42 protein-coding genes are annotated in these 47,928 nt (G+C 71.9%); 19 read left to right on the top strand and 23 right to left on the bottom strand.

The genetic code is table 11. From position 1 onward, the window contains the following. Together GIS00_RS26400 and GIS00_RS26395 are read right to left on the bottom strand one after the other, a co-directional pair. Nucleotides 1-570 (bottom strand): DUF222 domain-containing protein (locus GIS00_RS26400; RefSeq protein WP_154771462.1); only part of this gene is annotated, 570 nt, incomplete at its 3' end. 1,014 nt (nt 571-1,584) lie between these two features. Next, nucleotides 1,585-2,217 (bottom strand): SIMPL domain-containing protein, encoded by a 633-nt coding sequence (locus tag GIS00_RS26395; protein WP_154771461.1) that lies wholly within the window; start codon nt 2,215-2,217, stop codon nt 1,585-1,587. Between the two features lie 35 nt (nt 2,218-2,252). Here GIS00_RS26395 and GIS00_RS26390 point away from each other — a divergent pair, with 35 nt between their 5' ends. Continuing rightward, nucleotides 2,253-3,077 carry a serine hydrolase domain-containing protein gene (locus GIS00_RS26390; RefSeq protein WP_322098487.1) on the top strand — a complete coding sequence of 275 codons (825 nt, stop codon included), beginning with the start codon at nt 2,253-2,255 and terminating at the stop codon, nt 3,075-3,077. On the opposite strand, the gene GIS00_RS26385 is transcribed toward GIS00_RS26390, so the two are convergent. Both GIS00_RS26385 and GIS00_RS26380 read right to left on the bottom strand, forming a co-directional pair. Beyond that, nucleotides 3,070-4,017: a PfkB family carbohydrate kinase gene (locus GIS00_RS26385; protein ID WP_154771460.1), complete on the bottom strand. Its 948-nt coding sequence runs from the start codon at nt 4,015-4,017 to the stop codon at nt 3,070-3,072. The two genes, GIS00_RS26390 and GIS00_RS26385, sit on opposite strands and share 8 nt — an antisense overlap. A 67-nt stretch (nt 4,018-4,084) precedes the next feature. After that, nucleotides 4,085-5,191: a LacI family DNA-binding transcriptional regulator gene (locus tag GIS00_RS26380; protein ID WP_154771459.1), complete on the bottom strand. Its 1,107-nt coding sequence runs from the start codon at nt 5,189-5,191 to the stop codon at nt 4,085-4,087. Between the two features lie 505 nt (nt 5,192-5,696). Between GIS00_RS26380 and rhaI the strand changes: the two genes are divergently transcribed. Beyond that, nucleotides 5,697-6,863, top strand: a complete 1,167-nt coding sequence (gene rhaI, locus GIS00_RS26375) for an L-rhamnose isomerase (protein ID WP_154771458.1) — start codon at nt 5,697-5,699, stop codon at nt 6,861-6,863. A 152-nt stretch (nt 6,864-7,015) separates the two neighbouring features. Here the strand turns inward: rhaI and GIS00_RS26370 are convergent, their stop codons facing one another. Then, nucleotides 7,016-8,167 carry an epoxide hydrolase family protein gene (locus GIS00_RS26370; protein WP_154771457.1) on the bottom strand — a complete coding sequence of 384 codons (1,152 nt, stop codon included), beginning with the start codon at nt 8,165-8,167 and terminating at the stop codon, nt 7,016-7,018. A 128-nt stretch (nt 8,168-8,295) separates the two neighbouring features. Between GIS00_RS26370 and GIS00_RS26365 the strand changes: the two genes are divergently transcribed. Next, on the top strand, nt 8,296-8,964 hold the full coding sequence (locus GIS00_RS26365) for a TetR/AcrR family transcriptional regulator (protein WP_154771456.1): 669 nt from the start codon (nt 8,296-8,298) through the stop codon (nt 8,962-8,964). Nucleotides 8,965-9,086: 122 nt separating this feature from the next. On the opposite strand, the gene GIS00_RS26360 is transcribed toward GIS00_RS26365, so the two are convergent. After that, nucleotides 9,087-9,356, bottom strand: a complete 270-nt coding sequence (locus tag GIS00_RS26360; protein WP_154771455.1) for a DUF7218 family protein — start codon at nt 9,354-9,356, stop codon at nt 9,087-9,089. A gap of 163 nt (nt 9,357-9,519) precedes the next feature. Here GIS00_RS26360 and GIS00_RS26355 point away from each other — a divergent pair, with 163 nt between their 5' ends. Further along, nucleotides 9,520-10,251: a GAF and ANTAR domain-containing protein gene (locus tag GIS00_RS26355; RefSeq protein ID WP_196073482.1), complete on the top strand. Its 732-nt coding sequence runs from the start codon at nt 9,520-9,522 to the stop codon at nt 10,249-10,251. A 186-nt stretch (nt 10,252-10,437) separates the two neighbouring features. On the opposite strand, the gene GIS00_RS26350 is transcribed toward GIS00_RS26355, so the two are convergent. From GIS00_RS26350 to dnaB, 3 genes are all read right to left on the bottom strand, one after another. Then, on the bottom strand, nt 10,438-11,574 hold the full coding sequence (locus GIS00_RS26350) for a M20 family metallopeptidase (RefSeq protein ID WP_230314209.1): 1,137 nt from the start codon (nt 11,572-11,574) through the stop codon (nt 10,438-10,440). 279 nt (nt 11,575-11,853) lie between these two features. Then, on the bottom strand, nt 11,854-14,499 hold the full coding sequence (locus GIS00_RS26345; RefSeq protein WP_230314208.1) for an esterase-like activity of phytase family protein: 2,646 nt from the start codon (nt 14,497-14,499) through the stop codon (nt 11,854-11,856). 568 nt (nt 14,500-15,067) lie between these two features. Then, a complete protein-coding gene (gene dnaB / locus GIS00_RS26340) occupies nt 15,068-16,465 on the bottom strand; it encodes a replicative DNA helicase (protein ID WP_154771453.1) in 1,398 nt (465 codons plus the stop codon). Between the two features lie 584 nt (nt 16,466-17,049). Here dnaB and GIS00_RS26335 point away from each other — a divergent pair. From GIS00_RS26335 to GIS00_RS26320, 4 genes are all read left to right on the top strand, one after another. After that, the gene (locus GIS00_RS26335) at nt 17,050-18,555 is read left to right on the top strand and encodes an FGGY-family carbohydrate kinase (RefSeq protein ID WP_322098486.1); all 1,506 of its coding nucleotides are present in this window, start codon (nt 17,050-17,052) and stop codon (nt 18,553-18,555) included. Nucleotides 18,556-18,640: 85 nt separating this feature from the next. Further along, nucleotides 18,641-19,249: a histidine phosphatase family protein gene (locus tag GIS00_RS26330; RefSeq protein WP_322098485.1), complete on the top strand. Its 609-nt coding sequence runs from the start codon at nt 18,641-18,643 to the stop codon at nt 19,247-19,249. A 116-nt stretch (nt 19,250-19,365) separates the two neighbouring features. Beyond that, nucleotides 19,366-20,850 (top strand): APC family permease, encoded by a 1,485-nt coding sequence (locus GIS00_RS26325; RefSeq protein WP_154771452.1) that lies wholly within the window; start codon nt 19,366-19,368, stop codon nt 20,848-20,850. Further along, nucleotides 20,847-21,779, top strand: coding sequence for a universal stress protein (locus tag GIS00_RS26320; RefSeq protein WP_196073481.1), 933 nt, complete (start codon nt 20,847-20,849; stop codon nt 21,777-21,779). The genes GIS00_RS26325 and GIS00_RS26320 overlap by 4 nt, the downstream gene beginning before the upstream one ends. Before the next feature lie 123 nt (nt 21,780-21,902). Here GIS00_RS26320 and GIS00_RS26315 read toward each other — a convergent pair whose 3' ends face one another. From GIS00_RS26315 to GIS00_RS26280, 8 genes are all read right to left on the bottom strand, one after another. Then, complete coding sequence (locus tag GIS00_RS26315; RefSeq protein WP_196073480.1) at nt 21,903-24,245, bottom strand: EAL domain-containing protein; 2,343 nt, start codon at nt 24,243-24,245, stop codon at nt 21,903-21,905. 269 nt (nt 24,246-24,514) lie between these two features. Continuing rightward, nucleotides 24,515-25,426 (bottom strand): hypothetical protein, encoded by a 912-nt coding sequence (locus GIS00_RS26310; protein ID WP_154771449.1) that lies wholly within the window; start codon nt 25,424-25,426, stop codon nt 24,515-24,517. A 229-nt stretch (nt 25,427-25,655) separates the two neighbouring features. Continuing rightward, on the bottom strand, nt 25,656-26,114 hold the full coding sequence (gene rplI, locus GIS00_RS26305) for a 50S ribosomal protein L9 (protein ID WP_154771448.1): 459 nt from the start codon (nt 26,112-26,114) through the stop codon (nt 25,656-25,658). Nucleotides 26,115-26,142: 28 nt separating this feature from the next. After that, nucleotides 26,143-26,379 (bottom strand): 30S ribosomal protein S18, encoded by a 237-nt coding sequence (rpsR, locus tag GIS00_RS26300; RefSeq protein ID WP_154771447.1) that lies wholly within the window; start codon nt 26,377-26,379, stop codon nt 26,143-26,145. Nucleotides 26,380-26,471: 92 nt separating this feature from the next. After that, the gene (locus tag GIS00_RS26295; RefSeq protein WP_154771446.1) at nt 26,472-26,996 is read right to left on the bottom strand and encodes a single-stranded DNA-binding protein; all 525 of its coding nucleotides are present in this window, start codon (nt 26,994-26,996) and stop codon (nt 26,472-26,474) included. Between the two features lie 4 nt (nt 26,997-27,000). After that, complete coding sequence (gene rpsF / locus GIS00_RS26290) at nt 27,001-27,306, bottom strand: 30S ribosomal protein S6 (RefSeq protein WP_322098484.1); 306 nt, start codon at nt 27,304-27,306, stop codon at nt 27,001-27,003. Between the two features lie 119 nt (nt 27,307-27,425). Next, the gene (gene rnhA, locus GIS00_RS26285) at nt 27,426-27,923 is read right to left on the bottom strand and encodes a ribonuclease HI (RefSeq protein WP_196073483.1); all 498 of its coding nucleotides are present in this window, start codon (nt 27,921-27,923) and stop codon (nt 27,426-27,428) included. Next, nucleotides 27,920-28,681, bottom strand: a complete 762-nt coding sequence (locus GIS00_RS26280; RefSeq protein ID WP_154771445.1) for a TetR/AcrR family transcriptional regulator — start codon at nt 28,679-28,681, stop codon at nt 27,920-27,922. Before GIS00_RS26280 ends, rnhA begins: the two co-directional genes overlap by 4 nt. A gap of 137 nt (nt 28,682-28,818) precedes the next feature. Here GIS00_RS26280 and GIS00_RS26275 point away from each other — a divergent pair, with 137 nt between their 5' ends. Then, nucleotides 28,819-29,640, top strand: a complete 822-nt coding sequence (locus GIS00_RS26275; RefSeq protein WP_154771444.1) for an alpha/beta hydrolase — start codon at nt 28,819-28,821, stop codon at nt 29,638-29,640. Nucleotides 29,641-29,673: 33 nt separating this feature from the next. On the opposite strand, the gene GIS00_RS26270 is transcribed toward GIS00_RS26275, so the two are convergent. Continuing rightward, entirely contained in the window at nt 29,674-30,168 is a 495-nt protein-coding gene (locus GIS00_RS26270) for a hypothetical protein (RefSeq protein ID WP_154771443.1), read from the bottom strand. A gap of 54 nt (nt 30,169-30,222) precedes the next feature. Between GIS00_RS26270 and GIS00_RS26265 the strand changes: the two genes are divergently transcribed. Together GIS00_RS26265 and GIS00_RS26260 are read left to right on the top strand one after the other, a co-directional pair. After that, a complete protein-coding gene (locus tag GIS00_RS26265) occupies nt 30,223-30,660 on the top strand; it encodes a vitamin K epoxide reductase family protein (protein ID WP_196073479.1) in 438 nt (145 codons plus the stop codon). Between the two features lie 411 nt (nt 30,661-31,071). After that, nucleotides 31,072-32,379, top strand: coding sequence for a vanadium-dependent haloperoxidase (locus tag GIS00_RS26260; protein ID WP_154771441.1), 1,308 nt, complete (start codon nt 31,072-31,074; stop codon nt 32,377-32,379). A gap of 16 nt (nt 32,380-32,395) precedes the next feature. On the opposite strand, the gene GIS00_RS26255 is transcribed toward GIS00_RS26260, so the two are convergent. Beyond that, complete coding sequence (locus GIS00_RS26255; RefSeq protein WP_154771440.1) at nt 32,396-33,259, bottom strand: alpha/beta fold hydrolase; 864 nt, start codon at nt 33,257-33,259, stop codon at nt 32,396-32,398. A gap of 108 nt (nt 33,260-33,367) precedes the next feature. On the opposite strand from GIS00_RS26255, the gene GIS00_RS26250 reads away from it, so the two are divergent. Further along, the gene (locus tag GIS00_RS26250; RefSeq protein WP_154771439.1) at nt 33,368-34,423 is read left to right on the top strand and encodes an NAD(P)-dependent alcohol dehydrogenase; all 1,056 of its coding nucleotides are present in this window, start codon (nt 33,368-33,370) and stop codon (nt 34,421-34,423) included. A 192-nt stretch (nt 34,424-34,615) separates the two neighbouring features. Then, the gene (locus GIS00_RS26245; protein ID WP_230314207.1) at nt 34,616-36,172 is read left to right on the top strand and encodes a DEAD/DEAH box helicase; all 1,557 of its coding nucleotides are present in this window, start codon (nt 34,616-34,618) and stop codon (nt 36,170-36,172) included. Here the strand turns inward: GIS00_RS26245 and GIS00_RS26240 are convergent. From GIS00_RS26240 to GIS00_RS26230, 3 genes are read right to left on the bottom strand one after another with little or no spacing between them, the layout of a single operon-like run. Then, complete coding sequence (locus GIS00_RS26240; protein ID WP_322098483.1) at nt 36,153-37,850, bottom strand: glycosyltransferase family 87 protein; 1,698 nt, start codon at nt 37,848-37,850, stop codon at nt 36,153-36,155. The genes GIS00_RS26245 and GIS00_RS26240 overlap by 20 nt on opposite strands. A 58-nt stretch (nt 37,851-37,908) precedes the next feature. Then, complete coding sequence (locus GIS00_RS26235; protein WP_154771438.1) at nt 37,909-38,559, bottom strand: response regulator; 651 nt, start codon at nt 38,557-38,559, stop codon at nt 37,909-37,911. Continuing rightward, on the bottom strand, nt 38,556-39,953 hold the full coding sequence (locus GIS00_RS26230) for a sensor histidine kinase (RefSeq protein WP_154771437.1): 1,398 nt from the start codon (nt 39,951-39,953) through the stop codon (nt 38,556-38,558). Before GIS00_RS26230 ends, GIS00_RS26235 begins: the two co-directional genes overlap by 4 nt. Nucleotides 39,954-40,107: 154 nt before the next feature. Between GIS00_RS26230 and GIS00_RS26225 the strand changes: the two genes are divergently transcribed. The 5 genes from GIS00_RS26225 to GIS00_RS26205 all read left to right on the top strand — a co-directional run bounded on the left by GIS00_RS26225 (nt 40,108) and on the right by GIS00_RS26205 (nt 45,965). Continuing rightward, nucleotides 40,108-40,770, top strand: a complete 663-nt coding sequence (locus GIS00_RS26225) for a class I SAM-dependent methyltransferase (RefSeq protein WP_196073478.1) — start codon at nt 40,108-40,110, stop codon at nt 40,768-40,770. Between the two features lie 3 nt (nt 40,771-40,773). Next, nucleotides 40,774-41,373 carry an SNARE-associated domain-containing protein gene (locus tag GIS00_RS26220; protein ID WP_154771435.1) on the top strand — a complete coding sequence of 200 codons (600 nt, stop codon included), beginning with the start codon at nt 40,774-40,776 and terminating at the stop codon, nt 41,371-41,373. A 101-nt stretch (nt 41,374-41,474) separates the two neighbouring features. Further along, nucleotides 41,475-42,980: a peptide MFS transporter gene (locus GIS00_RS26215; RefSeq protein ID WP_154771434.1), complete on the top strand. Its 1,506-nt coding sequence runs from the start codon at nt 41,475-41,477 to the stop codon at nt 42,978-42,980. A gap of 110 nt (nt 42,981-43,090) precedes the next feature. Then, a complete protein-coding gene (locus tag GIS00_RS26210; protein ID WP_154771433.1) occupies nt 43,091-45,544 on the top strand; it encodes a protein kinase domain-containing protein in 2,454 nt (817 codons plus the stop codon). Between the two features lie 19 nt (nt 45,545-45,563). Then, nucleotides 45,564-45,965 carry a DUF5318 domain-containing protein gene (locus GIS00_RS26205; RefSeq protein ID WP_154771432.1) on the top strand — a complete coding sequence of 134 codons (402 nt, stop codon included), beginning with the start codon at nt 45,564-45,566 and terminating at the stop codon, nt 45,963-45,965. Nucleotides 45,966-45,989: 24 nt separating this feature from the next. Here the strand turns inward: GIS00_RS26205 and GIS00_RS26200 are convergent, their stop codons facing one another. Further along, nucleotides 45,990-46,400 carry a PGPGW domain-containing protein gene (locus tag GIS00_RS26200; protein ID WP_154771431.1) on the bottom strand — a complete coding sequence of 137 codons (411 nt, stop codon included), beginning with the start codon at nt 46,398-46,400 and terminating at the stop codon, nt 45,990-45,992. Between the two features lie 244 nt (nt 46,401-46,644). Here GIS00_RS26200 and GIS00_RS26195 point away from each other — a divergent pair, with 244 nt between their 5' ends. Beyond that, nucleotides 46,645-47,730 (top strand): inositol-3-phosphate synthase, encoded by a 1,086-nt coding sequence (locus tag GIS00_RS26195; RefSeq protein WP_154771430.1) that lies wholly within the window; start codon nt 46,645-46,647, stop codon nt 47,728-47,730. The last annotated feature ends 198 nt before the right edge of the window (nt 47,731-47,928 follow it).

Here is a 47,928-nt window from a genome sequence, read left to right as displayed (position 1 = left end):
TTCCTGTTCCAGCAGGTGTGCGAGGTGTTGTGCGGTGCGGTTGAGCCGGGCGGGGTCGTCGGTGCGGGCATGCTCCACCAGCGCCTGCTCGAGGCCTTGGCGCTGGTCCGGGGTGATCGGTTCGGGGAGGTGGCGTAGCGCGTCGCCGATGATCCGGGCATGCTCGCCGCCGATGTCGCCGGCGGTGATCGCGGCGCCCAGGGCGGGGAGTTGCGGGTCGATCTCGGTGCCGGTCGAGGTGTACTGGGGGTGGGTGGCCGCCGCTGTGCGGACGCGGAGGCGGGCTTCGCCGGGGCTGATGCGGAGCAGGGCGGTGAGCATCGTGGCGGTCGAGGTCGCACCGCGCGCGGAGGCCACGGATTGTTGTTCGTACTCGCCGGCCAGGGCGACCTGCGCCGCCCAGGCCAGCCGGGTGGTGTGTTCCAGCCGTCGGGAGATCTCGTCCAACCCGTCCGGCGCCAGTTTCCACCACGCCGCGGTACCGAGACGGGTGTAGGCATCGGTCGCCGCCTCGACCAGCGCCAGCACCTCGTCCAGGTCGTACGGCACCGAACCGTCAGCATCCGGCACCGACCTGGGTTCCGCGTCCGCGTTCAGGACGTACCCGACAAAGCCCGGCTCCGACTGTGCGTCCGGTTGAACGTCCGCATCCAGTTCGCGCGGGACGGACCCGTCTTCTTCGGGTATCTGGTCGGAGTGCGGATCAGTCACTGTCGCCGTCCGGGATCGATGCGGCAACTGTGTTGTTCGAGAGATGGGCGAGACATGCGACAGTCAGGCCGGTCTCGGCACTTGAACGCACGATCTCTTCCATGCCTTGCACGCTACCGCCAGCCACCGACAGTCGGACTCCGGCGAGACGGATTGTGGATAACTCGATGTCGAGAGCAGTCCGCCCGGCCGGATCTGGAGACGTTGTGGCATGGAGGAACTCGCCGCTTCTGTCCCACCAGTCACACGTGACAATGTTGCCTCACGAATATCGTTGCGAGCAAGCGGAACTCGTCGATCCGGGACCCAACGCTGTGGACAGGTAGTGAAAGGTGAGATCAAGGTAGAGCTGACCTGACGGGACCGCATCGCCACGGATCGGCGGAGGCCTGCGGCCAGGTGGAAGCCCTCGACACCGCTGCGGTGATCTGTCCGGGCCGGATGTACGGCGCCGGATCGGCGCAATGATCCCGGGTTGCCGCGATTGTCAGTGGGTCACGCTGTATCGCGCCGCTCACTTGCAGTGATCTCGGGGTCTCACCCTTGGCTGCGTGAGTCAGCGCGGTACCTCGCCGGTTCCGTCGCCCTCTCCCGCAGAAGACTCTCGCGCACAGAAGTCAGCAGCAGCTGGAAAGCTGCGCGAACGAGGGCGTGGCGCCCAGGGAGAGCGGTCGCCGCGTTGCCGCTGCCGGTCGGTCGGTCGGGCACCGTACTGCGGCGAACGACACTCGCTCGACCAACGGCAGCGCCCAGATCTCGCCCGCCCCGTGGCAGGGCGTGACATCAGGACCGAGACTTCGTGCACGGACGAGCTCGCCCCGGCGACAGACAGATCACCACGACGACCGCGGCGGTCGCGCCATCCGACCCCGCTCAGCCCAGCAGTTCCCAGACGACCTCGACCGTCGCGGTGATCGCTGCGTCGCCGGTCGCGATCGGCATCGCCATCGCCTCCCGCTTGAACCCCAGGCCCATCGCCACCGGGGCCTGCCCACGCTGTACCGACTCGCTGACCGACCGCACCCGGCCCAACTCCCGCCCGGCCAGCCGCGCGTAGTGCTCCGCCTTCGTCCTGGCATCGGCCATCGCGGCATCCCGCGCCTCGGCCAGTGCGGCCGCCGGATCCGAGGGCACCAGTTGCATCCCGTCGATCCGCACACCGTTGCCGACCTGCGTGGCGAGGTCGGTGAGCATCCGGCTGAGCCGGCTCAAACCGTTGAGCTGCAGCACGAGCCGCTGCGTCGCCTGGTAGCCGAGCACCACCTCGCGCCCGTCGCGGTAGTCGACCTGCGGCCCGAGGGTCAGGTCGGAGGTGCGGACGGACCGGGCGTCGGCGCCGTCGTCTGCCAGCACCGCCAGCGCCCGCGTCGCGGTGTGCGCAGCGGCCTCGAAGGCCGTGCCGGCGTCCCGCCCCCGCTCGGTCACGGACAAGTTGACCACCACCCGGTCCACCGCGGCCGCCGCCGACCCGCTGCCGATCACCGTCACGTTGTCAGAGGACTCCATGCCGCCAGTGTGGCAGCCTGTGGCAGTCTGCGGGGGTGACGGTTCTGGATCTGCGGGCGGAGATCGCCCGATGGCCGGTGGGGTCGGCGGCGGTCGCTGTGCTCGGTGTGGACGGCGTGCTGGACCGGGCTGCCACCGGCGCCGACGGTCAGGTGTACCCCTGGGCGTCGGTGACCAAGATCCTCACCGCGCTGACCGTGCTCGACGCGTGCGCCGACGGCACCGTCGAGCTCGACTCCCCCGCGGGCCCAGTGGGTTCCACCGTCAGACACCTGCTCGGCCACGCCTCCGGCCTGCCCTTCGACGGCCCGGAGCCCGCGGCGGCGCCGGGCAGCCGGCGGATCTACTCGAACACCGGGTACGAGGTACTGGCCGACCATCTCGCGGACGCGGCGGGCGGCCCGTTCCGGGACGAACTCACCGGTCGGGTGCTGGACCGGCTCGGGATGACCGGCACAGTGCTCGACGGATCACCGGCACGGGACGGCGCCGGGCCGCTGGAGGACCTGGTCGTACTTGCCTGGGAGCTGCTGGCACCGCGGGTACTCGGCCCCGAGATCGTCGGACCGGCAACCACTCTGGTGTTCCCCGGTCTGTCCGGCGTGCTGCCAGGGTTCGGCCGGCAGGTGCACAACGACTGGGGACTGGGCTGCGAGATCCGCGCGGACAAGTCGCCGCACTGGACCAGTCCGGACAACAGCCCGCGCACCTTCGGCCACTTCGGCCAGTCGGGCAGCTTCGTGTGGGTCGATCCGGACGCGCGACTGGCCTGCATCGGGCTGTGCGACACTCCGTTCGGCCCGTGGGCGGCCCAGGCGTGGCCCGAGCTGTCGACCGCGGTGCTGCGCGCGTTCAGCTGATCCTGACCCCGGCCGACAGCTCGTCGATCTCGGCCGGTGTCGGGGCCGCATCCCCGCCGTACCCGGTCACCGCGAACGCACCGGCCGCGCACGCGCGGGCGACCGCCTCCCCCACCGACCGTCCCTGCAGCAGACCCGCGGCCAGCACCCCGGTGAAGACGTCGCCGGCGCCTGTGGCGTCGACCGCACCGACCCGGGGCGGCGCGACGACGTACTGTTCACCGGCGGTCCCGGCCGCGCAGCCGCGCTCCCCGTCGCGGATCACCAGCAGCGTGCGGCCGGCGAGTCCACGGGACCGGCGGAGCGTCCGAAGACCCGCAGCGTCCATGCCCACCTCCGCCCCGGCGAGCACTCCCGCCTCGCGGACGGTCAGCGACAGCACCTCGGTCTTCTGCAGCACGACATCCAGGTGGTCGGAATTGATCTCGTCCAACAACGGCCCCGGATCGAACACCACGCCGATCCCGTCCGGCAGGTCGCCGACCCAGCCGGCCAGTACCGGCGCCATCTCCGGGTACACCAGGTCGTATCCGGAGATCGCGACGAGATCACCGGTCCGCAGCGGGATCCCGTCGAGCCGGTGCCGCGGCAGCTGCGCCTCCACCCCCGGCGCGGTGACCATCGTCTTCTCCGCACCGTCGTCCACCAGGATCACGCAGATCCCGGTGTCCCCGCGCGGGTCCGGAAGCAACGGGGCGTCGATGCCGTTGCGCCGGAGGGTGTTCCGCACCAGATCACCGTACGGCCCGGTCCCGGCGGTCCCGGCGTGCACCACGTCCACGCCCTGCCGAACGGCGGCGACCATCAGGTTGAACCCGCCGGCGACCCGCAGGTCGACCGCTCCCGCCAGCACGTCGCCGCCGCGCTCCGGCGGTCGCGGCACCCGCATCCGCTGGTCCACCAGGATGCTTGCCGCGGAGATCAGCCGGGCAGTGGTCATCGGCCCGCCCTCCCGGTCTGCGGACCTACCGCGGTGCCCGGCCCTGCAGCCGCCGCAACCGTTGTCGTCATCGGCCTGCTCCCGCCACCGGGCCGGATGCGCCCGGTGGACCGGCGACCGTCACCCCACCTGGTGCCATTGTGGCGGTCGCCGGCGTTCCCGTTGTCGAGGCCCGGACGATGACCTCCGGGGTGAACAGCAGTTGCCGGTGCCGGTGCCGCGGATCGCCGCCGATCTCCTCCAGCAGCAGGCCGGCCGCCTGCCGCCCCATCTCCGCACGCGGTTGCCGCACGGTGGACAGTGGCAGCAGGCCGGTTGCAGCGAGATCGATGTCGTCGTAACCGATCACGGCGACATCGCCGGGGACGGCGCAGCCGGCGGCGAGCAACTCGTGCAGGATGCCCAGGGCCAACAGGTCGTTGGCGGCGAAGATGCCGGTCGGCCGGTCGGCGATCGGCTTGGCGAGCAGATCGGCACCTGCCCGGCGCCCCGCGGCGATCGTCAGGTGGTCGGTGTCCCACCGCTGCAGCACGGCCCCGGCCGTGTCGGCGACCTCCTCGGCGGCACCGCGGAAGCGGTCGGCCACCTGGTGCAACCGGGCCGGCCCGCCGACGAAGGCGACCCTGCGATGGCCGAGATCCAGCAGGTGCCGGACGGCGAGGCGCCCGCCGGTCAGGTCGTCGGTGGCGACGCTGCAGTGGTCGGCGCCGCCGGCAGCGGGATCGACCAGCACCGCCGGGATCCCGGTGCGCGCCAACATCTCCAGCGCACCGGTGACGTCGCCGGCCGGCGTGATGACCACGCCGCGCACCCGCTGCTGGGCGAACAGCTCGACGTTCGCCCGCTCCTGCTCGACCGACTCGCGGCTGTCGGCCAGCAGCACGACCAGTCCGGACGCCTCGGCGACATCCTGGACAGCGCGGGCGATGTCGGTGAAGAAGGGGTTGCCGACATCCATCGCGACAAAGCCCAGCGCCCGACTCGATCCACTGCCGAGCACCCGGGCCGACTCGTTCCGGACGAACCCGAGACTGGCGATCGCGGCGTCCACCCGCTCGCGGGTCGGTGCCGCGACCACGTGCGGGCGGTTCAGCACGTTGGACACCGTTCCGGTGGACACCCCGGCCAGGGCGGCCACATCCGCGATGCTCGGCAGGGTGTTCCCCGCGGACATCCGCACCGCCTCCCGCCTCGCAGTTTGTCGATGCGCGCCCCGCACCTGCCGCCCGGTGGCGGTCCGGCCCACCGTACGTCCCCGGCGGTTCGTTCCCCAGGCCGTCGTGCCAGAACGGCTCACCAGCCACCCGGCGGCGGTCCGGCGGACCGTACGTCCCCGGCCGCACCGTCTCCCAAGCCCGTTGTGCCCGAGCAGCGATCCTTCCGCCCTCGCGACCGCCCAGGACAGCCGCGCCCGTCCCGTGGTTGGGAAGCAGGTAGGTGACCCGCCCGTGCCGGCCTGCCGGCCTACCAGTACCGGACTGCGGCCTGCCGGCCCGCTCGGACCGGACCGTGATCAGGCAGCCGTGCCGCCCGACCGCCACCCTGCACTCCGACTGCGCGGCGCCACTCCCGCGACGGTTCCACTTGCCCCCGATCCCACCTGCCCCTACTCTTGCAAACAGAGATTGAAGCGCTTCAATGCACCGTGACGCCCCAGCCCGACACAGGAGAACTCACCGATGAGTATCGATCCCGCGGCCCTCGCCGACCTGGACACCTTCACCATCGAGGTGCCGAGCTGGGCCTACGGCAACTCCGGCACCCGGTTCAAGGTGTTCGCCCAGCCCGGCGTCCCGCGCGACCCGTTCGAGAAGCTCGCCGACGCCGCCCAGGTCAACGCGCTGACCGGTGCCGCGCCGCGGGTGTCGCTGCACATCCCGTGGGACCTGGTCGACGACTTCGCCAAGCTGTCGGCGTACGCCGCCGACCTCGGTCTGCAGCTCGGCGCGATCAACTCGAACCTGTTCCAGGACGACGACTACATGCTCGGTTCGCTGACCCACCCGGAGAAGCGGGTGCGGGACAAGGCGATCGCACACCACGTGCAGTGCATCGACGTCATGCGGTCCACCGGCAGCACCGATCTGAAGCTGTGGTTGCCGGACGGGCTGAACTACCCCGGCCAGGACTCGATCCGTGGCCGCCAGGACCGGCTGGCCGACTCGCTGCAGCAGATCTACGCCCAGCTGGACGCCGAGCACCGGCTGCTGATCGAGTACAAATTCTTCGAGCCGGCGTTCTACACGATGGACATCCCGGACTGGGGCACCTCGCTGCTGCACTGCCTCGCGCTCGGGCCGCAGGCGCAGGTGGTCCTGGACACCGGACACCACGCGCCGGGCACCAACATCGAGTTCATCGTCGCCCAGTTGCTCCGCCAGAACCGGCTCGGTGCCTTCGATTTCAACTCCCGGTTCTACGCCGACGACGACCTGATCGTGGGTGCCGCGGATCCGTTCCAGCTGTTCCGGATCCTGTTCGAGATCGTCGTCCAGGACGCGCAGAAGCCGGCGTCCGGGGTCAACTTCATGCTCGACCAATGCCACAACATCGAGCCGAAGATCCAGGGACAGATCCGCTCCGTGCTCAACGTCCAGGAGGCGCTGGCGAAGGCGCTGCTGGTGGACCGGTCGGAGCTCCGTGCCGCCCAGGAGCGCGGTGACGTACTCGGCGCCAACGGCGTGCTGATGGACGCCTACAACACCGATGTCCGGGAGGCGCTGGCCGACCGCCGCGAGGCCGCCGGGCTCCCCCGCGACCCGATCGCCGCCTACCGCGCGTCCGGTTACCAGGAGAAGATCAACGCCGAGCGTGTCGGCGGCACCCAGGCCGGATGGGGTGCCTGACCCCCACCCACCGCAGAGGCCCACGAAGCTCCACCACCTCCTGCCCGCCGAACCGGCCCGCCCGGCGTCGCTCCACCCGGCACGGGGAACGCCGGAGCTGCACCACCTCTCACCCGCCGGGTGCACCTGCAGGCGCACCCGGCGACGGCGGGTCACAACCCGGCGAAGAACGTCCGGACGTCGGCCACCAGCAGACCGGGCGTCTCCATCGCGGCGAAGTGACCGCCGGTGGGGACGTCGGTCCAGTGCACGATGTTGTTCGTGCCCTCCGACCATCGGCGGATCGCCACGTCCTGACCGAAAGCGGCCACTCCTACCGGGATCTCGGAGCGGCTCGGCGCGGACCAGGCGTGCGCGTCCTCGTAGTAGGCGTTCGCCGATGATGCCGCGGTCCCGGTGAACCAGTAGACCGAGACGTCGAGCAGCAAACGGTCCCGCCCGACCGCGTCCTCGGGGAGTTCGTGCCGCTCGTCGGTCCACTCACGGAACTTCTCGACGATCCAGGCGAGTTGCCCGGCCGGCGAGTCGGTCAGACCGAACCCGAGCGTTTCCGGCCGGGTGCTCTGCAGCTGCATGTAGCCGGCCATCTCGGCCATGTAGTGCCCCAGCCGGTCGACCCGCTCCTGTTCGACATCGGTGAGCCCGGCGCGCTCCTCGTCGGAGATGTCGCCCCAGGGGATGAACCCCATGGTGGCCGCATTCACGTGGATGCCGATGACGTGATCGGCATCGGCGCGGGCGATCTCGGGTGCGATGCCGGCTCCCATGTCGCCGCCCTGCACGCCGTACCGCCGGTAGCCGAGACGTTCCATCAGGACCGCAAGGGCCGCTGCGGTGCGGGCCGACGTCCAGCCGGGCTCGGTCACCGGCCCGGAGAACCCGAAGCCGGGCAACGACGGGACGACCAGGTGGAAGGCCGGCGCGTCCGGCGCCCCGTGGCCCGCCGGATCGGTCAGTGGCCCGATCACGTCCAGGAACTCGGCCACCGATCCGGGCCAGCCGTGCAGCAGCAGCAGCGGGGTCGCGTCCGGGCGCGACGACCGCACGTGCAGGAAATGGATCCGCTGGCCGTCGATCGTGGCGAGGAACTGCGGATGGGCATTGATCTCGTCCATCGCCGCCCGGACGTCGAACCGGTCGGCCCAGTGACCGGCGAGCTCCTTCAGATACGCGACGGGCACGCCCCGGTCCCAGGGCCGGCCCGGCAACGGCTCCGGCCAGCGGGTGGCCACCAGTCGCCGGCGCAGGTCGGCGACGGCCGCCGGGTCGATGTCGATGCGGAACTCCTGCAGCTCGCTGTCCATCACTCTCCTCCATCTCGTCGAGCGACCGCCTGCCGGTGGTCGCAGATTTGGAACGGAATGCTTCCTTCCGTTCCAAGCTAGCACGGCTGTGGGCGGAGCGGAATACTTTGTTCCGCTAGAGTGCCGTGATGGAGAAGGACCTGCCGCTGAGCGGCCGCCGGGCGCAGGCGCGGCGCAACGACGAAGGCATCCTGGCGGCGGCCCGCGAGGTGTTCGTCGCCGATCCGGCCGCTCCCGTCGCAGCGGTCGCGGAGCGGGCCGGGGTCGGCATCAGTGCCCTGTACCGGCGGTACCCCGGCAAGGACGTCCTGCTGCAGACGCTCTGCCGGATCGGCCAGGAGCGTTACCTCCAACTGGTTCTCGACGCCCTCGCCGGCCTCGACCGCAGCCCCACCACCGCCGCCGACGTGTTCCGCGACTTCGCCCGTGGTGTCGTCGATGCCGACACCCACGCGCTCACCAGCCGGCTGGCCGGAAGGTTCACCCCGTCGGCGGAGAACCTTCGTCTGGCCACCGAGACCGGTCCGCTCTACACCGCACTGGTCCGCCGGATGATCGATGCCGGCGCACTGCGACCGGATGTCGACGTCCGCGACCTCACGCACCTCTTCGAGATGTTCTCGTCCGTCCGGTTGGGGGGCGCCGAACGGTCGGCGGCGCTGCGCCGTCGCTATCTGGTGATGGTGCTGGACGGCCTGATGACCACGTCCCCGTCGGCACTTCCCGACGTCCCGCCGGTCGGTGCCGACGAGGCCGCGGCCCGCTGGGTACCGGTCACGCCGACGACCCCGGCATGACTCCCGATCCCGGGTCGTCGCGGTCGACGTCCTGAGGGGTTGTCGGAAAGGCGGACATTCGGCCGGGAATCAGGCTTCGCTCCGGTCCGGCGGAGGATCTCGCGACGCCGGCTGTCCGGGCCCTAGTGGTTGCGGAGGGCATCCACGAGTTGGGCCTTCTTCATCGACGACCGGCCCTGTATCCCGAGCTCGGCGGCACGCTTGCGCAGCTCTGCCACCGTCCACTCCTGGTAGGACGGCGACGAGCCGCCGCGCTTCCCGACAGCCCGACGCGACGACGCCGCGGCGGCATTGGCGATGCGGGCCGACTTCTCCTTGCTGTTCCCCTCGTCGCGCAAAGTTTCGTACAGCCCCTTGTCCTTGACGCTGGGGCCAGGGTCCTTCCTCGGCATCGGGTCCTCCTGCCGTTCACCCCTGGTACGGGGGACGCTCTGGTACCCGGTCCCGCGTCGCCCCAAACCCCACCGATCCGATCGGTCTCGCGTCGGGCGGGCCCGGATCGGTAGAGTTCCGACCGGGGGACGCACTCCGCGTCACCGGATCGAGAGGACAGACGTGGCCAACCCGGAGATCGTCGGCGAACCCGACGGTCCCTCGGTCGACGCGCCCGCCTGGACCCTGGCGATGGCGGAGACCGCCCGCGACATCCAGACCACGCACTCCGACCCGGAGTCGACGGCCGCCTCCATCACCGCATCCGCCCTGCAGCTGCTGCCGGACGCCGGCGCGGCCGCGATCACCGTGGTCGGGCGGGACCATTCGGTGCACACCCTCGGGCCGACGAGCCCGGTGCCGGCCCTGCTCAACGAGGTCCAGGAGCGGGAGAAGGCCGGCCCCTGCCTGACCGCACTCTGGGACGAACCACTGGTGCTGGTCACCGATCTCGACGGCGACGGCCGGTGGCCCGGATACGCGGAGGCGGCCCGGGCGCAGGGCATCTCCACGGTCCTGAGCATCCGGTTGTACGTGCAGGACAAGGCGCTCGGTGCGCTGAGTCTCTACAGCACCAAGCCCGACGCCTTCCCGCCGGACGAGGTGGTGGCGGCACGTGCCTATGCGGCGCATGCGGCGGTGGCACTGGACCAGGCACAGGAGCGTGAGCAGCTGCGCGCCGCCATCGACACCCGCGACCTCATCGGGCAGGCCAAGGGCATCCTGATGGAGCGGCACGGTCTCACCGACGGCCAGGCATTCTCCCTGCTGGTCAAGACCTCTCAGCAGACCAACACCCCGCTCCGGCTCATCGTGGAGGAGCTGACCCACAGCGGCGAGCTGCCCGGCAGGTGAGTCCGGGCGGCGGCCAGGCATGGTGAGTCCGACGTGATGAGCCCGGCATGGTGAGCCAGGGCAGCGGCCAGGCATGGTGAGCCCGGCATGGTGAGCCCGACGTGGTGAACAAGGTGCGGTGAGCCCTCCCGGTGAGCCCTCCGGCGAGCCCCCGGGGTGGGGCAGGCGCCGCCCGTCGCCAGGAGGTCAGTCGGCAGCCGCGTCCGCAGCCACCCGCTCGATCAGCGCACGCAGCAGCCGGGTGCGCCCGGCGAGCTCGGACACCAGGAGGTGCTCGGTGACGGCGTGCGCGCCGCCGCCGACCGCGCCGAGGCCGTCCAGGGTGGGGATGCCCAGGGCCGCGGTGAAGTTCCCGTCGGATCCACCACCGACCGAGATCAGTTCCGGAACAGGGACTCCCGCCGCCGGCGCGAGCTCGCACGCCAGCGCGGCCAGTCCCGAGGACATCTCGGTGGTGAGCGGCGGACGGGGCGGGTCGGCGTCGACGAGGATGCGCGCGGCCGGATCCGCCGGGGCCAGGGCGCGCAGCGCCTGGTCGACCCGGGTGAACTCCGTCGGTTCCGCGAACCGGACGTCGACCCGGAGCCATGCCCGGGCCGGCACCGTGTTCGACGACTCCCCGGCCGCGGAGGTGGTCGGGGTGACGGTGGTGCCGACCTCGGAGTTGCCGAGATCCGCTGCTGCGAGGGCGATCCGGGCGATCTCCAGGCCGGCGTTGACACCCTTCTCCGGCTCCAGTCCGGCGTGCGCCGCTCGACCCTCGACCGTGAACAGGTAGTTCGCGACGCCTTTGCGGGCGATCTTGATCGCACCACCGTCCCCGGACGGCTCGGTGACCAGGACAGCGGCACAACCGGCGGCCTCCTGCTCGATCAGCGCCCGCGAGGTCCCGGAGCCCACCTCCTCGTCGCCGGTGACCAGCAGGGTGACCGGGACCTCGCAGCCGCGGAGTGCGTGCAGCGCCATCACCACGCCGGCCTTCATGTCGAAGCAGCCCGGTCCGCGCAGCACCCCGTCGGTGACGTCGAACGGCAGGGTGGCGAGAGTGCCGATGGGCCAGACTGTGTCGTGGTGGGCCAGCAGGAGGACCCGCGGACCGTCACCGGTCCCCGTCCGGACCCTGACGTGCGGAACACCGGCCAGTACCACCGTCTCCGCCTCCGCGCCGGTGATGCGGGCGGCGAGGTCCACGACGACCGCAGCCGACCGGTGCAGCGCCTCATGATCCGACGACGGTGACTCGCACCGCACGAGAGTGCCGATGTCGTCGACCATCTCCTGGGTGAGGGCCTCGTCGTCCGGGCTGCCGGGTGCGCTCGTCATCGATCCATCATGCCCGGCCCCGGACACAGCGGAACCCCGGGGCGGCTCTCGCCACCCCGGGGTTCCGGGTGTGATGCGGGATCGGTCAGCGGCCGGGCCGCTCCGGCCGACCATGGGTCAGCACCTGCAGGCACCGCCGGTCGGTGTCTCTTCGGCAGCGCCGATCACCGGCCGGTCCTGTCCTGCGGCCGCGCCGTACGGCCGTCGGTCAGAGCCTGCGGGCGGCACCGGCCGGCACGACAGCCAGAGCCTGCGAGCAGCACCGGTCGACCCCGTCGGTCAGTGCCTGCGGGCAGCACCGGGACGGCGGATCCGCACGGCCAGCACCACACCGGCCGCGATCATCACCAGCCCGAGCACCACACCGGTCCGCACCCCGTCCCCGTCCACACCGGTGGCCGCGAGCTCGGGCCCGGTCGACGTCGTGGTGGTTCCGGTCGGGGCGACGGCACCGGTCGAACCGGTCGTCGTGGTGGTGCCGCCGGTGGTCGTGCCGCTGGTGACACCGGTGCCGGTGGTAGGTGCGGTCGTACCGCTGGTCGGGGCGCCGGAATCGCTGGTGGGGGCGGTGGTGTCGGTCGTCGGGGCCGTGGGGGTGGTGGTCCCGACCGCATCGAGGACGAAGATGTCGGCGGCCGCACCGAGGCGCAGGAAGATGTTCTCCCCGTTGGCGTCCTCGTTGCCGTCGTTGTCGACCATCGCGTAGACGGTGCCGTCACCGCCGACGGTCAGCCCCTCGAGCTTCTCCTGCGTCCAGCCGTTACCGGCCTCGAGCAGGGGCAGGACGTCCACGGCCACTGTCTTCGCGGCGACGGCCAGCGGCTCGCCGGTGGCGGCGAAGGTGTCCGGGATCTCCACGGTGGCAACGGACTTCAGCCGGGCGGCCGGGCCGTTCAGCTTGTCACGCTCGATGACGGCCAGGGTGGTGGCATCCACCGCGACGATCTCCGACAGGCCGATCCAGTCGCCGTCCACGTCGGTGGACTCCAGCGGGTAGCCGAACCAGCCGAACTCACCGGTGGCGACATCCAGCCGGCCGATCCGGGCGGTGTTCTCCGGGTCGATCGACAGGTGGCGCTGCAGCGCGAAGTAGAGGACCTGGTCGTCGCCGGTGCCGTAGCCGGTGACGCCCTCGATGCCCTGGGATCCCATCGCGCCGGCAACGCCGGAGGGCAGGGTGATCTCGCGCAGGACGACGCCGTCGGTGCCGACCTCGACCAGCAGGTTCTCCGGACCGGTGGCACCCTCGACGCCGAGCCAGAACCCGCCGCCGGGCTGCGCCCAGATGCCCTCGATGTCATAGCCGATCGGCGCGCCGTCCTTGGTCACCGGCAGCTCCGCGGTGATGCGGGCCGGGGTGCGGACGGCGTCGATGGTCAGGATGCGGCTCGGCGAGTAGTAGGCGTCCGGGGCGGAATAGAGCCGGGTCGGGACGGCCGGATCTGCGGTCAGTGCACCGAGAGCGCCCCAGGCGATCGGCAGCCCGTTCACCTCGTCGGAGACGATGCTCGGGAAGGCCGGGACGGAGGTGCCCAACTCGTAGACCTGGACGGTGGCGCGGACACCGTCGTCCGCGGCGTCCTCCTCGGAGGACACGACGAGCAGGTTGCGGCCCGGGATCGGCAGCAGCCCTTCCGGTCCCTTGGTGGAAGGCAGTGCCTGGGTGAGGACCGGGTTCGCCGGGTCGGTCACGTCGTAGACGGCGACGAAGTTGGCGCGCTCGGAACCGACGAACAGGTAGGGCGTGCCGTTGAAGGTCGCCGAGGCCAGGCCCTCGGGCTCGGTGCCCTTGTTCTCGCTGCGGTCCTCCGGGTACTGCCCGAGTTCCACCGCGAGGTGCTCGAACGAGTTGCCGGAATCGTAGGTGACGGAACCGTTCTCGGCGTCGAAGACGGTCCAGCCCCGGGTGCCGCCCTTCCAGTCGCCCTCGTTGGCGGTGGCGACCTGGTCGTTGCCGATCCAGCCGATCGCATCCGGCTCGCGCGGGACGTCGGTGATCGTCCCGGTGAGGTCGATGGCGCCGTCCTCGACGGTGTCGATGTCGGTGACCGTGGCCACGCCGGCCGAGAAGTGGTTGCGCACCGTGCGGGTCGCCAGGTCGACGACGACCACGGCGTTGTTCTCCTGCAGCGTCACCGCGACCAGACTGTCGTCCGGGCTGATGGAGACGTACTCCGGCTCCGGGTCCTCCGGGGTGTCGATGCCGGTGAGTCCGGTGAGGTCGACGTGCTCGACGGTCCAGGTGGCCGGGTCCGGATCGGCGAGGTCGAGGATCGCCAGATCGCCGGCGGGCAGCTGCGGCAGGCCGCCGTCGCCGACGTCCTCGTCGCGCTGGTTCTCCATCGCGATGGCGGCAACCGTGCCGTCGGTGGTGATGTCGATCGAGTCGGGCTGGCCCTCGAGATCGAGCACCGCTTCCGGGGTCCAGGTGCCCGGGTCGGCCGGGTTGGTGATGTCGTAGATCAGCACCGAGCCGGCCGGCGCGGTGAAGTCGGTGGTGGCGTCGACGACGGCGAGCAGGTGGTCGTCGGTGGCGTACACCGAGGTGGGCGAGTTGCCGTCGCCGAGCGGCAGGTAGCCGGCGGGCTGCGGGTCACCGGGGGTGGTGATGTCGACGAAGCCGAGACCACCGCCGGCGGCATCGGTGTAGATGAAGGTGCTGCCGTCCGTGGTCACGGTCGAGATCTCGGAGACGGTCTCGGTGTCGACCGAGGTGTTCGAGTACGCCGGCAGCGTCGCGATCCGGTTGAAGTACTCGCCGGAGACCGCGTCCCCGATGGCCGCGGGGGCGGGTGCGGCCGCGACACCCGGCACCGGTGCCACCGCTCCGGCCGGGAGGCTGAGCGCGGCGGGCAGGCCCAGGGCAAGGGCGCAGACGAGGGAGCCGGCCGCGAGTCGCGGCAGTCGGCGTCGGGAAGGCAGCAAGGTCGCTCCGTGGTCGAGGGCTGGGTGAGATCGACGGAGCGAACGCAGGTCTCGGACCGGGGTGGTCATCGAGAGGTGCGATCGTCCGTGGGCCCGGCCTCGGAAGTAAGGACGAGGTCAAGTCCCGTCCCGAAGGTTCCGGTGGCGAAGCAACGCGGTGCTGTTCCCCGGGTGAGCGGCAGGCGAACAGCCGGTGTCCGCGGGATGCCCGCCGCAGCGGTGGTGACCGGGCTCACGGGCGGCAGGATCGGCGACGGCACCCTGCCACCGGCGACGGCATCCTGACACCCTGCAGGTCCGGGTCGACGCCGTCCGGCAGGTCGCACGCAGCGCGGCCGCAGTTCTCGCACCCCGCACAGGGTGGAGGGCCCAGGATCCGGCCGGCCTGATGGTCGCCCGGAACTCCCCGGCTCGGAGCACCCCGCCCGGGTCTCTGCCACGCTCAGATCATGACCCGGCTCAGGCTGGCGCCCGATTCAGACTGTCGCCGGGCTCAGGTCGTCGCCCGGGTCAGGCCCGGTCCCACCGGACGTAAGAGCCTGCGACCGGAGCCACCGCCCTGCCTCGCCTATTGCTGCGCGAGGTCGGTGAAGCGGGAGTAGTGGAGCTGGTGGGCCACGGAGATGGTGGTGGTGGGGCCGTTCCGGTGCTTGGCGATGATCAGGTCGGCCTCACCCGCCCGCGGATCGTCGGACTCCCAGGCGTCGGGCCGGTTGACCAGGATGACCATGTCCGCGTCCTGCTCCAGCGAGCCGGACTCCCGGAGATCCGAGAGCATGGGCCGCTTGTCGGTACGCTGCTCGGGCCCACGGTTCAGCTGACTGATCGCGATCACCGGCACCTCGAGCTCCTTGGCCAGCAGCTTCATCTGCCGGGAGAACTCGGAGACCTCCTGCTGCCGCGACTCTACCTTCTTGCCCGAGGTCATCAGCTGCAGGTAGTCGAGCACGATCATCTTCAGGTCGTTGCGCTGCTTGAGCCGCCGCGCCTTCGCCCTGATCTCCATCATCGTCATGTTGGGCGAGTCGTCGATGAACAGTGGTGCATCGGAGATCTCGCTCATCCGGCGGACGATCCGCTGCCAGTCCTGCTCGCTCATCGTGCCCGCACGCATGTGCGCCAGCCGGATCTGCGCCTCCGCCGACAGCAGTCGCATGGTGATCTCGGTCTTGGACATCTCGAGCGAGAAGATGCAGGTGGCCATCTTGTGCTTCACCGACGCGTTGCGGGCGATGTCCAGCGCCAGCGTGGACTTCCCGACGCCCGGCCGGGCCGCGACGATGATCATCTGACCCGGGTGGAACCCGTTGGTCAACGCATCGAGATCGGCGAAACCGGTGGGCACACCGGCGGACTGACCGCCGCGGCTGGCGATCGCGTCGATCTCGTCCATCGTCGGCTGCAGCAGCTCCTCGAGGACCACGTAGTCCTCGGTGGTGCGCCGCTCCGTCACCTCGTAGATCTCGGCCTGCGCCCGGTCGACGATCTCGTCGACCTCTCCCCCGCCGACCTGGCCCTCGTTGCCGCCGTACCCCAGCTGCACGATCCGGGTACCGGCCTCGACGAGCCTGCGCAACACTGCCTTCTCGGCAACGATCTGGGCGTAGAACGACGCGTTGGCCGCCGTCGGCACCGCCGAGGTCAGCGTGTGCAGGTAGACCGATCCGCCGGCCCGGCCGAGCGACCCGGAGCGGTCCAGCTCCGCGGCCACCGTCACGACGTCGGCCGGCTCGCCGCCGGCGTAGAGCCCGAGGATGGTGTCGAAGACCAGGGCGTGCGCCGGCTTGTAGAAGTCGGCGGTGGTCAGGGTCTCGACCACGTCCGCGATCGCGTCCTTGGACAGCAGCATGCCGCCCAGCACCGACTGCTCCGCCGCGAGATCCTGCGGTGGCTGCCGCTCGAACGGACGGCTCTCCCCCGGTTCCCGCGGCGGCGCATCCTGCCAACGGTCGTCGACCACTGCCATGCCCGGTACCGCCTCCTCCCAGCCCCCCGCAGGGATCTCCCTGCTCGGCACCCTGCCTCGACACCTCGGTGACGCCTCGCCACCGACGCCACCCTGTTGTACATCGGGGCCACGACAACGCCCGGGAGCCGCTGCCGACCCGAGCGGGTGGCGGGCGGACCCGGACGTCCGGGAGACGCTAGGCCCCCGCCCGGCGGGCCGCCAGCAGCCGGTGTGGGCACCCTGTGGACACCGTGTTGAGGCATCCGTGTCTGCGCTGGTCGCTGTCCACAGGTTCGGTGGACAACCCGTGGAAATCTCTCGCGACCGCGCGTATCGAGCCAGGTCAGAGGGTGCGTGTGGGCCGTGACACATGTGGACAACTGATTCCTCCGCCCGGTCGGCGCGTCGCCGGGCGTGTCGCGTGGCGATCGCACCGACACCGCAGGTACACCTCGCGTTGACGGTGCTGTGACCGGAACGACACCTGCGGCCGGCGCGGTAACCTCATCCGGCCCATCCGCGGCAGCCCCCGAGGCCACACCCGACCCGGACCCGGGGCCCGGAGCACCGACAGGGATCCGGACCCCAGCAGGAGAGAGCACGTGCTGCACCGACCGGATCCCGACGCCCTGTACCTGGGCATCGATCTCGGGACCCAGGGGGTCCGCGCGGCCCTGGTGGCGATCGGCGACGCGCCGGCCGACCCGGGAACGGCTGCCCGCCCCGGATCGACAGCGGCCGGCACCGTCGCAACCGCCACCCACCCACTACGGAGCAGGCGTGAGGGGGACCGGCACGAGCAGGATCCCGACGACTGGTGGACCGCGGTCCGCGCGGTCAGCCGGCAGGTGATCGCGAGCGTCCGGGAGAGCGGGGACCATCGCCCGATCGCCGGGGTGTCGGTGGATGCCACCTCGGGCACGGTGCTGGTGGAGGGTCCGGACCTGCGTCCGGTGACCCCGGGGATCATGTACGACGACGGCCGGGCCGGTGACCTGGCGCCGACCGCCGCGGCCGCCGGGGCCGATGTGTGGGCACGGGCCGGCATCACCCTGCAGCGCAGTTGGGCACTGCCGCGCGTGATGTGGCTGCTCGCAGCGGGTCTCGTCCCGACCGGCGGGCGAGTGGTGCACCAGGGCGACCACATCAACTCCCGGCTGACCGGCCTCGCCACACCCACCGACATCAACCAGGCGCTGAAGACCGGTGCGGACCTGGTCGACATCGCCTGGCCGACGGCGGTGTTCGACGCACTCGGCATCGACCCGGCCGTACTGCCCGGCCTGGTACTGCCGTCGGCGCCGATCGGCACGGTCGGCGACCGGGCCGCGGAGGAGACCGGGATCCCGGCCGGAACACCGGTGCGCGCCGGGACCACGGACGGGTGCGCCGCCCAGATCGCCGGCGGCGCGCTGCGTCCGGGCACCTGGAGCTCCGCCCTCGGCACCACGCTGGTCATCAAGGGCACCTCGTCGGCGCCGCTCGTCGATCCGACCGGCGCCGTCTACGCCCACCGCAGCCCGGACGGCGGCTGGCTGCCGGGCGGCGCCTCCAACATCGGTGCCGGCATCGTCGGCCGCGAGTTCGCCGGCGTCGACCTGGGTCGGATCACGGCCGAGGCAGCGGATCTCGAGGTGATCCCGGGTGTCTGCTACCCGCTGACGACGGCCGGCGAGCGGTTCCCGTTCGCCGCCGCCGGCGCGGAGGGCTTCAGTGAGGGGGTCCCGGAGGGGCGGGCCGCCCGGTTCGGCGCGATCCTCCAGGGCATCGCCTTCACCGAGCGGCTCGCCTACCGGCGGCTCGCCGCGCTCGGCGCACAGGTCGCCGGACCGGTCAGCTTCTCCGGCGGCAGCACGGCGAACGAGTACTGGAACCAGCTCCGCTGCGACCTGCTCGGTGTGCCGGTCCGGATCATGGAGAGCTCCGAGGCCTGCGTCGGCGCAGCGGTTCTCGCCGCGGCGGGCCCGGGCGAGGTCGCGTCCACGGCCGAGCGGATGGTGCGGGTGGGTCGGACCTACCACCCCGACCCCGTCAGGGCCGCTCGGTTCGACGACTCCTACGACGCCTTCGAGGCGGCCCTGCGCACCCGCGGGTGGCTGGTCGGGTGAGTCCCCGGTCCGAGCCCGCCGCCATCCGGCGCCCGCCACCCACGGCATCACACCGACCCGCACCAGACCCGAGAACCGGAGAACCGTGAGCACCGAACTGATCCTCTCCCGGCACGGCAGGACCGTCTGGCACGCCGAGAACCGTTATGCCGGCAGCAGTGACGTCGACCTCGACGACGTCGGCCGGCGACAGGCCGAGCAGTTGGCGACCTGGGCCGCCGCCCACCGGCCGGACGCGTTCTACTGTTCCCCGGTCCGCCGGGCCCGGGAGACGGCCGCACCGGTCGCCGCCGCGCTGGGAGCCGAGCCGGTGGTCGTCGACGACCTGCGGGAGGTGCACTTCGGGGTCGCGGAGGGCCTCACCATCGGTGAGATCCGTGAGCAGCTGCCGGATGTCGCCCGGGCGTTCGAGTCCGACCCGGTCGCCGGCGCCTTCCCGGAGGCGGAGCCCACCGCGGGAGCGGCTGCCCGGGCGGTGGCGGCACTGCAGGGCATCGTGGCCGCCCATCCCGACGGCCGGGTCCTGGTGGTCGCCCACAACACGCTGTTCCGGCTCGCGCTGTGCTCGCTGCTCGGCATCCCGCTCGCCGACTACCGGATCGTGCTGCCCCGGCTCGACAACGGCACCCTCACCCGGCTGCGGTTCACCGGCGGCCGCGCCGCCCTGCTCTCGTTCAACGTGCCACTCCCCTGACGACACCAGCGGCACGCGAACGGGTGACCCTTGACCGCGCTCCGTTTCTCTGATTGGTTCCCTGAATTCCCGGCGCCCCGGGCATCGCGTTCACGTACGAGATGGGGGGAACACGCATGACCGGCCCCGCACGTCTGTCGCAACAGATCTGGCTCCGCAAGAGCGTCCAGTCCACGGAGGCCGAGGAGGGTCACGGGGGTGAGGGGACCCCGGGCCTGAAGCGGACGATCGGCACGTTCCAGCTCACCATGTTCGGCGTCGGCGCGACCGTCGGCACCGGCGTCTTCTTCATCCTGCAGGACGCGGTCCCCGACGCCGGGCCCTCGGTGATCATCTCCTTCGTGCTGGCCGGCCTGGTGGCCGGTCTCGCCGCGTTCTGCTACGCCGAGCTCGCCTCCGCGATCCCGGTCTCCGGGTCCACCTACTCCTACGCCTACATCGCCCTCGGCGAGATCATCGCGATGGTGGTGGCCGGCTGTCTGCTGCTGGAGTACGGGGTCTCGACGGCGGCGGTGTCCGTCGGCTGGTCCGGCTACCTGAACGCGCTGCTGGACAACCTGTTCGGCTTCAGCATCCCGGACGCGCTCTCCCGCGCGCCGATCCCGGTGGACGGCGGCGAGACCGGCATCGTCAACCTGCCGGCGATGGTGCTGGTGCTGATGTGCGCCACCCTGCTGGTCCGCGGGGCCAGCGAGTCGGCCCGGCTGAACGCGATCATGGTCGTCATCAAGGTCGGTGTGCTGGTGATGTTCGTCGGCATCGCCTTCACCGCCTTCAACGCCGACAACTTCACCCCGTTCGCCCCGGAGGGCGTCACCGGCATCACCGCGGCCGCCGGCATCATCTTCTTCACCTTCATCGGCCTGGATGCAATCTCCACCGCCGGCGAGGAGGTGAAGAACCCGCAGAAGACGATGCCGCGGGCCATCCTGCTGGCGCTCACCATCGTGACCACGCTCTACATCCTGGTCGCCGTCTCCGGTCTCGGCACCCAGCCGGCCGCGGAGTTCGGCTCCGCCGAGCAGCAGGACGCGGGACTCGCGGTGATCCTGCAGAACGTCACCGGCAGCAACGTCTGGGCCACGATCCTCGCCGCCGGCGCCGTGATCTCGATCTTCTCGGTCACCCTGGTGACCCTGTACGGCCAGACCCGCATCCTGTTCGCCATCGGCCGGGACGGCCTGATCTCCGAGCGGTTCGCCAAGGTGAACCCGCGCACCCTGACACCGACCTTCAACACCTGGGTGGTGGCGATCGCGATCGCCCTGGTCGCCGGCTTCGTGCCGTCGGACTACCTGTGGGAGTCCACCTCGATCGGCACCCTGGGCGCCTTCACCATCGTCTCCATCGGCATCATCGTGCTGCGCCGCAGGGAGCCGAACCTGCACCGGCCGTTCAAGGTGCCCGGCTACCCGGTGACCCCGATCATCACCATCGCCGCCTGCCTGTACCTGATCGCCGGGCTGCGGCTGGTGACGATCCTCGTCTTCGTCGGCTGGATCCTGCTGGTACTGCTCTACTACGTGATCCGCGGACGGCGGGGATCCGTGCTCGGCAAGAGCCTCCCGTCGATCATCCACGAGGGGCGCAAGCTCCCGTGAGCATCCTGGTCGGCTACCTGCCCGACAAAGGCGGCCGGGCGGCGCTGGACCTCGGGGCGCAGCTGGCGCGGTCCGGGACCGTCGAGCCGCTGGTCGTGGCCACCGTCGTCCCGCAGCCGTGGTCCACGCCGTCGATGGCCCGGGTGGACGCCGAGTTCGCCGACTGGTCCCGGCAGCAGGGCGAGGTCGCCGCGAACCGGGCCCGGGAGCACCTGGCGATCGCGGCACCGGATCTCGAGGTCGACGTCCGCGCCGTGCCCGGCCGGTCCATCCCGCGCACCCTGGTCGCCCAGGCGCAGGAGACCGGTTGCGACCTCATCGTTCTCGGGTCGTCGCCGGACGGCGCGCTGGGCCAGGTGGTCATCGGCGCCACCGCCGACCCGCTGCTGCACTCGTCCCCGATGCCGGTCGCCGTGGCCCCCCGCGGGTACCGCAACGCCGCCGGCGGCACCGTCGGCCGGATCACCTTCTCCTACGCCGCCACGGACGACTGCGCCGGCATGCTGGACGCCACTGCCGGTTGGGCCCGCCGGCTCGGCGTGCCGCTGCGGATCGCCACCTTCGGGGTCCGCGGCCGGACCATGTACCCGCCCGAGATCGGTTTCGGCGCCGAGGATGCCGTGCTGGACCAGTGGACCGCACAGGTGCTGCAGGCACAGGAGCGTGCGGTACAGGATCTGGCCGCGCACGGCCGGCTGCCGGACGGCACCACCACCGCCCTGGGCACCGGGCGCGGCTGGTCCGAGGCGGTGGACGAGATCGACTGGGAGCCCGGTGAGATCCTGGTGGTCGGATCGTCCTCGCAAGGGCCCTTGGCCCGGGTGTTCCTCGGCTCCAAGGCGCTGAAGATCGTCCGGCACGCGCCGGTCCCGGTGCTGGTCGTCCCGGATGCCGTGGCCGCCCAGGAGGTCCTGGCCGAGGGTCCGTGAGGCCGGAGCGGGAGCCCGGACCCGGGAGCGGCCCTGTCCGGCCGGTCAGGACGGGAGGGACCGGCAGGGACCGGGGGCCGGGGCGTCCCGGAGCTGCGGAATGTCGGTGCGGACGAGGACCTGTCAGGCCTTGCCGGGGGCCGGCACCCTGGCGGCCAGCTGGAAGTCGCGCGGGACGTGCTGCTGCCAGGCCTGCGCGAGGGTGGCCCGCGCCTGCCCGAACACCCAGCCCTGCACCAGGTCACAGCCGAGATCCCGGACCAGCTCGAGGGTCCGGACGTCCTCGACGCCTTCCGCCAGGGTGTCGACACCGAGCCGCCGGGCCAGCTGAGCGATCGAGCCGACCAGCGCCGCCCGCTGCGAGTCCCGGGTCAGCCCGGACAGGAACCAGCGGTCCAGTTTGATCACCGACCACGGCAGGGCGACCAGCCGGGCCAGCCCCGACGACGCCGCCCCGAAGTCGTCGAGGTACAGCGAGACCCCCTTGGCGGCAAGGCTCTTCAGTGCTCCGGCACCGGCGTCCACCGCTGCGTCGACGACCGTCTCGGTGACCTCGAGGATCAGCCGTCTCGGGTCCAGGCCGGCGTTGTGCAGCGCCCGCATGACCCGGCCGTAGAGATCCGGCCGGACCAGCTCGTCACCGGACAGGTTCACCGCCACGGCCCGGACCGCCGACGAGCGGGCCGCCCGCAGGCACGCCTCGCCCAGCACCCAGTCGCCGAGGGCGGTGATGTTCCGGTTCTGCTCGGCGATCGGGATGAACTCCCCCGGCGACACCGGACCGATACCCGGTGCCCGCCACCGGGCGAGCGTCTCGGCCGCGACGGTCTCGCCGTCGCGCAGTGACACCACGGGTTCGAAGACGATCGAGAAGCCGGACTCGGCCACGTGCGCCGGGGTGCCGGTGCTCAGCGCGGTCAGCGACCGGTCCAGCAGTGCGCCGATCTCGGCACGCCGCCGGATGGCGGTGCGGTGCACGGGATCGAACACCGCGGGACGGCCGGGCGCAGCCGTCCGGGCGGCCCAGGTCGCGTCGCCCACCACGCCGTTCGGTCGTCGGGTGGCCGTCGCGGTCCGGTGCGCCCAGCCGACCGCGTGGTCGACCCGGACCGGCACCCCGTCGATCCGGAACGGGGCGGCCAGCAGGCCGTCGACGGTGCCGGCCAGCCGCGCCAGTCGTGCTGCAGTATCAGCGCTGTCGGCGCTGTCAGGGTGGTCGCCGGCGCCGGCATCGGAGCGGTGGCCGCGGCGGGCCAGGATCAGGTGGAGCACCTCACCGTGCCGGGCCAGCGCCCAGCGGTCCGGGCCACCGGCGCCTCCGGACTCCAGGGTGATCGCACCCGACAGCCGGTCCAGCACCTGCCGGTCGAGCTCGGCCTCCGGTTCCTCGGGCGCCCGGACGTCGAGCATCGTCACCACCGCCACCGCGCCCACCTCGACGGTGCCCTCGTCCATCGGCTGGATGGACGACAACCACGCCGCCGCGCCGACGGAGTCCAACGGGGCCCGGACGAGATCGCCCCGAGGGGCACTCATCCCGGCCACCAGCAACCGCGCCCGCACGCCGAGCAGCAGCACCGCCACCGCGGCCAGCACCGGACCGGCCACCTCGGACCAGCCGGACGCACCGTGGTGGAGGGCGATCCCGACGGTGCCGACGGCCAAGGCGGAACACAGCCAGAGGCTGCGCTGCCACGCCCGGTCCGGCCGCCACCTGGCGAGCCCGGCCAGCGCGCGCCCGAGATCGGGGTGCACCGAGGATGCGGCCACCAGCAGGCCACCGGCCAGCACCCCGATGGCGTGGACCGACTCCGCGCCCGACACCACCCGGGATGCGGCCACGGTCAACATGCCCAGCGCCCACAGCGCCCATCCGGGGGACCAGGTCCAGCACGCCAGCAGCAGCACCGCCATCGCGGTCGCGCCCGCGGCCAGCACGGCTGCGAGTACGTCGAACCACCGGCCGCCGGGGTCGTCGGCGAGGATCCCCGGGACGATCCCGACCAGACAGGCCGCGGCCGCGAGGGCGACGATGCCGTACTCGATCCAGAGCCGGGCACCGCGGGCCTGCTCCGGATGCCGCTGCAGCCCCCGCACGGTGACCTCGAGCAGGCAGAGCAGGATCAACAGGTGGCCGAGCGCCGCGACGACGGATGCCGGCCGGCCGGTCATCCCGACGGCCAGCGGGAGGGCCACGCCGATCAGCCCGAGCAGCCCGGTCCACACACTGCGCCGGTCCCACGCCTGCCAACGGACGATCGCCACACCCCAGCTGATCAGCAGGGGCAGCAGCCCGATCGCGACCACCGGACCGGTCGGCAGCACCCCGGCCGCACCCAGTGCGGCCAGTGCGGGGACGGCGAGACACCCCACCCCCAGGGCCGCGGCCGGTACCAGCGCGACCGGGCGTGGCACCGGAACGGTCCCGCTCCTGTCCATGGCGGATCCGCTCGACTGGTCGGTCATTCCGTCCACCGGGCGGTGACGGAGACTGCACAGTCGCATGCGCAGCGTCACCGGTCAATCCGCGGCGGGCGAACATCGAGTGGGTTGATCCCTCTTTTCCCGCACGCCGGGGTCGTAGCGAAGGTGTGATCAGCAGTGCGCTACACACTTTCGGACCAGGTGTGTGACAGGAGGTCACACCATCCGGCCAATGATCACGCCGAGTACCCGGCGCCAGGGAGTCGTGGCGTCACGTCAGCCCTTGGAGTGAAAGACCTCCGGCAGGTCGGTCACCAGGCGTCGTCCGAACAGGGAGCGGCGCCCGGCAGCACCAGTCCCAGCGCCACCGGCACCTCGGTGGCACCGGTCCGCCAGCGGCCCGCGGTGTCGCCGGTGTGGGCGGCGAGCAGTTCGGTCGCCTCGGCGCCGAGGGCCGCCCGGCACCGATCGTCGGCCGCGGAACCACCGGCCGCCGGATCGTCGAGCAGGAAGTCCCGCCACTCCGCGGAGCTCAGCGGCCAGGAGAGGGCAGATGCTGCCGGGTCGCCCTCGTCGGCGGCCAGCCGGGTGACCGAGAGTTGCTCCGGCTGCCAGTTACCGGCCAACGCGGCATCGGTCCGGATGCCCTCGACGACATCCGAGAACGCCTGCCGCGCTTCGCGTTCCCGGGTGCTGATGTCGAGATCGTCGACGTACTCCTCGGCCCCGGGGCCGTAGAGGCCGACGGTCCGCTCGGGTCCGCCCACCGGCCGGTGCACCAGGGTGGCGAACGGCAGGTCGGTGACCTGCAGGTCGGTCATGTCGACGGCGGCCTCCGGGGAGGCGAAGTACTCCGCCAGCCGCGCCTCCGCGACATCCGGGTCCAGCCAACCGATCCGGACCGTCGGCAGCGGATCGCAGTGGGCGCCGATGCCGTCGGTCGAGAGCACCGTGCCGTCGGAGTACAGCACCAATGACGGCACCAGGGTGCCGCGGACACTGCAGTAGTAGCCGGGCACGGTGCGCAGCCAGAAGATCGGTGCGGCACCCTCGGCCGGGCCGGTCAGCGGGTCGGGTCGCACGGCGGTGCCCACGCCGCCGCTGACTCCGGCACTGCCCGACACGGAGGTCACCGGGGCGGGGGTCCCCGCGGTGGGCGGTGCGGCGCAGGCGGCCGCAGCGGCGAACGCCAGGAGCACAAGGGCGACGAAGCGGGTGCGCATGACCGACAGGACGAGGGAACGGCGCCGCGGGGTTGCATCGCCCGCGCCACCGCGCGGGCGACCACCACGGCACGAACCACCGCAGCACGACAACGACCGCGGCTCCGCGACCCCGCGACCATCGGGCACCGTCGAAGGACCGGAGCCGTCAGCAACCGGAGAACACCGCAGCCCCCGTCCCGTGTGGGACAGGGGCTGCGGTGATGTCCGGATCAGGTCCGGGCGGGGGTCACTCCCCGCCGACGACCGTGACGGTCAGCGCGGCGACGACACCCGGGTGCAGGGTCACCTTCACCGCGTGCGCACCGACGGACTTGATGTGGCCGTTGGTGTCGATGGAGCGCTTGTCCAGCGCCGGGCCGCCGACGGACTTGATCGCGGCCGCGACGTCCGCGGCACCGATCGAGCCGAACAGCTTGCTGCCGTCGGTGGTGGTGCGCGCGGTGATGGTCAGCTTGGCCCCCAACGACTCCAGGGCCTGCTTCACCTCGTTCGCGTGCTCCACACCGCGGATCTCGCGGGCCAGCTGCGCCCGCTTGATGCCGGCGATCTGCTTCTCCGCACCCTTGGTGGCGAGGATGGCCTTCTGCTGCGGGAGGAGGAAGTTGCGGCCGTAGCCGTCACGGACCTCCACCACGTCGCCGGGAGCGCCCAGGCCGGGCACGTCGGCGGTCAGGATGAGCTTCATGTCAGTCGTCCCTTTCGCTCTGCCGCGATCAGCGGGCGGTCGAGGTGTACGGCAGCAGGGCGACCTCGCGGGCGTTCTTCACGGCCACGGCGATGTCCCGCTGGTGCTGGGTGCAGTTGCCGGTCACCCGGCGGGCACGGATCTTGCCGCGGTCCGAGATGAACTTGCGCAGCAGGTTGGTGTCCTTGTAGTCGATCGGCTGCGCGTTCTCCTTGCAGAAGGCGCAGACCTTCTTCTTGACCTTGCGGACGGGGGGCTTGGGCATTGATGTCTCCGGTATGAGAAACGTTCAGAAGTAAGGGGAATGGGCTCACGCCCTGTGCCGCACCGGGGAGGGGACCCGGTGCGCACCGCGGATCAGAAGGGGGGCTCGTCCGAGTAGCCGCCGCCACCGGCCGCCGGCGCCGACCCCCAGGGGTCGTCCGCCGGACCGGAGGACCGGCCACCGCCGCCGGAGTACCCGCCGCCGCCACCGGAGCCGGAGCCGTAGCCCCCGCCCCCTCCGCCGCCTTCACCGCGCGCGGCGCGGTTGACCTTGGCGGTCGCGTAGCGGAGCGAGGGGCCGATCTCGTCGACCTCCAGCTCGATGACCGTGCGCTTCTCGCCTTCCTTGGTCTCGAAGGACCGCTGCTTGAGCCGGCCGCTGACGATCACCCGCGAGCCGCGGGTGAGCGACTCGGCGACGTTCTCGGCAGCCTGGCGCCAGATGTTGCAGCGCAGGAAGAGAGCCTCCCCGTCCTTCCACTCGTTGCTCGCCCGGTCGAAGGTGCGAGGAGTGGAGGCGACGGTGAAGTTGGCGACCGCCGCACCGGAAGCGGTGAAACGCAGCTCCGGATCGGCGGTCAGGTTCCCGACCACGGTGATGACGGTGTCACCGGCCATGGTCTTACTTCCCGGACCGGGTGATCTTCGTCCGCAGCACGGACTCGTTCAGGTTGAGCTGGCGGTCCAGCTCGCTGACGGTCGCGCTGGGGGCGTTGACCGAGATCACCGCGTAGATGCCCTCGGCGTTCTTGTTGATCTCGTAGGCCAGCCGGCGGCGGCCCCAGACATCGACGTTCTCGACGGTGCCGTTGCCCTGGCGGATCACGTTCAGGAACGTGTCGATCGACGGGGACACGGTCCGCTCGTCGAGGCTCGGGTCGAGGATGAGCAGCAGTTCGTAGTGACGCGGAGCGGTGGAAACGCTCACGTGCACCTCCTGTGGACTCGTTCGGCCACGGGCTTTCCGTGGCAGGAGGATGGATCCTTGACACAGCAACGGCCCGCCGAAGGATCGGACGGGCCGGAACCGCAGGTCAGCCTACCAGCTCAGGAGCGTGCTCCGGACCGGACGTCGTCCACCCCGCGGTTGGCGAGCTGGTCGGCGCGCTCGTTCCCGGGATCGCCGGCGTGGCCCTTGACCCACACCCAGCGCACCCGGTGCCGGGCGACCTCCTCGTCGAGCAGCCGCCACAGGTCGTCGTTCTTCACCGGCTGCTTCGCCGCCGTGCGCCAGCCGTTGCGCTTCCAGCCGGCGATCCAGTCGGAGATGCCCTTCATCACGTAGGTGGAGTCGACGTGCAGCACCACGTCCGAGGGCCGCTTCAGCGCCCGCAGCGCCTGGATCACCGCGAACAGCTCCATCCGGTTGTTCGTGGTGACCGCTTCGCCGCCCCACAGCTCCTTCTCGTGCGACCCGGAGCGCAGCAGTGCACCCCACCCGCCGACGCCGGGGTTGCCCTTGCAGGCCCCGTCCGTCCAGATCTCGACGGTGCCGGATGTCGGCGCGGCGCCGGGTGCGGGGGCGGTGCTGGGCTCGTCGGTCACGAGGGCACGGTAGCGGTCGACCCGGCCGCAGCGGTGACGTCGGCGCGGGTGGCGGCCGGCACTGCACCACCGACGGGTGCGGCGGCGGACGGGGGTTCGTCGTCGGGCCCGCTGACCGACCCGGTCCGGCCGACGGGTCCGGTGACCGGCCCGGTGCCGTCGTCGAGACCCGCGGCGGTCATCGCCGCGGCGGTGAAGGCGTCCCGCACCCGCTCCCAGCCGTCCAGGTAGCCGCCGACCATCGCCGCGTCCCGGAGCAGCACCAGCTGTCCGGCAGCGGTCACCGGGTCCGGCACCCCGGCGGCGGCGGCGAGCTGCTCGAGGGTGGCCCGGAACCACTCCCGGTGCTCCCGCACCCGCTCCCGGACCCCGCTGCCGGGATCCGGGTACTCCGCGGCGGCGTTGATGAACGGGCAGCCGCGGGTGTGCCGGCGCGCCACGTCCTCGCCCAGCTCGTGGATGACCAGACCGAGCAGCTCGCGCGGGGTCGCACCGGATCCGGCAGCGGCGGCGAAGGCCGCCCGGATCGCCACGTCCTCGGCGTCCAGGTAGGCCAGCACCAGGTCCTCCTTGCCCGGGAAGTGCCGGTAGAAGGTCGCTCTCGTGATGCCGGCCGCCTCGACGATCCGGTCGACACCTACCGCGTGGATCCCCTCCGCGTAGAAGAGGTCGACCGCCGTCCGGAGCAACCGCTCCCGGGCCGCCGATCCGCCGTCGGGCGTCTTCCTGGTGGTCCGCGCACCGCCCTTCGCTGCCATACGAGTGATTGTAGAACGATCTGTCTCTTTTTGCTTGACGCGGGAATCGCACGGGTCCACGATCTGTTCCAGCAGAACAAGAACGACCGTTCCACTTTCACCGTTCCGGTGCAGGTGGCCGACCCGAGGAGAGCGTCATGAGCAGCACCAAGACCCCGATCGTCCTGATCCACGGCCTGTGGATGACCCCGAAGAGCTGGGAGACCTGGGCGGAGCGGTACCGCGCGCTGGGCCACGAGGTGATCGTCCCGGGGTGGCCCGGGATCGACGACCGCGACGTCGCCGACATCCGCGAGCACCCGGAGGCCCTGCGCGGCATCGGACTGCAGCAGATCGCCGACCACTACGAGCGGATCATCCGGGCGCTGCCGGAGAAGCCGATCATCATGGGCCACAGCTTCGGCGGGGTGCTCACCCAGATCCTGGCCGACCGCGGGCTCGGCGTCGCGTACGTCGGTGTCGCCCCCGGACAGCCCGCCGGCATCCGCACCCTGCCGCTGTCCACCGTGCGCACCGGCTTCCCGATCCTGAGCAACCCCTTCGCCCGCAACGGCGCGAAGCCGATCTCCAAGGGCCACTTCCACTTCACCTTCGGCAACGACCTCGACCGGGCCGCGTCCGACGCCATCTGGCAGGACCAGGCCGTCAACTCCTACAACCGGGTGTTCTTCGAGGGCGTGTCCTCCGCGGTGCTGGGTCGCGGCCCGAGCAAGGTCGACTTCGGTCGCGCCGATCGGGCCCCGCTGCTGGTGATCGCCGGCGAGATCGACCACGTGGTGCCGCCGGCCATCGCCAAGGCGATCGTCAAGCGCTACCGCTCCTCCGGCAGTTCGGCGGTCGTGGAGTACCGCGAGTTCGCCGGCCGCACCCACCGGCTGGTGAGCCAGGACGGGTGGGAGGAGATCGCCGATCTCGCCCTGGACTGGGCGTTGGAACACGCGGTGCCGCAACAGGTCTGACTGCGGGACCGACGCCGAGCCCGGCCCGGCGGTTCAGCCGCCGCGGGCCGGGCAGGCCGAGCAGAGGGTGCCGGACGGGGTGGCCAGGATGCGGCAGCAGGACCGTCGCCGCAGGGTCCCGTCCGGCCGGAATGCCGGCGGGGCCAGACCCAGCCGGTCGGCGAGAGCGGTAGCGGCAGCAGGTTTCCCGGCCGACAACGTGCCGATCGAGTCGGTGGCCAGGGCGGACAGCACCGCGGTCGTGGTCCCGGCCACGCCGACCAGCGACGCCATCAGCGCCCACAGTCCGGCCCGGTCCTCCGGCCCGGCCGGCGCCAGGGCGTGGGCGCGCACGAAGAAGCCGTGGGAGCGGGACAGCACCAGTGACCGGGGATCCGCGGAGAGCCCCTGCCGGGCCGCCGGCTCCAGCAGCACCCGGGACAGCCCGTACCAGTACAGCGCGGCGAGCTCCCGGTCCTTGTCGATCCGCCAGAAGGCCACCGAGTCGTCCAGATGCCGCCGCAGCACAGCCGGGTCGAGCAGATCCACCCCGGCGAGCAGTTCCGTCCCGGCCGGCAGCTCCCGGCCGGTACCGTCGGATCCGTGAACCGCAGCCGGGCCGCGTGGGCGTGTTTCGTGCTGTGCGTGATCGGCTTCCTGCTGTCGGGCTACCTCAGCTACGAGCACTTCACCGGATCGGCCAGCCTGCTCTGCGGCGAGGGCAGCACCGTCAACTGCCTGGCCGTCACCACCAGCAGCTGGGCCACCGTGCTCGGGGTCCCGGTCGCCGTGGCCGGCCTGGCCTACTTCGTCGCGATGACCCTGCTGTGCCTGCCCGTGGGGTTCAACCGGGACACCGGGACCCTGCGGCTGATCGGCGCCGGGGTCGGGGTGCTGTCCGTGCTCTACCTGGTCGGCGTGGAGCTCTTCGCGGTGCACGCCATCTGCCTCTGGTGCACCGGCGTGCACCTGGTGACGCTGCTGCTGTTCGCCGGCGTCCTGTGGTGGCGGGCGGCGGACCGCCGCGCACTCGTGCACTGATCCTCCTCCCCACGCCGGCCACGATTCGTGCTCCCGGCCCATCGGATCCGATGCCCTCGGCCCGATGAGCCGGAGACGCCGCCCGCTGGTTCAGGTGTGCAGCCCGCTGGTCGGGTGCGCGCGTCGCCCGGCGCACCAGTGTGCCGTGTCGCCCTCTCGCCGTCCCGGGCCACCCGACACGCATGCCCGGTTGCACCTTTCCTGTCCGATCCCGGCGCGGGACCATTCTTCGTGCGCGCCGGACGCCCCCACCCGGGTGCGGGCGCGCAGCGGCGGGATCCCAGGCATGTCACCGGTGACGACCGGCACCACCCGCAGCGCAGGACGCGCCCTCCGGCTCCGGAGATGTGCCACCTCCGGAGCCGCGTCGTCCCCTGCGCCTGTACCGCAACACCCACCCAGGAGGTCGATGTGAGACCGCACGCGCACGCCCGATGGTTCTCCCGAGCAGGACTGGCCGCGGCGCTGATCGCCGCGACGTGCACCACCGTCGTCCCGGCAGCCGCCGCCACCACCCCGTCCACCGGACCCCGACCGACCGCCGGTGCCTGCGACCCGGCCGATGCGGCGGCGGTGATCTCGTGGAACGAGGTCGCCGCGCTGTCCCTCGGCACCGACGCCGCGCTGCCCGCCCCGCCGATGGGGGTGGGCATGGCCTACGTGCAGGCCGCGGTGTTCAACGCCGTCGTCGGCATCGAGGGTGGGCACCCGATGTACCGGTGGTCGGCGAAGGCACCGAAGGGCGCGTCCACCGACGCGGCGGTCGCCGCCGCCGCGCACGACGTGCTGCTGCACTACTTCCCGGTGGCCACCACCAGGGTCGAGACCGCCTACACCGCAGCGCTGCTCGCGATCCCGGACGGTCCGTCGAAGACCGCCGGCGTGGCCTGGGGCCGACGTGCGGCCGCGCAGCTGATCGCCTCCCGCGCCGGGGACAACTGGCAGGGCGTCGCACCGCCGACCAAGGCGCCGGCACCGGGCGTCTGGCAGCCGACGCCGCCCTTGTTCACCCCGTCGCTCGCGCCGTGGATGGCGACGATGAAGCCGTTCCTGATCCCGAAGGCCTCCCTGGTGCGGCCCGGACCGCCACCGGCGCTGACGTCGGCGGAGTACACCCGGGCACTGGCCGAGGTGCGGGAGATCGGCGCCGTCGGCAGCACCACCCGGACCGCGGAACAGACGGAGATCGCGCGGTTCTTCGCCGGCAACCCGAGCGTGCAGCTGCAGGGCGCCTACCGGGACCACCTGACCCGGCACTGCATGTCCGCCTCGGACTCGGCCCACTACATCCTGGTGGCGACGCTGTCCGGCGCGGATGCGCTGATCGCCACCTGGGACACCAAACAGACCTACCAGTTCTGGCGCCCGGTGACCGCGATCCGACTGGCCGACACCGACGGGAACCCCTCCACCGCAGCGGATCCGGAGTGGACACCGTTGGTGAACACACCGTCGTTCCCGGAGTACATCAGCGCCCACTGCACGGTGCTGGGCGCGGTGTCCCAGGCCATGGCCATCACCTACGGCCCGACGCTGGACCTGAACATCTTCTCGTCGGTCACCGGGACCACCCGGCACTACGACGATCCCGCGGTGCTGCGGGCCGAGGCGTTCGGGGCACGGCTGTGGGGCGGGATCCACTTCCGTTTCTCCAACCGGACCGGCGAGATCATGGGCCGGCTGATCGGCACCTGGACCGGGATCTCGCTGATCCGATGAGCCGGGCCGACGGCTCCTAGTGCGTGGCGAGGAACCCGGAGACGAGTCGCCAGACCGCCTCCGGGTTCTCGTCCGCCGCGTAGTGGCCACTGCCGTCGATGATCCCGGTGGTCAGGTCGGTGATCCCGGCGGCGCGGAAACCCTTGTCGTAGACGTCGATGTCGCCCCACTCGTGCTCTCCGCGCAGGTACAGCAGCGGGGTGGTCACCGGGATCTGCGCCGCCGCCGTGTTCGCCTTCTCGTCGGCGCCGAAGGTGCGGTAGAAGTCGAAACCGGCCGCCAGTCGCTCGTGGGTGGCGTAGGCGGCGACGGAGGCCTCGCGGCTCCGCGGCGACACGGCTCCCCGGTCGGCGGACAGGATGTCGAAGAAGTAGTCGAAGTACGGCGCCTCCCGGCCGCCCACCATGGTCTCCGGCAGGTCCGGGACCGTGTGGAACGCGAAGTGCCAGATGTGCGGGTTGGCCACCACCGACGGCCACGGCTCGACCCCGGGGACCGCCACGTCCATGATCACCGCCGCCCGCAGTCCGGGCACCGAACGGAGCGCCGCATAGGTGGTCATCCCTCCGACGTCGGTGCCCACCAGCACCGGGCGGCGGGCGTGCACCGCGGCGAGCACCTCGCCGACCACCACCGCCAGCGCCACCTTGCTGCCGTCGGTCCGGGCCGAGGCGGAGTCGCCGATGCCGGGCAGGTCGATGGCCAGCGCCCGGTGACCGTCGGCCGCCGCCAGGTCCAGCGTGTCCGCCCAGCTGTGCCGGGACTGCGGCCAGCCGTGCAGGAACAGCACCGTGTCGCCGTCCGGCGGGCCGGCCGCCGTACCGGTGACCACCCCGTCGCCCGCGCCGCTGTCCACCGCCACCTGGAAGTCCTCGGCCATGGGGTCGGAGTACCCGGCCCACCTGCTCCCATGCGGTCCGGCCGGGCGGTGGTGGATCCGGTGGAGAATGGCGTGCGGAAGTGTCCAGCGAGAGAGATGCGAGAGAAGATGCCCACCACCACCGTGTCCGCCTACGCCGCCCCGTCCCCGAAAGCTCCGCTGGAGCCGACCACCGTCACCCGGCGTGAGGTCGGCCCGCACGACGTGCTGATCGACATCAAGTTCGCCGGCATCTGCCACTCCGACATCCACCAGGCCCGCGAGGAGTGGGGCGAGGCCATCTTCCCGATGGTTCCCGGCCACGAGATCGCCGGCCTGGTCGGCGAAGTCGGCTCCGAGGTGACGAAGTACAAGATCGGTGACACCGTCGGCGTCGGCTGCTTCGTCGACTCCTGCCGGGAGTGCGAGAACTGCCTGGCCGGCGAGGAGCAGCACTGCACCCAGGGCGAGGTCGGTACCTACAACGCCCGGTTCTACGACGGCGAGCCGACCTACGGCGGCTACTCGACGGCGATCGTGGTGGACGAGTCCTTCGTGCTGCGGATCCCGGAGGGCATCGACCTGGCCGCCGCGGCACCACTGCTGTGCGCCGGCATCACCCTCTACTCCCCGCTCGAGCACTGGGAGGCGGGACCGGGCAAGAAGGTCGCCATCCTCGGCATGGGCGGGCTCGGCCACATGGGCGTGAAGATCGCACACGCCATGGGTGCCGAGGTCACCGTGCTGTCGCACGGCATGTCGAAGAAGGCGGACGGCGAGCGCTTCGGTGCCGACCACTACTACGCCACCAGCGACCCGGCGACCTTCGTGGCACTGAAGAACACCTTCGACCTGATCATCAACACGGTGTCGGTGAATCTTGATCTGGCGCAGTACATCTCGCTGCTCAAGCGGAACGGCACCTTCGTCGTCGCCGGCCTGCCGGAACACCCGACCGAGCTGCCCGCCGGCGAACTGCTGGCCGGCCGCCGGCGGATCGCCGGCACCAAGAACGGCGGGATCGCCCAGACCCAGCGGATGCTCGACTTCTGCGCGCAGCACGGCCTGGCCGCCGACATCGAGGTCGTGCCGGCGGAGAAGATCAACGAGGCCTGGGGCCGGGTCGTCGAGGGCGATGTGCGGTACCGCTTCGTGATCGACACCGCAACCCTGCCGGCGGCCTGAACGGGTAGACTGCTGCCCGGGGAGCGCATCCTGCGTTCCCCGGGCCGTATCCGACGGACGCACTGTCGCCGCCGCGGAATGTAGTTGTCGAGTTGTCCCGGAGCGCCGTCTCCACCGGATCCCTGCTGACGATCACGCGGTCACCCCTGCCTGACCGCGAGTGGCGGAATGCCGCCCGCAGCAAGGATTTTCATGAACGAGCAGCACCACACCCCGTCCGCGCAACACGGCTCCGGACCGGCACCGAGCGGTTCCGGGGCGCCGCGCCGGCGTCGTCGCCGCGGCGGGCGCGGCAACGGTGGCCAGGCCGCCGGCGTCGCGCAGGGCACCGCGCAGACCACCCGGGGCTCCGCGCAGACCCCCGGCAGCAACGGACAGACCCCTCGCGGCAACGGACAGGGCCCGCGCGGTAACGGACAGACCTCACGCACGGGCACCCAGCCGGACCGGGGCGCCGGTCAGGCCACCCGCCGGCCGCGCGGCACCGGGGGACCGCAGCGCAACGGCACCGATCGGCAGACCCCGGTCGCCGCAACCACGGCGCCCGCCGCAGCGGCCCCGGCCACCAAGGCTCCGGCCACGACCGTCACCCCGTTGCCCGGCGCGACCACTTTCGCCGAGCTGGGCGTGCCGGCCTACCTGCTGGCACCGCTGACCGCCTCCGGTGCGGTCGTGCCCTTCCCGATCCAGGCCGACTCGCTGCCGTCCTCGCTGGGCGGCCGGGACGTGCTCGGCCGTGGCCGCACCGGCTCCGGCAAGACCATCGCCTTCGCGCTGCCGCTGGTGGCCCGCCTGCACGGAGCCCGCAGCCGACCGCACCAACCGCGCGGCCTGGTGCTGCTGCCCACCCGGGAGCTGGCCATGCAGGTCGAGCGCACGGTCAAGCCGCTCGCCGCGGCCGCCGGCCTGACCACGACCACGGTGTTCGGCGGGGTCGGCTTCGGTGCCCAGCAGGACGCGCTGCGGGCCGGCGTCGACATCGTCATCGCCTGCCCCGGCCGGCTCGAGGACCTGATCGCCCGCGGCGCGTGCAAGCTGGACCGGATCGAGGTCACGGTGCTCGACGAGGCCGACCACATGGCCGATCTCGGCTTCCTGCCCGGTGTCCGGCGGATCCTGCGGGCCACCCCGCGGGACGGTCAGCGTCTGCTCTTCTCCGCGACCCTGGACAAGGGCATCGCGGTGCTCGCCGACGACTTCCTCACCGACCCCGCGGTGCACCAGGTGGACGAGGCGGACACCCCGGTCTCGACCATGGAGCACCACGTCTTCACCGTCGACGCCGAGCAGCGCGGGCAGATCATCCGCGAGCTGGCGTCCGGCACCGGCCGGCGGATCCTGTTCGCCCGCACCAAGTACGGCGCGAAGCGCTGGGCCGGCACGCTGCGCAAGGCCGGCATCGACGCGGTCGAGCTGCACGGCAACCTGGCCCAGGGCGCCCGCGAGCGCAACCTGGCCGCGTTCTCATCCGGCGAGGCGCGGGTGCTGGTGGCGACCGACATCGCGGCCCGCGGCATCCATGTCGACGACGTCGAGCTGGTCGTCCACCTTGAGCCGCCGGCCGAGCACAAGGCCTACGTGCACCGTTCCGGCCGCACCGCGCGCGCCGGGTCCAACGGCACCGTGATCACGCTGATGCTGCCGGAGCAGGCGGACGAGGTCCGCAAGTTGCTGCGCTCCGCGGGGATCACCGCGACCACCGCCCGGATCCGGCCGGGCGACCCGGCGATCAGGAAGCTGGCGGGCTGACCGGCACCGGTACCGGCTCCTCGCCCGGTGCGGCGGCTGCGGCCGGCGCGGCCTCCCGCGCCGGCCGGCGCCACAGCGCGGGGAGCGACGGCAGGGTGAACCGGTCGGGGGCGTTCTCCAGGGTGCCGCCGGACGGGTCGTCGTCACCGGCCATCCGGACCAGGTCGGTGGAGGGCCGCAGGATCTCCCGGATCACCTTGACCATCAGGGTGATCAGCAGGGCGTCGCGGATGATCGCGGCGCCGATGAACGGGTAGATCGACAGGTTCTTGCCGGAGTCCGAGTCGAACGAGAGCATCAGCAGGATCCAGACCACCCACTCGCTGAACTGCCAGGCCAGCACCGGCCGCCACCTCGGCAGGGCCAGGACCACCAGCGGCACCAGCCACAGCGAGTACTGCGGGGACCACACCTTGTTGGTGAGCAGGAACGCCGCGACCAGCAGGAAGGCCAGTTGGGCGAACCGGGGGCGGCGCTGCGCCGACAGCCCGAGCCAGCCGATCGCGGCGCAGGCCAGCAGGAACAGCACCAGCGACAGCGTGTTCAGCAGTCCGGGCGAGGATGCGCCGTCCGGGGTGTTGAACACGGTGCTGCCGGACAGCGTGCTGAAGATCGAGTACCAGGAGTCGTACTCCGCGGGCCGCTCGGTGTTGAGCCGGATGAACTCGTACCAGCCGTCCGGGTAGGCCAGCATCACCGGCACGTTGATGACCGCCCAGGTGAGCGCCGCCGCGCCGGCAGTGACCAGCCACTGCGGCATCCGGCCGGTGCGCAGGCAGAGGATCAGCAGCGGGCCGAGCAGCAGCGCCGGGTACAACTTCGCCGCGGTGCCGACGCCGATCAGCACCCCGGCCAGGATCGGCAGGCCCAGCGCCGCCGACCCTCCGGGTTCCGGCGGCCGGGACCGTGCCCAGGCCAGCATCGCCGCCGCGGTCACCCCGATCGCCAGCAGGTCCCAGTTGGTGAAGGCGTGCACGATCAGCAGCGGCGAGAGGCACATGATCGCCGTGTCCCAGACCCGGCGCCGGGCGATCCGCGCGGTGCAGGCGACGGCCAGCAGGTACAGCATCCCGAGCAGGATCGCGCCGATGGTGAAGTAGGCCGCCACGTCCAGGGGCTGCGGCAGCCCGACCTTCTCCGCCAGCCAGAGGTAGCCCTCGGTGATGCCGGAGACCGCCCACATCCAGTAGCCGGTGACCACCGGGTACTCCATGTAGCGGATCTGGCCGTTGTCCTCCCAGGAGGTGGCGTACGGCAGCTGCTGGGTGTCCAGCTGGTGCGAGCCGTAGAGCGGGACGACATCGTTGTAACAGGCGGTGATCCAGGGCCGCTGGCCGCCCTGGTCGAGCGTGAAGCCACCGTTGCCGTCCGGCATCTGCTGGATGCAGGCGGCCTTGTACAGCCACCCGCAGATGAGCACGGCGATGGCCATCATCAGGCACACCCGCAGCGGGGTCAGGAAGGAGTTGCGGCCGACCTGGGCGTGCACACCGAGCGGCCCGCCGATCAGGTCACTGGCCCGCCGCACCGTCGGGTCGGTCCAGGTGGGGACCACCCGCTCGGTGGGCGAGAGGGTGTCGGCGGCACCGGGCCCCGGCTCCGGGCCGGCAACCGCAGCGACCGGGGCGACCTCGTCACCGGAGAACACGGCACGGTGCGGTTCGGGCGCGTCGGTCACCCGCGCATGCTACTTGCCGGGTGGATGCGGTCCGGGTGAGCGGGCTTCGGACGGGCCGTCAGACGACCAGACCGGCCCGCACCGCGAGCACAGCGAGGTGCACCCGGCTGCGCGAGCCGGTCTTGTCCATGATCCCGGTGACGTGGGTCTTCACCGTGGTCACCGAGATGTTCATGACGGCGGCGATCTCGGCGTTGCTCATCCCGGCGCCGAGGCGGGTCAACACCTCCAGCTCCCGCTCGGTGAGGGTGGGCAGCTCGGTGGCGGCCTGCGGGGCGGGCGACCCGCCGGCCTCCACGGCCCGGGCCATCAGCCGCTGCAGCACCGACGGGGTGAACGGGTTCTCCCCGGCCGCCGCGCGGCGGATCGCGGACAGCAGCTCGGCCGGCGAGGAGTCCTTGGTGAGCAGCCCACAGGCACCGGCGGACAACGCCGGGTAGAGGTGGTCGTCGTCGTCGAAGGTGGTCAACGCCACCACCCGGGTGGCCGGCCGGGACCCGCGGATGGCGGAGGTCGCGGCGATCCCGTCTATCACCGGCATCCGCAGGTCCATCAGCACCACGTCCGGCACGGTGTCGTCGACCAGTCGCACCGCCTCGGCGCCGTTCCGTGCCTCGGCAACGATCTCCAGGTCCGGGGCCGACTCGCACAGCATCCGCAACCCGGACCGCACCAGCTCCTGGTCGTCGACCACCAGCACCCGGATCATGCCGGGATCCCGGCACGGGACGGCTTGGCGCAGACGGACGACGGTCTGCCCGTCGGCGCAGCGGCGGCCGGGTCGGTCACCGTGCCGGCCGCCGGGTCGGTCACCGGGATCCGGGCGTGCACCCGCCAGCCCTGCAGGTGCGGCCCGGCGCTGATGCTGCCGGAGAGCAGTTCCACCCGCTCCCGCAGCCCGATCAGGCCGTACCCCCCTGAGCCGCCGACATCACCTGCTGCTGCTTGCTTCTCGGCCTGCTTCTCGGATGGTGGGTGCCCGGACCCGTCGGCAGCGCCGAGCGGACCGCCGTCGGTGACGGTCACCCCCACGGCCGCAGCCGTGCGCCGGACGCGGACCGCGACGGCGGCGCCCCGGCCGGCGTGCCGCAGCACGTTCGTCAACGCCTCCTGGGAGATCCGCAGCACCGCCAGCGCCTGGCCGGCGTCCAGGTCGGCGGTGTCGCCGGTGAGCTCGAGGTCGACGGACAGCCCGACCTCGCGCATCCGCCGGGTCAGCTGGTGCAGTTCCGGGACGAGCCTTGCGGTGTCCAGCATCTCGACCTCGGAGATGACCGGCGGCTCGTCGTCGACCGGCTCGCCACGCGGCCCCTGACCGGGTGACCCGGGCTCCGGCACCCGCAGCAGCGCGACCAGCCGGCGCATCTCGGTGAGGGTCAGCGCGGCCGCGCCGTTGACCTCGTCCAGCACCCGCCGGGCCGCGGGGTCCAGGTCGGGCAGCACGTCGCGGGCCACCGCGGTGCGCAGGGCGATGGAGGCCACGTGGTGGGCGACGACGTCGTGCAGCTCCCTGGCGATGGCGGCCCGGGACCGGTGCGCCGCATCGCGTTCGGCCAGCCGGCGGCGCATCTCGGCGGCCACCGCGGCCGCGTGCCGCTCCCGTGCCGCCCGGTGCTGGGCGTAGAGGAAGGCGCCGAGCAGGGCCGGCGCGATCACCATCAGCGAGACCTTGTAGATGACCAGGCCGGCCTCGTGCGCGGGCGGCCACAGCATCGTGCAGACGGTGCCACCGGCCAGCAGTACGGCCGGCACCGCGGCCCGGCGCGGCGGACTGGTCAGCGCCGCCTCGAACACGGCGATGCTGGCCATGACCTTGAACGCCAGCATGTCCTCGTGGAAGGCCTGCACCACCAGCAGCAGGGTCACCTGGCCGATCGCGGCGGCCACCGGCCAGCGTCCGGCCAGCAGGAACAGGGCGGAGGCGACCGCGCCGAGGGCGGTCCAGGTGGGCGGCAGCGGCTCCTGCCACACGAAGTGCGGGAGCCCCAGCAGCAGCGGGACGGCCAGCAGCCGCAACCACGACAGCCGACCGGGCAGCAGCACCGGTTCCTCCACCGTCGACCGGCTGAACCAGTGCCCCTGGGTACGCGGGACCACCTCCATGCCGACCACGGTAGTGGCCGGTCACCGGCCCCGGCCTCCTCCGGAAGGAGGACCCCACCTCGTGCCCACGGACGGTGCGGTCCTCCTGTCGTCGGCCGGGTTCGGACCCTGCGACGGAGGCGCCGTGCGGTCGCCGCCGGAGAAGGTCTGCGGCATGTCAGATCAACTGGACCGTCCGGATGCGCAGACCACCACCCGCACCCGTCCCGGGGGCCGTCCGCGCCGGACCGGCATGTTCGTCCGGGAGTTCCTGCGCAGCCCGCTGACCACCGCGTCGCTGGTGCCGAGCTCACCGGCGCTGGCCGCGGCGATGATCGCCCGCCGGGCGGACGGCCGGGCGCCGGAGGTGGTCGTCGAGCTCGGCCCCGGCACCGGCGCGTTCACCACCGCACTGCAGGCGATCCGGCCCGCCCGGCACGTCGCGATCGAGCTGAACCCGACGCTGGCGGCCGGACTGGCGGCCGACTTCCCCGACGTCGAGGTGGTGACCGCGGCGGCGGCCGACCTGCGCGACGTGCTGGCCGGACGGGGGCTGTCCGGTGCGGTCGACCTGGTGGTCAGCGGGCTGCCGTGGCAGGCCTTCGCCGGCGACGCGGGCCACGACCTCATCGGGGACGTCGCCGGTGCACTGCGCCCCGACGGCGCGTACACCCAGTTCACCTACAGCTGGACCCGCTGGGCCCCGCCCGGCCGGCGGCAGCTCGGGATGCTCGCCCAGCAGTTCCGGGCGATCGCCGTCGACGGGCCGATCTGGCGGAACTTCCCGGCGGCCACCGTCTACACCTGCCGCGGACCGATCGCTCCCCCGGCGGGCTGACCCGTGCTCACCGATCTGCTCGCCGGCCTGCCGACGTCCCCCGTCGTGCTGGTGGTGGTGGCGCTGCTGGTGGCGGAGGCGGCCCTTCTGGTCGGCGTGCTGCTGCCGGGCAGTTCCGCGGTGCTGCTGCTCGGCGCCGCCGGTTCCGGATCAGGAGTGCCGGCCCCGGTGCTGGCCGTGATCGCGGCGCTGGCCTCGGTGACCGGTGGGCTGGTGGCGGGAAGGCTGGGCCGGCGTTCGCCGCTGCCGCCGCGGCTGCTGGTGCACGTGCCCCCGCGCTGGGTCGGTGGCCGACCGGCCGGTGCGCTGATCGCGTCGGCCCAGGCCCTCGGCGGGGCCCGGACGGTGCTGCCACGGATCTGGGCGGCGGGCGGGCTGTCCCCCGCACGCTGGCTGATGATCGCCGGTCCGGCCGCGCTCGCCTGGGCAGGACTCTGGACATGGCTCGGCGCGTCCGCGGTGGCGGTGCCGGCGGCGCTCGAGCCCGCCCTGCTCGGGGGCGGCCTGCTGGTGGTGGTGGCCCTGGTCCTCCGACGGCGGGCGGCAGGCCGCCGTCACGCAGCGTCGCCGGCACCGACCCCGGAGGCCGTACCGATCGGCTGAACCGGCCCCGGTGTCACCGGGACGTCGCCGGTCCGGGTCGGCGGGCCACCCATCGGGTGACCGATCTGTCCGAAAAGCCCTGTCGGTGACACCATTGCCGCATGTCAACGCCACCGCCGACGATCCCGCCGACCCTGCCGTCCGTCGGCACCGCACCGGATCCGTCGAGCGGCAGCACCCGCACCTTCTTCGGCCAGCCCTGGTCGCTGGCCAACATCTTCGGCGTCGAGATGTGGGAGCGGTTCTCCTTCTACGGCATGCAGGGCATCCTGCTCATCTACCTGTGGTTCCCGGTGGCGCAGGGCGGCCTGGCCATCGACCAGGGTGTGGCGGCCGGCATCGTCGGCGCCTACGGCGGCACCGTGTACCTCTCCACCGTGCTCGGCGCCTGGCTCGCCGACCGGGTCTTCGGCAGCGAGCGGGTGCTGTTCGGTTCGGCGATCCTGATCATGATCGGGCACGTCGCGCTGGCGGTGCTGCCGGGCGTGATCGGCGTCGGGGTCGGGCTCTGCGCGGTGGCGATCGGGTCCGGCGGGCTGAAGGCCAACACCACCACCATCGTCGGATCCCTCTACAGCGAGCACGATCCGCGCCGGGATGCCGGCTTCTCCCTCTTCTACCTCGGCATCAATCTGGGCGCCCTGGTCGGCCCGCTGCTCACCGGCCTGCTGCAGTCCGAGCTCGGCTTCCACTACGGGTTCGGGCTGGCTGCGCTGGGCATGGCGCTCGGCCTGGTCCAGTACTCGTTCGGCCGACGGATCCTGCCGGACATCACCCGGCACCCGTCGAATCCGCTGCCCGCCTCCCGGCGTCCGCTGATGGCCGGGATCGCCCTCGCCGGCGTCGTGGTCATCGTGCTGGTGGTGCTGATCGGCTGGGTGACCGCCGACAACCTCGACGACGTGGTCGCTCTCGTGACGCTGGCCGCCGCGCTCGGCTACTTCGCGGTGATCCTGCGCGATCCGGCGCTGAGCGCGATCGAGCGGAAGCGGGTCTTCGCGTTCGTCCCGCTCTTCCTGGCCAGCACCGCGTTCTGGTCGCTGTACCAGCAGCAGTTCACCGTGCTGACCATCTACTCGGCGGACAAGCTGGACCGGAACCTGTTCGGCTGGGAGATGCCGATCTCGTGGGTGCAGTCGATCAACCCGGTCTTCGTGATCCTGCTGTCCGGTGTGTTCGCCGCGATCTGGCTGCGGCTGGGCGACCGGCAGCCGACGACGCCGATCAAGTTCGCCCTCGGCACCGCCGTGATGGGCGTGGCCTTCCTGCTGTTCCTGCCGTTCGCCTCCGGCGGGGCCGGCAGCACCCCGCTGCTGGCGATGTGCGGGATCCTGTTCGTCTTCACCATCGCCGAGCTGCTGCTCTCACCGGTCGGGCTGTCGCTGGCCACCAAGCTGGCACCACGCAAGTTCCCGGCCCAGATGGTGGCGCTGTTCTACCTGTCGATCGCCCTGGGCAGCGCGCTCTCCGGGGTGTTCGCCGAGTTCTTCGACGTGAACAACGAGGCCCCGTACTTCGGCATCCTGGGGGCCGTCGCGGTCGGCATCGGGGTGCTGCTGGCGGTGTCGGCCAGGCCGATCTCCCGGTTGATGAGCGGGGTGCGCTGAACCGGCCGGGTGCGGTGCGCCGGACCTGACCGGCACCGTCCGCCGGACCTGACGAGCACAGCGCGCCGAACGGCACCTGCCAGGACGGCGGGTGCTGACACAATGCTGGGGTGACGCTCCCCGACGGCGCCTTGTTCGCCGGGTTCACGATCATCCGTGAGCTCGGCCACGGCGGCATGGGCGTGGTCTACCTGGCCCGCCACCCGCGACTGCCCCGGCAGGTCGCGCTCAAGCTGCTGCGCTCGGACCTGAGCGCCGACCCGGCGTTCGTCGAGCGGTTCCGCCGGGAGGCCGAGATCGTCGCCGGGCTCGACCATCCGGCGATCGTGCCGGTCGACGACTGCGGCGCGGAGAACGGCCGGCTGTGGCTGTCCATGCCCTACATCGACGGCACCAACGCCGATCTCGCGCTCGCCGAGGACGGCGAGAGCACCGGTGCCGGGATGTCGCCGGAGCGGGCCGTGCACATCGTCGAGAGAGTGGCCTCCGCACTGGATTTCGCCCACCGCCACAGCCTGATCCATCGTGACGTCAAGCCGGCCAACATCCTGCTGGCACCCGGCGACGAGGGGGATCCGGAGCGGGTCTGGCTGTCGGACTTCGGCGTCGCCAAGGCTTTCGGCGACCTGGAGGCGGCGGCCCCGGCGCTGACCATCACCGGCGGCGTGGTGGCGACCATCGACTACGCGGCGCCGGAGCAGATCGAGGGCCGGCCGCTGGACGGCCGGTGCGACGTCTACGCGCTCGGTTGCGTCCTCTACAAGCTGCTGACCGGCCGCATCCCGTTCCCCGGCGAGAACCTGGCCGCCAAGGTCTACGCCCGGCTGCACCACGAACCCCCGCGCCCGTCCGCCCTCGTCCCCGGGCTGCCCCCGGCCCTGGACGAGGTGGTGGCGACAGCGCTCGCCCGCGACCCGGATCATCGCTACCGCAGCTGCCGCGCGATGGCCATCGCCGCCCGCGCGGCCCTGTCCCGGGCGGGAGCCGGCGGCGGTGACGACCCCACGATCGCGCTGACCGAGGCGATGACGCGGCTGCTGGGTCACCGGACCGGTCCGCAGGGGTCCGGGGCGCAGGCCGGTGGCACCGGGAGCTTCACGGCGGCCACCACGGCGATGCCGGGCGGCACTCCTACCGGGCCGCCCCCTCCGCAGACCGCACCGCCCCGGTTCGCCGGACCCCCGCCGCCGCAGAGCGGCTTCGCCGGACCACCACCTGCCGGACCGATGCCTTCCTCGGGGCAGATGCCGTCGTCCGGACCGGTGCCGTCGTCGGGACCGGCGCCCGGCGGGGGCCGGCCGGGGGCGCCGCGGAACAACTGGGCCGACACCGCCGTCCCGGGAATGCCGGGGCCGATGGTGGGCCCGGACCAGGGCTCAGCACCGAAGGACAACCGCGCCCGCAACCGGACGCTGCTCGCGGTCGGCATGGTGCTTGTCGCCGCGGCGATCCTGGTCGGTGGCCTCTACGCGGTCAACCTTTTCGACAAGCGCGGCGACAGCGGCGCGACGACCGGGGCCGGTACCGCGGGATCGACGACGGGCAGCGCATCCCGGCCCCCGTCGACCGGCGGCACGTCCTCCGTGCCTTCCAGCCCACCCGCGTCGTCGGCCACCCAGTCCGTGAATCCGCCGACCTCGCCGTCCGCCGGTTCGTCGACCCCGCCGTCGTCAGCGCAGTCGTTCCCCAGCACCACAGAGCTGCCGGCCGGGGCGCTCCCGCAGGCGGCGAACCCGCTCGCCGACTCGACGATCGTCGTCGCGCTCGACGCCGGCCAGGGCAACCGGCTGTACGCGGTGAACTCGGCGACCGGCGCCGCGGGATTCCCGCTGAACGAGCCGGCCGGTGCCGGCCCGAACCCGCTGATCTCCCCCGACCGCAGGACCATCGCCTGGTTCCAGGTACCGGGCGACGGCGCTCCGGCGTCGATGCAGGCGATCGCCGCCGACGGCAGCGGCCCGCAGGTCGAGCTCTTCGGGGTGCCGGAGGGCTGCGACGGTTTCCAACGTCCCGCATGGAACCCGGCCGATGCCGAGCAGATGGCACTGATCTGCACCTCCGCCGACGGCAGCACCCGACTGCTGCTGGTGAACCTCGACGGCAGCGTGCAGGACGAGATCGTGCACGACGGTGTCGCCAAGATCGACGACGTCTCCTACTCGGCCGACGGCCGCAGCGTGACCTACTGGGGTTCCGAGGACAACGGCGCCTCCAGCGGCACGCTGTACGTGCAGAGCCTGGCCGACACCACGCCGGTGGCCTTGACGTCCGGCGTGGCGGTCGTGGACCCGGTGTTCTCGCACGACGGCCAGACGATCGTGTTCGCCTCCGGCAGGACCATCCAGTCCATTCCGGCCACCGGCGGCGATCCCACCGTGCTCTACGACGGCGAGAGTCCGGTCGCCGGCCCGATCTGGTCCCCCGACGACACCCGGATCGCGTTCAAGCAGTTCGACCAGGGTCAGCAGGCCACCCTCTGGGCGGTCGGCGCCGACGGCAGCGACCCCGCCCGGGTCACCGAGGTCGGGACGGTGTTCGGCTCCCCCGCTTGGGGCAACAGGTGACCGGCGTAGGCTTCCGTCGATGCGGACCCAACGGGGACTGGTGGACTATGCGCTGCAGCGCCGCGCGCTGCTCGCGCAGGTCAGAGCCGGTCGGACGGCGGTCTCCGAGGTGTGCGACGCCTCGCCCTACCTGGTCCGCGCGGCCAAGTTCCACGGGGTCCCGACGGACGTCAGCTGCCCCGTCTGCCGCAAGGAGAACCTGACCCACGTCTACTGGGTCTACGGCGACGAGATCAAGCACATGGCCGGGTCCGCCCGGGTGCCGGCGGAGCTCGAGGGCATGGCCGTCACCTTCGGCGAGTTCGACGTGCACCAGGTCGAGGTCTGCCGGACCTGTTCCTGGAACCACCTGGTCGCGTCCTTCGTGATGGGCCACAGGGGTCAGCAGGTGCCGCGCTCCCGGCGGCGAGCGGCGAAGTAGCCGGCGAACCTCCCGCGGCGCGGCTCAGGCCGCCGCGGCGTCGGCTTCCTGCCGGTTCCGCTTCTCCTTCGCCTTCCGCCAGGCGTAGACGATCGTTCCGAGCAGGATCAGGCCCGAGATGATCAGCAGCACCGCGGACAGGGTGTTGACGAACGGGACGGAAAGTCCCAGCAGGTCGAGCACCCCGACGCCGCCCAGGGCAAGCGCGCAGAGCACGGCCCCGACCGTCCGCCACGGGCTGCGGCCGACCTCGTCGATCCCCTGCTCGGCCTTGACCTTCGCGTACTCCAGCGGCTTGTGTGCCCATTCGAACTGCGTGCCCAGCACCGCGAGACCCGCTGCGATCAGCAGGAACCCGGGCCCGGGCAGCACCAGCAGGGCGATGCCGACCAGGGTCAGCACCCCGCCGAGCACCGCGATCACCGTGCGCTTCATCGTGTCCTTCCGCCGCCTGCCTGCACCGCGCAGGAACAACGAACGGAGAGCTGACCGGGTTCCGTCGACGGCCCCGCAGCGGTACCCCGACCAGCCGGGTGTGACGCAGCAGACGTGACGCCGGTCATTCCTCGCTCCCCTACGCCCGTACCGTTGCGGTAGTTCGTGCCGCATCGAAGGCCGCTGTCCGCCCGGTCGGAGCACCGCGTGGACCGGCACCGCACCAGAAGGAGACCGCACCAGCATGGGTTCCCACCCGATCCGCGTCGCGCTCGTCGGCGTCGGCAACTGCGCCAGCTCGCTCGTCCAGGGCGTCCAGTACTACCGCGACGCCGATCCGGCGACCCGCGTCCCCGGGTTGATGCACGTGCAGTTCGGCGACTACCACGTCTCCGACCTGCACTTCGTGGCGGCGTTCGACGTGGACGCGAAGAAGGTGGGATTCGATCTGGCGGAGGCGATCTCGGCCAGCGAGAACAACACGATCAAGATCGCCGACGTACCGCCGACCGGGGTGACCGTGCAGCGCGGCACCACCCTGGACGGCCTGGGCAAGTACTACCGGGAGACCATCACCGAGTCCGACGCCGACCCCGTCGACGTCGTCGCCGTGCTGAAAGCCGCCGAGGTGGACGTGGTCGTCTGCTACCTGCCGGTCGGCTCCGACACCGCCGCGAAGTTCTACGCCCAGTGCGCCATCGACGCCGGCTGCGCCTTCGTGAACGCCCTCCCGGTGTTCATCGCCGGCACCGAGGAGTGGGCCGACAAGTTCCGTGCCGCAGGGCTTCCCATCATCGGTGACGACATCAAGTCACAGGTCGGCGCGACCATCACGCACCGGGTGATGGCCAAGCTGTTCGAGGACCGCGGCGTCGTGCTGGAGCGCACCATGCAGCTCAACGTCGGCGGCAACATGGACTTCATGAACATGCTCGAGCGGGACCGGCTCGAGTCGAAGAAGATCTCCAAGACCCAGGCCGTCACCTCGCAGGTGGACCACGATCTCGGCAAGGGCAACGTGCACATCGGCCCGTCGGACTACGTCGCCTGGCTCGACGACCGCAAGTGGGCCTACGTCCGCCTCGAGGGCCGCGCCTTCGGTGACGTGCCGCTGAACCTCGAGTACAAGCTCGAGGTCTGGGACTCGCCGAACTCCGCGGGCGTCATCATCGACGCCGTGCGCGCGGTGAAGATCGCCAAGGACCGCGGCATCTCCGGCCCGCTCTTCTCCGCCTCCTCCTACTTCATGAAGTCCCCGCCGCAGCAGTTCCCCGACGACCAGGCCCGGGACAACGTGGAGAAGTTCATCCGCGGCGAGGTCGAGGCCTGATCCTGCTCCCGGTTCCCGGTCCTTCCAGCCCCGTGTTCGGGTCTGAAGGGACCGGGAACAGTGGGCGGTCGCTCCCCGGGCCAGCGGCGGTCGCACGGAGCGGGCCACTTCCCGGGCCTCCGCACGACACTCAGGGGCTGTTGCGGAATTGGTTTCGTCGGTCGAGGGCGTGCCGGGGCTGTGGTCGGGGTGCCGGCT

The sequence above is a fragment of the Nakamurella alba genome, from assembly GCF_009707545.1.
Lineage (GTDB): Bacteria > Actinomycetota > Actinomycetes > Mycobacteriales > Nakamurellaceae > Nakamurella > Nakamurella alba.
Note: the sequence above shows the minus strand (reverse complement) of the source record. Positions and strands in the feature narration are given on the sequence as shown.

Coding starts and splice junctions, on each gene's coding strand:
- GIS00_RS26360 (WP_154771455.1), bottom strand. CDS start 9,356: ATGCCGAGGAAGGACCCTGGCCCCAGCGTCAAGGACAAGGGGCTGTAC.
- GIS00_RS26255 (WP_154771440.1), bottom strand. CDS start 33,259: ATGGCCGAGGACTTCCAGGTGGCGGTGGACAGCGGCGCGGGCGACGGG.
- rhaI (WP_154771458.1), top strand. CDS start 5,697: ATGAGTATCGATCCCGCGGCCCTCGCCGACCTGGACACCTTCACCATC.
- GIS00_RS26195 (WP_154771430.1), top strand. CDS start 46,645: ATGGGTTCCCACCCGATCCGCGTCGCGCTCGTCGGCGTCGGCAACTGC.
- GIS00_RS26385 (WP_154771460.1), bottom strand. CDS start 4,017: ATGACCACTGCCCGGCTGATCTCCGCGGCAAGCATCCTGGTGGACCAG.
- GIS00_RS26235 (WP_154771438.1), bottom strand. CDS start 38,559: ATGATCCGGGTGCTGGTGGTCGACGACCAGGAGCTGGTGCGGTCCGGG.
- rplI (WP_154771448.1), bottom strand. CDS start 26,114: ATGAAGCTCATCCTGACCGCCGACGTGCCCGGCCTGGGCGCTCCCGGC.
- GIS00_RS26395 (WP_154771461.1), bottom strand. CDS start 2,217: ATGGAGTCCTCTGACAACGTGACGGTGATCGGCAGCGGGTCGGCGGCG.
- GIS00_RS26275 (WP_154771444.1), top strand. CDS start 28,819: ATGAGCAGCACCAAGACCCCGATCGTCCTGATCCACGGCCTGTGGATG.
- GIS00_RS26205 (WP_154771432.1), top strand. CDS start 45,564: ATGCGGACCCAACGGGGACTGGTGGACTATGCGCTGCAGCGCCGCGCG.
- GIS00_RS26225 (WP_196073478.1), top strand. CDS start 40,108: ATGTCAGATCAACTGGACCGTCCGGATGCGCAGACCACCACCCGCACC.
- GIS00_RS26295 (WP_154771446.1), bottom strand. CDS start 26,996: ATGGCCGGTGACACCGTCATCACCGTGGTCGGGAACCTGACCGCCGAT.
- GIS00_RS26280 (WP_154771445.1), bottom strand. CDS start 28,681: ATGGCAGCGAAGGGCGGTGCGCGGACCACCAGGAAGACGCCCGACGGC.
- GIS00_RS26310 (WP_154771449.1), bottom strand. CDS start 25,426: ATGCGCACCCGCTTCGTCGCCCTTGTGCTCCTGGCGTTCGCCGCTGCG.
- GIS00_RS26230 (WP_154771437.1), bottom strand. CDS start 39,953: ATGGAGGTGGTCCCGCGTACCCAGGGGCACTGGTTCAGCCGGTCGACG.
- GIS00_RS26250 (WP_154771439.1), top strand. CDS start 33,368: ATGCCCACCACCACCGTGTCCGCCTACGCCGCCCCGTCCCCGAAAGCT.
- GIS00_RS26245 (WP_230314207.1), top strand. CDS start 34,616: ATGAACGAGCAGCACCACACCCCGTCCGCGCAACACGGCTCCGGACCG.
- GIS00_RS26350 (WP_230314209.1), bottom strand. CDS start 11,574: ATGACGAGCGCACCCGGCAGCCCGGACGACGAGGCCCTCACCCAGGAG.
- GIS00_RS26325 (WP_154771452.1), top strand. CDS start 19,366: ATGACCGGCCCCGCACGTCTGTCGCAACAGATCTGGCTCCGCAAGAGC.
- GIS00_RS26215 (WP_154771434.1), top strand. CDS start 41,475: ATGTCAACGCCACCGCCGACGATCCCGCCGACCCTGCCGTCCGTCGGC.
- GIS00_RS26315 (WP_196073480.1), bottom strand. CDS start 24,245: ATGACCGACCAGTCGAGCGGATCCGCCATGGACAGGAGCGGGACCGTT.
- rpsR (WP_154771447.1), bottom strand. CDS start 26,379: ATGCCCAAGCCCCCCGTCCGCAAGGTCAAGAAGAAGGTCTGCGCCTTC.
- dnaB (WP_154771453.1), bottom strand. CDS start 16,465: ATGGCAGTGGTCGACGACCGTTGGCAGGATGCGCCGCCGCGGGAACCG.
- GIS00_RS26365 (WP_154771456.1), top strand. CDS start 8,296: ATGGAGAAGGACCTGCCGCTGAGCGGCCGCCGGGCGCAGGCGCGGCGC.
- GIS00_RS26380 (WP_154771459.1), bottom strand. CDS start 5,191: ATGTCCGCGGGGAACACCCTGCCGAGCATCGCGGATGTGGCCGCCCTG.
- GIS00_RS26370 (WP_154771457.1), bottom strand. CDS start 8,167: ATGGACAGCGAGCTGCAGGAGTTCCGCATCGACATCGACCCGGCGGCC.
- GIS00_RS26200 (WP_154771431.1), bottom strand. CDS start 46,400: ATGAAGCGCACGGTGATCGCGGTGCTCGGCGGGGTGCTGACCCTGGTC.